This is a genomic window from Acidovorax sp. Root568 (assembly GCF_001427445.1).
Classification (GTDB): domain Bacteria; phylum Pseudomonadota; class Gammaproteobacteria; order Burkholderiales; family Burkholderiaceae_C; genus Acidovorax; species Acidovorax delafieldii.
In genome coordinates this window covers 1-57,671 of the sequence record NZ_LMGP01000010.1, presented here as the reverse complement: position 1 = coordinate 57,671, position 57,671 = coordinate 1, and the positions used below count along the sequence as shown (strand labels likewise).

The 57,671-nt window shown below is 64.4% G+C and carries 46 protein-coding genes and 2 tRNA genes (1 of these 48 running past the window's edge); 23 read left to right on the top strand and 25 right to left on the bottom strand.

Annotation, left to right across the window (positions count from 1 at the left end; translation table 11 throughout):
• The 3 genes in view from ASD75_RS06865 to ASD75_RS06855 are tightly spaced (at most 52 nt apart) and all read left to right on the top strand, a layout consistent with a single transcriptional unit that may run on beyond the window.
• Nucleotides 1–149: the 3' portion of a Crp/Fnr family transcriptional regulator gene (locus tag ASD75_RS06865; RefSeq protein WP_015013747.1), read on the top strand. Its footprint begins 571 nt before the window's first position; the window shows 149 of its 720 coding nt (coding positions 572–720); its start codon lies beyond the left edge, outside the window; the stop codon is at nucleotides 147–149.
• 44 nt (nucleotides 150–193) lie between these two features.
• Nucleotides 194–1,279: a phosphotransferase gene (locus ASD75_RS06860; protein ID WP_056744220.1), complete on the top strand. Its 1,086-nt coding sequence runs from the start codon at nucleotides 194–196 to the stop codon at nucleotides 1,277–1,279.
• A gap of 52 nt (nucleotides 1,280–1,331) precedes the next feature.
• On the top strand, nucleotides 1,332–2,606 hold the full coding sequence (locus ASD75_RS06855; RefSeq protein WP_056067410.1) for an acyl-CoA dehydrogenase family protein: 1,275 nt from the start codon (nucleotides 1,332–1,334) through the stop codon (nucleotides 2,604–2,606).
• Between the two features lie 34 nt (nucleotides 2,607–2,640).
• On the opposite strand, the gene ASD75_RS24235 is transcribed toward ASD75_RS06855, so the two are convergent.
• Nucleotides 2,641–3,369, bottom strand: coding sequence for a hypothetical protein (locus ASD75_RS24235; RefSeq protein WP_056744218.1), 729 nt, complete (start codon nucleotides 3,367–3,369; stop codon nucleotides 2,641–2,643).
• A gap of 233 nt (nucleotides 3,370–3,602) precedes the next feature.
• On the opposite strand from ASD75_RS24235, the gene ASD75_RS06845 reads away from it, so the two are divergent.
• Nucleotides 3,603–4,220, top strand: a complete 618-nt coding sequence (locus tag ASD75_RS06845; protein ID WP_056744216.1) for a hypothetical protein — start codon at nucleotides 3,603–3,605, stop codon at nucleotides 4,218–4,220.
• 97 nt (nucleotides 4,221–4,317) lie between these two features.
• Here the strand turns inward: ASD75_RS06845 and ASD75_RS06840 are convergent, their stop codons facing one another.
• The 3 genes from ASD75_RS06840 to ASD75_RS06830 form a co-directional block, all read right to left on the bottom strand.
• A complete protein-coding gene (locus tag ASD75_RS06840; protein WP_056744214.1) occupies nucleotides 4,318–5,331 on the bottom strand; it encodes an asparaginase in 1,014 nt (337 codons plus the stop codon).
• Between the two features lie 17 nt (nucleotides 5,332–5,348).
• A complete protein-coding gene (locus ASD75_RS06835; protein WP_056744212.1) occupies nucleotides 5,349–7,901 on the bottom strand; it encodes a penicillin acylase family protein in 2,553 nt (850 codons plus the stop codon).
• Between the two features lie 113 nt (nucleotides 7,902–8,014).
• On the bottom strand, nucleotides 8,015–8,944 hold the full coding sequence (locus ASD75_RS06830; protein WP_056744210.1) for an adenylate/guanylate cyclase domain-containing protein: 930 nt from the start codon (nucleotides 8,942–8,944) through the stop codon (nucleotides 8,015–8,017).
• A 400-nt stretch (nucleotides 8,945–9,344) separates the two neighbouring features.
• Between ASD75_RS06830 and ASD75_RS06825 the strand changes: the two genes are divergently transcribed.
• On the top strand, nucleotides 9,345–9,704 hold the full coding sequence (locus tag ASD75_RS06825) for a hypothetical protein (protein ID WP_056067399.1): 360 nt from the start codon (nucleotides 9,345–9,347) through the stop codon (nucleotides 9,702–9,704).
• A 91-nt stretch (nucleotides 9,705–9,795) separates the two neighbouring features.
• Here ASD75_RS06825 and ASD75_RS06820 read toward each other — a convergent pair whose 3' ends face one another.
• The 4 genes from ASD75_RS06820 to ASD75_RS06805 all read right to left on the bottom strand — a co-directional run bounded on the left by ASD75_RS06820 (nucleotide 9,796) and on the right by ASD75_RS06805 (nucleotide 13,861).
• Nucleotides 9,796–10,779 (bottom strand): LD-carboxypeptidase, encoded by a 984-nt coding sequence (locus ASD75_RS06820; RefSeq protein ID WP_056744208.1) that lies wholly within the window; start codon nucleotides 10,777–10,779, stop codon nucleotides 9,796–9,798.
• A gap of 84 nt (nucleotides 10,780–10,863) precedes the next feature.
• Complete coding sequence (gene tadA / locus ASD75_RS06815) at nucleotides 10,864–12,255, bottom strand: tRNA adenosine(34) deaminase TadA (protein ID WP_056744206.1); 1,392 nt, start codon at nucleotides 12,253–12,255, stop codon at nucleotides 10,864–10,866.
• 58 nt (nucleotides 12,256–12,313) lie between these two features.
• Nucleotides 12,314–12,565 (bottom strand): hypothetical protein, encoded by a 252-nt coding sequence (locus ASD75_RS06810; RefSeq protein ID WP_056067393.1) that lies wholly within the window; start codon nucleotides 12,563–12,565, stop codon nucleotides 12,314–12,316.
• Between the two features lie 141 nt (nucleotides 12,566–12,706).
• Entirely contained in the window at nucleotides 12,707–13,861 is a 1,155-nt protein-coding gene (locus ASD75_RS06805) for a branched-chain amino acid ABC transporter substrate-binding protein (RefSeq protein WP_056744204.1), read from the bottom strand.
• A 196-nt stretch (nucleotides 13,862–14,057) separates the two neighbouring features.
• On the opposite strand from ASD75_RS06805, the gene ASD75_RS06800 reads away from it, so the two are divergent.
• The 3 genes from ASD75_RS06800 to ASD75_RS06790 all read left to right on the top strand — a co-directional run bounded on the left by ASD75_RS06800 (nucleotide 14,058) and on the right by ASD75_RS06790 (nucleotide 20,263).
• On the top strand, nucleotides 14,058–16,061 hold the full coding sequence (locus ASD75_RS06800; protein ID WP_056744202.1) for a U32 family peptidase: 2,004 nt from the start codon (nucleotides 14,058–14,060) through the stop codon (nucleotides 16,059–16,061).
• A 55-nt stretch (nucleotides 16,062–16,116) separates the two neighbouring features.
• On the top strand, nucleotides 16,117–18,810 hold the full coding sequence (locus ASD75_RS06795; RefSeq protein ID WP_056745088.1) for a cation-translocating P-type ATPase: 2,694 nt from the start codon (nucleotides 16,117–16,119) through the stop codon (nucleotides 18,808–18,810).
• 169 nt (nucleotides 18,811–18,979) lie between these two features.
• Entirely contained in the window at nucleotides 18,980–20,263 is a 1,284-nt protein-coding gene (locus ASD75_RS06790) for an O-acetylhomoserine aminocarboxypropyltransferase/cysteine synthase family protein (RefSeq protein ID WP_056744200.1), read from the top strand.
• Between the two features lie 204 nt (nucleotides 20,264–20,467).
• Here ASD75_RS06790 and egtB read toward each other — a convergent pair whose 3' ends face one another.
• The 4 genes from egtB to ASD75_RS06770 form a co-directional block, all read right to left on the bottom strand.
• Nucleotides 20,468–21,673: an ergothioneine biosynthesis protein EgtB gene (gene egtB, locus ASD75_RS06785; protein ID WP_056744198.1), complete on the bottom strand. Its 1,206-nt coding sequence runs from the start codon at nucleotides 21,671–21,673 to the stop codon at nucleotides 20,468–20,470.
• Between the two features lie 12 nt (nucleotides 21,674–21,685).
• Nucleotides 21,686–22,603, bottom strand: coding sequence for an L-histidine N(alpha)-methyltransferase (egtD, locus tag ASD75_RS06780; protein ID WP_056744196.1), 918 nt, complete (start codon nucleotides 22,601–22,603; stop codon nucleotides 21,686–21,688).
• Between the two features lie 240 nt (nucleotides 22,604–22,843).
• Entirely contained in the window at nucleotides 22,844–23,434 is a 591-nt protein-coding gene (locus tag ASD75_RS06775) for an OmpW family protein (protein ID WP_015013729.1), read from the bottom strand.
• 129 nt (nucleotides 23,435–23,563) lie between these two features.
• Nucleotides 23,564–24,550, bottom strand: a complete 987-nt coding sequence (locus ASD75_RS06770) for a DUF808 domain-containing protein (protein ID WP_056067381.1) — start codon at nucleotides 24,548–24,550, stop codon at nucleotides 23,564–23,566.
• A 233-nt stretch (nucleotides 24,551–24,783) separates the two neighbouring features.
• Between ASD75_RS06770 and ASD75_RS06765 the strand changes: the two genes are divergently transcribed.
• Nucleotides 24,784–25,473, top strand: coding sequence for a methyltransferase (locus tag ASD75_RS06765; protein ID WP_056744194.1), 690 nt, complete (start codon nucleotides 24,784–24,786; stop codon nucleotides 25,471–25,473).
• Nucleotides 25,474–25,659: 186 nt separating this feature from the next.
• Here ASD75_RS06765 and purL read toward each other — a convergent pair whose 3' ends face one another.
• A complete protein-coding gene (gene purL / locus ASD75_RS06760) occupies nucleotides 25,660–29,667 on the bottom strand; it encodes a phosphoribosylformylglycinamidine synthase (protein WP_056744192.1) in 4,008 nt (1,335 codons plus the stop codon).
• Between the two features lie 137 nt (nucleotides 29,668–29,804).
• Here purL and map point away from each other — a divergent pair, with 137 nt between their 5' ends.
• Together map and ASD75_RS06750 are read left to right on the top strand one after the other, a co-directional pair.
• Nucleotides 29,805–30,620: a type I methionyl aminopeptidase gene (gene map, locus ASD75_RS06755; RefSeq protein ID WP_056744190.1), complete on the top strand. Its 816-nt coding sequence runs from the start codon at nucleotides 29,805–29,807 to the stop codon at nucleotides 30,618–30,620.
• Nucleotides 30,621–30,715: 95 nt separating this feature from the next.
• The gene (locus tag ASD75_RS06750; RefSeq protein ID WP_056744188.1) at nucleotides 30,716–33,316 is read left to right on the top strand and encodes a [protein-PII] uridylyltransferase; all 2,601 of its coding nucleotides are present in this window, start codon (nucleotides 30,716–30,718) and stop codon (nucleotides 33,314–33,316) included.
• 33 nt (nucleotides 33,317–33,349) lie between these two features.
• Here the strand turns inward: ASD75_RS06750 and def are convergent, their stop codons facing one another.
• Nucleotides 33,350–33,889: a peptide deformylase gene (gene def / locus ASD75_RS06745; protein WP_056067371.1), complete on the bottom strand. Its 540-nt coding sequence runs from the start codon at nucleotides 33,887–33,889 to the stop codon at nucleotides 33,350–33,352.
• Between the two features lie 164 nt (nucleotides 33,890–34,053).
• On the opposite strand from def, the gene ASD75_RS06740 reads away from it, so the two are divergent.
• The 5 genes from ASD75_RS06740 (at nucleotide 34,054) to ASD75_RS06720 (ending at nucleotide 36,778) form a co-directional block, all read left to right on the top strand.
• Nucleotides 34,054–34,129, top strand: a tRNA-Asn gene (locus ASD75_RS06740).
• Between the two features lie 66 nt (nucleotides 34,130–34,195).
• Nucleotides 34,196–34,271, top strand: a tRNA-Asn gene (locus tag ASD75_RS06735).
• Between the two features lie 112 nt (nucleotides 34,272–34,383).
• The gene (gene aat / locus ASD75_RS06730; RefSeq protein ID WP_056744186.1) at nucleotides 34,384–35,139 is read left to right on the top strand and encodes a leucyl/phenylalanyl-tRNA--protein transferase; all 756 of its coding nucleotides are present in this window, start codon (nucleotides 34,384–34,386) and stop codon (nucleotides 35,137–35,139) included.
• Nucleotides 35,136–35,894 (top strand): arginyltransferase, encoded by a 759-nt coding sequence (locus ASD75_RS06725; protein ID WP_056744184.1) that lies wholly within the window; start codon nucleotides 35,136–35,138, stop codon nucleotides 35,892–35,894. Before aat ends, ASD75_RS06725 begins: the two co-directional genes overlap by 4 nt.
• A 56-nt stretch (nucleotides 35,895–35,950) precedes the next feature.
• Nucleotides 35,951–36,778, top strand: coding sequence for an IclR family transcriptional regulator (locus ASD75_RS06720; RefSeq protein WP_056744183.1), 828 nt, complete (start codon nucleotides 35,951–35,953; stop codon nucleotides 36,776–36,778).
• Between the two features lie 278 nt (nucleotides 36,779–37,056).
• Here the strand turns inward: ASD75_RS06720 and pbpG are convergent, their stop codons facing one another.
• From pbpG to ASD75_RS06690, 6 genes are all read right to left on the bottom strand, one after another.
• Entirely contained in the window at nucleotides 37,057–38,133 is a 1,077-nt protein-coding gene (gene pbpG, locus ASD75_RS06715; RefSeq protein WP_056067362.1) for a D-alanyl-D-alanine endopeptidase, read from the bottom strand.
• A 115-nt stretch (nucleotides 38,134–38,248) separates the two neighbouring features.
• Nucleotides 38,249–39,787, bottom strand: coding sequence for a 2-isopropylmalate synthase (locus tag ASD75_RS06710; protein ID WP_056067361.1), 1,539 nt, complete (start codon nucleotides 39,785–39,787; stop codon nucleotides 38,249–38,251).
• A 206-nt stretch (nucleotides 39,788–39,993) separates the two neighbouring features.
• Nucleotides 39,994–40,827 (bottom strand): CDP-diacylglycerol--serine O-phosphatidyltransferase, encoded by an 834-nt coding sequence (gene pssA / locus ASD75_RS06705; protein WP_056067359.1) that lies wholly within the window; start codon nucleotides 40,825–40,827, stop codon nucleotides 39,994–39,996.
• 192 nt (nucleotides 40,828–41,019) lie between these two features.
• The gene (gene ilvC, locus ASD75_RS06700; RefSeq protein ID WP_056638514.1) at nucleotides 41,020–42,036 is read right to left on the bottom strand and encodes a ketol-acid reductoisomerase; all 1,017 of its coding nucleotides are present in this window, start codon (nucleotides 42,034–42,036) and stop codon (nucleotides 41,020–41,022) included.
• 63 nt (nucleotides 42,037–42,099) lie between these two features.
• A complete protein-coding gene (gene ilvN, locus ASD75_RS06695; RefSeq protein WP_015013659.1) occupies nucleotides 42,100–42,591 on the bottom strand; it encodes an acetolactate synthase small subunit in 492 nt (163 codons plus the stop codon).
• 144 nt (nucleotides 42,592–42,735) lie between these two features.
• A complete protein-coding gene (locus ASD75_RS06690; RefSeq protein ID WP_056067357.1) occupies nucleotides 42,736–44,529 on the bottom strand; it encodes an acetolactate synthase 3 catalytic subunit in 1,794 nt (597 codons plus the stop codon).
• 292 nt (nucleotides 44,530–44,821) lie between these two features.
• On the opposite strand from ASD75_RS06690, the gene ASD75_RS06685 reads away from it, so the two are divergent.
• From ASD75_RS06685 to ASD75_RS06660, 6 genes are read left to right on the top strand one after another with little or no spacing between them, the layout of a single operon-like run.
• Nucleotides 44,822–45,391: an RNA polymerase sigma factor gene (locus ASD75_RS06685; RefSeq protein ID WP_056067354.1), complete on the top strand. Its 570-nt coding sequence runs from the start codon at nucleotides 44,822–44,824 to the stop codon at nucleotides 45,389–45,391.
• Nucleotides 45,388–45,840 carry a DUF3619 family protein gene (locus ASD75_RS06680; RefSeq protein WP_056744181.1) on the top strand — a complete coding sequence of 151 codons (453 nt, stop codon included), beginning with the start codon at nucleotides 45,388–45,390 and terminating at the stop codon, nucleotides 45,838–45,840. The genes ASD75_RS06685 and ASD75_RS06680 overlap by 4 nt, the downstream gene beginning before the upstream one ends.
• Before the next feature lie 20 nt (nucleotides 45,841–45,860).
• Nucleotides 45,861–46,760 (top strand): DUF3106 domain-containing protein, encoded by a 900-nt coding sequence (locus tag ASD75_RS06675; RefSeq protein ID WP_056744179.1) that lies wholly within the window; start codon nucleotides 45,861–45,863, stop codon nucleotides 46,758–46,760.
• A gap of 37 nt (nucleotides 46,761–46,797) precedes the next feature.
• The gene (locus ASD75_RS06670; RefSeq protein ID WP_082564921.1) at nucleotides 46,798–47,349 is read left to right on the top strand and encodes an RDD family protein; all 552 of its coding nucleotides are present in this window, start codon (nucleotides 46,798–46,800) and stop codon (nucleotides 47,347–47,349) included.
• Nucleotides 47,350–47,353: 4 nt separating this feature from the next.
• The gene (locus ASD75_RS06665; RefSeq protein WP_056744177.1) at nucleotides 47,354–47,764 is read left to right on the top strand and encodes a diacylglycerol kinase; all 411 of its coding nucleotides are present in this window, start codon (nucleotides 47,354–47,356) and stop codon (nucleotides 47,762–47,764) included.
• Entirely contained in the window at nucleotides 47,757–48,350 is a 594-nt protein-coding gene (locus ASD75_RS06660) for a TIGR00730 family Rossman fold protein (protein ID WP_056744175.1), read from the top strand. Before ASD75_RS06665 ends, ASD75_RS06660 begins: the two co-directional genes overlap by 8 nt.
• A gap of 174 nt (nucleotides 48,351–48,524) precedes the next feature.
• Here ASD75_RS06660 and ASD75_RS06655 read toward each other — a convergent pair whose 3' ends face one another.
• Both ASD75_RS06655 and ASD75_RS06650 read right to left on the bottom strand, forming a co-directional pair.
• Entirely contained in the window at nucleotides 48,525–48,863 is a 339-nt protein-coding gene (locus ASD75_RS06655; RefSeq protein ID WP_015013651.1) for a P-II family nitrogen regulator, read from the bottom strand.
• Between the two features lie 54 nt (nucleotides 48,864–48,917).
• Nucleotides 48,918–50,576 (bottom strand): NAD+ synthase, encoded by a 1,659-nt coding sequence (locus tag ASD75_RS06650; protein ID WP_056744172.1) that lies wholly within the window; start codon nucleotides 50,574–50,576, stop codon nucleotides 48,918–48,920.
• Nucleotides 50,577–50,656: 80 nt separating this feature from the next.
• On the opposite strand from ASD75_RS06650, the gene ASD75_RS06645 reads away from it, so the two are divergent.
• Nucleotides 50,657–51,916 (top strand): GNAT family N-acetyltransferase, encoded by a 1,260-nt coding sequence (locus ASD75_RS06645; protein WP_056744170.1) that lies wholly within the window; start codon nucleotides 50,657–50,659, stop codon nucleotides 51,914–51,916.
• A 105-nt stretch (nucleotides 51,917–52,021) separates the two neighbouring features.
• On the opposite strand, the gene ASD75_RS06640 is transcribed toward ASD75_RS06645, so the two are convergent.
• The 3 genes from ASD75_RS06640 to ASD75_RS06630 all read right to left on the bottom strand — a co-directional run.
• Complete coding sequence (locus ASD75_RS06640; RefSeq protein ID WP_056744168.1) at nucleotides 52,022–53,773, bottom strand: methyl-accepting chemotaxis protein; 1,752 nt, start codon at nucleotides 53,771–53,773, stop codon at nucleotides 52,022–52,024.
• 390 nt (nucleotides 53,774–54,163) lie between these two features.
• Entirely contained in the window at nucleotides 54,164–55,957 is a 1,794-nt protein-coding gene (locus ASD75_RS06635) for a methyl-accepting chemotaxis protein (protein WP_056744166.1), read from the bottom strand.
• Between the two features lie 712 nt (nucleotides 55,958–56,669).
• A partial coding sequence (locus ASD75_RS06630; RefSeq protein ID WP_235511557.1) for a methyl-accepting chemotaxis protein occupies nucleotides 56,670–57,671 on the bottom strand: 1,002 nt, incomplete at its 5' end.

The following is a 57,671-nucleotide window of genomic DNA, read 5'->3' as shown; positions in this document are numbered from 1 at the left end:
AACTGGCACAACTGCTGGGTGCGTCGCGGCAACGCGTGAACCAGGAACTCAAGGCCATGGAACGCGAAGACGCCATCCGCATCGAGCCGGGCGGCCTGGTGGTGCGGGACCGCGAAGCCCTGATGCGCATCGCTGAAGCCGACAACTGACTCACTTACCCCATCACTGACAGCCAGAACCTTCATCCGCCTCCATGAGCAACTTTGACCATTTCGTCGGCACCCGCCCTGTTTCCGATCAGCACGCCTTTGACATCGAAACGCTGACTGCATGGCTCTCCAGGAACATGGAGGGCTTTGCGGGCCCGCTGACGGTAGAGATGTTCAAGGGCGGGCAGTCCAACCCCACCTACAAGCTCATCACCCCCGGCGCCAGCTACGTGATGCGAGCCAAGCCCGGGCCCGTGGCCAAGCTGCTGCCTTCTGCCCACGCCATCGAGCGCGAGTTTGCGGTGATGAGCGGCCTGTACGGCACCGACGTTCCCGTGCCGCGCATGTTTGTGCTGTGCGAGGACGAGTCGGTGATTGGGCGCGCCTTCTACGTGATGGAGTGCATGCAGGGCCGCGTGCTGTGGGACCAGTCCCTGCCCGGCATGACGCCAGCTGAGCGCGGTGACATCTACAACGAGATGAACCGGGTGATCGCAGCGCTGCACACGGTGAAATTTGCAGACCGAGGCCTGGCCAACTACGGCAAGCCCGGCAACTACTTTGACCGCCAGATCGGCCGCTGGAGCAAGCAATACGTGGCCTCCATCACGCAGCCCATCGAAGAGATGGACCGCCTCATGGAATGGTTGCCCGCCAACATGCCCGCCAGCGCACGGGACGAGGGCCATGTGTCCATCGTGCACGGCGACTACCGCCTGGACAACCTGATGTTCCATCCCACCGAGCCCCGCGTGATCGCCGTGCTCGACTGGGAGCTGTCCACACTGGGCCATCCGCTGGCGGACTTCAGCTACCACTGCATGAGCTGGCACATTCCTGCCTCGCTGGGGCGTGGCATTGCGGGGCTGGACCTGGGCGCACTGGGCATTCCCGACGAAGACACCTACATCCGCCTGTACTGCGAGCGCACCGGCATCACCACCCCCGATGCGCTGCGTGCCGACTGGAACTTCTACCTCGCCTACAACATGTTCCGCATCGCCGCCATTTTGCAGGGCATTGCCAAGCGGGTAGAGGCTGGCACGGCCTCCAGCGCCCAGGCCAAGGCCTCGGGCGACACCGCACGACCCATGGCCCAGCTGGCATGGTCCTTCGCGCAACGCGGCTGAACACACGACGCAACACCAGCGCCGCCCACGATTACCAACGGAGAAGAAACCCATGGACTTTGACTACTCGCCCAAAACCAAGGAACTGCAGGCCAAGCTGCTCCAGTTCATGGATGACCACATCTATCCGAACGAGTCTGCCTACAAGGATGAGTTGGCCGCCAACACCGTCGCAGGCAAGCGCTGGAGCGCGCTGAACACCATCGAGAACCTCAAGCCCAAGGCCCAGGCCGCCGGGTTGTGGAACCTGTTCCTGCCGGTCGACAGCGCCGCAGCATCCGGCTATGCAGGTGCCGGGCTGACCAACCAGGAATACGCACCGCTGGCCGAAATCATGGGCCGCGTGCCATGGGCCAGCGAGGTGTTCAACTGCTCCGCGCCCGACACCGGCAACATGGAAACCATTGCCCGCTACGGCGACGAAGCCAACAAGGCCCGCTGGCTCAAGCCCCTGCTCGAAGGCAAGATCCGCTCGGCCTTCGCCATGACCGAGCCCGATGTGGCATCGAGCGACGCCACCAACATCGAGACCCGCATCGAGCGCCAGGGCGATGAGTACGTGATCAACGGCCGCAAGTGGTGGATCTCTGGTGCCGCCGACCCGCGCTGCGCCGTGTTCATCACCATGGGCAAGACCGACCCCGAAGCCCCGCGCCATTCGCAGCAGAGCATGGTGCTGGTGCCCGCCGACGCCCCTGGCATCAAGATCATCCGTCCGCTCAATGTTCTGGGCTACGACGACGCCCCACACGGCCACGTCGAGATGACCTTCGAAAACGTGCGTGTGCCCGTCTCCAACATCCTGCTGGGCGAAGGCCGTGGCTTCGAGATCGCCCAGGGCCGCCTGGGCCCTGGACGCATTCACCACTGCATGCGCCTCATTGGCCTGGCCGAACGTGCGCTGGAGCTGATGTGCAAGCGTGCATCGTCACGCGTGGCCTTTGGCAAGACCGTGGCCCAGCAGACCGTGACACAGGAGCGCATTGCCGAGGCCCGCTGCAAGATCGACATGGCCCGCCTGCTCACCCTGAAGGCTGCCTGGCTGATGGACGTGGCCGGCAACAAGGTCGCCAAGACAGAGATTGCCATGATCAAGGTGGTGGCCCCCAGCATGGCCTGCCAGGTCATCGACTGGGCCATGCAGGTGCACGGCGGTGGCGGCATGTCTGACGACTTCCCGCTGGCCTATGCCTACGCCGGTGCGCGCACCCTGCGCTTTGCCGACGGCCCGGACGAAGTGCACCGCAACGCCATTGCCAAGTGGGAGCTGGGCAAGTACGGCACCTACGGCCGCGACGCCGCCGTGCCGGTCACCCGCGGCAGCTGACGCCAACCTCCGTAGGGCCTGACACCCGCAGGCCCTACTGCGGGCCTGCAGCGCCTTCCGTCGGCACACCCGCAGGCGGAGGGGGCGGCAGGTTCTGCAATGCCCCTTGGGCAGCCGCCAGCAGCAACTGCGTGGCCTGGGCGATCTCCGTCAGGCTGCGCTGCGTGTGCTCCATGCGCAGATACACCTTGCCGCGTACCAGCATCAACAGCAGCGGCGACTGCGCCCGCACCGCCCCGCCCTCACCTTCCACGACGTTGAGCAACTGGGACACCACCGGCGCATGGATCCAGCGCTGCGCGGTCTCCATGCGCTCCGCCACCACCGCAAAGTGCTGGCGAAACGAGGCGGGCAGGCCCGGCCAGGTCACCTCTTCAAACATCGCCAGCCAGCGCATTTCCTCGGGCAGGCTGGCATTCACCGTGGTCTGCAGGGTGTCGGTGATGGCGTTGTAGGCATTGCCCTCCAGGGACTCCTGCAAGGGGCGGTTGAGCACCATCACCGCCGCGTCCGGGTCCACCCCCAGGTCGGCGCGCCCCCGCAACTCCAGGCCGCGCACATAGTCACGCGTTGGGTTGCCGCATTCCAGCCGCCACGGGTGGCCATTCAGGTCGCCCCCCAGGTCAAAATGCCCGTCCACCGCCTGCGGCACCACCGCCAGGCGCTGGGTGGCCGCCCAACGCACCACCTCCTGGTTGGACACGGGCTGTGCGGCATTCGGGCCACCGGGCAGATGCAGCGCTTTGCGAAGGCGGTCAAACATGGCGATTCGAAGCCCAAGGCTTCGCGGAAGTCACGGATGCAGGCATTATTGGGGGCATCGGCCGCTGCGGCAAACCGGCGGAACGCCTTCTGTGACCTGGTTCACCATGCCGGAAGGGCAAAGCGGCGAACGGCTGGTGCGGCCACTGCCCACGCGCATGGGCACTGCTCCGCGCCGGAGCAACCCCGCCGCATTCACTTTTGGCGATCTGAACAGCCCACATGCTCTTCTCTATGGACCGCAGACTTGCCCTGATCACCCTGGCTGGTGCGCTCGTCGCACCGGGGATTGCCCTGGCACTGCCCGACGACGCATCGGCCCGGGTGCGCCAGCTTGTGCGCTGGTCCACCGCAACGGCCGATCACCAGGGCTTGCCGTTTTCCGTGATCGACAAGCCAGCCGCGCGCATCCACGTGTTTTCTGCCCAGGCCCAGTGGCTCGGCAGCGCGCCCGTGCTGCTGGGGGCCGCTGCGGGTGACCGCTCAGCCCTGGGCATCGGGGCCAAGCCTCTGTCCCACATCCGCCCGCACGAACGTACCACCCCTGCAGGCCGCTTTGTGACCGAGCCCGGCCGCAACCTGCAGGGTGAAGACATTGTGTGGATCGACTACGACGCTGCCGTCTCACTGCACCGGGTGCGCAGCGTGAGCGCCGCAGAGCGCCGCCTGCAGCGCCTGGCGAGCCCCGGCGCACGGGACAAACGCATCAGCTACGGCTGCGTGAACGCACCTGCCGCGTTTTACGACCAGTTCATCGCGCCTTGGTTCGGGCGGGCACCAGGGGTGATCTACGTGCTGCCCGACACGGAGCCTTTTGCTACATTTTTTGAAGCAGCCAGCACATATGAATAGTGCGCTACCGGCCGATTTCACGCAAATTCTCTGCCCAGGACGCCGTGGGAGCAGGAACCGGCACTTCCGGCGGTAGCCACCCAAACGTCGCCCAGGCTCAAGCCGCTGCGCGTTGCAAGCGAAAGACCGGCCGCCGGCCGCTCACCACCAGCCCCTTGGCATTGCGGATGACCGCGTTTCTGCGCAGCGCCAGGGCCTCTCGCTGGGTGGCGTCCAGCCATCCCAGATGGTCCATCACCTCCACGGCAGCCGCCACCTGCGCCGTCATGTTGCCGTCCATGATCTTGAGGGCAAATGCCTCGCCACGGCTGCGGCTGCCCACCACCTGCACCCCGTCGGCCCCGGTCTTTGAGACCCAGTCGCCCTGCCCTGCCCGCATGAAATCCAGGTCGTGCCGGCCGGTGCCGGAGCCCAGCTCCGGGCGTTGCACCATGGCATCGGCCAGTGCGGTCAGGCTCTGGTCCAGATCCGTGTCGGGCGCCCCACCTGCCAGGCGCGCATAGCCCCGGGCCAGGTGCGCGAGCGGCATGGCGTAGTTGGGGGCGGAGCAGCCATCGATGCCCATGACCAGTTGCTCAGGCCCCAGCCCCACTGCCTGCGCCACCCGCTCGCGAATCGCCCACTGCAACGGGTGCGCAGGGTCCAGATGGTTGTCGAGCGGCCAGCCCTGCCGCACACAATGGGCGACAAAACCGGCGTGTTTGCCGCTGCAGTTGTTGTGGCGTTCGTCAGGCACAAAGCCGTCCGGCAGCGAACCCAGCCCCAGCTCGGCAAACAGTGGCGGGTGGCAGCCGCAGCGCAGGGCGTGGTAGCTCTGCCCCACACTGCCCAGCATGTGCTCAACCTGCTCGACATGCATGGCCTCGCCGTTGTGGCTGGCGCACAGCAGGGCCAGTTCGCCCGCGCCCCAGCCCAGCGCCTGGGCGCCGCCAGACTGCATGAACGGCAGGGCCTGAAATGCCTTGATGGTGGAGCGCGTGAACGTGACCGTGTACGGGTCGCCCACCTGCGCCAGCACACGGCCATGGCGGTCGGACACCGCCACGGCGCCCCAGTGCTGGCATTCGGCGAGGTCGCCCCGGGTCACCTCGATCAGCGGAACAAAACCCATGGTGATCTCCAGCGTGACTACTGCGCCGCCGGTGCGGGGGCCAGCGTCAGCTCATGGGCCCAGCTTGCGGGCTGGCGCTGCAACGCGCGGTAGCCCGTCTGCGCCCAGGTGCTGCTCATGTCGCGGTAACGCGGCGAAAACACCAGGCCACTTTGTCCGGTCTGGTAGATGAAGCGCGACTGCTCCAGGTCGGCCAGGTCGTACACCGCGCGCAGCGATGCGGCGTGGCGGTTCACAAACGGCCCCTTGGCTTCGCCCGCGTTGTACTGCCCCACGTTGACGGTGTAGGCGTCGCCATGCGATGGCTCGCTCACGTCAAAAAAGCGGGCCAGTGCAGGCACATTGCCAAATGGCCGGTGCACGCTGAGTGCCGGGTGCGCCGCGCCCCAACGCCATTGCGCGGGGTCTGCGCCGTACGCCGCCTGCAGCCGGTCGAGCGCGCGTCCCAGGGCTGCGGCCGACTGCTCTGCACACGATGCGGGCTGGCACCACCAGGGGTCGTTACGCTCCAGGATGCCTTCCAGCGCGGCCCGGTAGTCGCGCTTGCCGTAGGTGGCGGTAAACCGCGCGTCACCGATGCGCGGCACGATCAGGCCACGCGCCAGCTCGTCGGTCCATGCGGCAAACACCAGGGGCGCAGCCTTGCCCGCATCCATCACACCGTCAAAGCCTTGGAGCTGCTGTTGCGCAGCTGCGGCCAGGGGGTGTGATGACTTGGCCTGCTGCAGATAGGGCAGCAGCCTGCGCGTGGCCAGCGACGTTACATCGCGGTGAATGGCCTGCATGCTCGCGGCATCGTGCTTGTCGGTCGCCTCGATCAGCTGCGCAATGCGTTCGTAGCGGTAGGGCAAGGCCCAGTCTTGGGTGAGGTAGTGGGGATAGTCCGGCGCGGTCACCCGCTGGTTGGCGGTGGCAATCCAGCCCCGGGCGCCGTTGTCCTCGGGCGTCTGGTCATACGGCAGCCAGCCCTTCCAGTCGTACCGCGCATCCCAGCCCGGTGAGGGCGCCACGCCCCGGATGTCGTTGGCCGGGTCTCGCACAGGTGCGCGGCCTGCGGCCTTGAAACGGATGTTGCCCTGGTCATCGGCCGCCACCACGTTCTGCATCGGCGAGTGGTAGTGCGACAGGGCCGCGAACAACGCGTCCACCGATTTCGCCTGGTTGGTCTGGAGGCCCGCCAGCACCGTCTGGTTGTCGGCATCGAGCGCGCTCCAGCGCAGCGCCAGCACGTATTTGCCGAGGTCCAGCACGTCCGCATGCGACTTCTGCGCATCGCTCAACACAGGGCCATGCCGGGTGCTGCGCACTTTCAGGGCGACGTCGGCCTGCCCTTTCACACGGATGGTTTCGTTGCGCACCGTGAAGGGTGCCCAGCCTTCGGGCGTGCGGTACTGCGAGGCATCAGCGGGGTTGATCTGCTCCAGGTACAGGTCCTGAACATCGGGGCCCGTGTTGGTGAAGCCCCAGGCCACTTTGTCCGTACGGCCCAGCACCACGAAAGGCATGCCGGGCAAGGTGGCGCCCACCGCGTCGATGGCGCCCATGGGGGTGCCGTCAGACGCCTGGCCCGCAGGTGCCTGCAAGCCCGCAAAGTACCAGATGGCAGGTGCCGACAGGCCCAGGTGCGGGTCGTTGGCCAGCAACGGTTTGCCACTGACGGTGCGGGTGCCCGCCAGCACCCAGTTGTTGCTGCCCTTACCCTCGTTGGTACCTGCGTTGCGGGTCAGTTCGTCAGCCCAGGCCAGCATGCCGGCACTGATCTGGCGGGACAAAGGCCCGTCACCCAGCGCGGCAGATGCAGCCCCCCGGTCGACCGGTTCAGCGGCGGCCGCCGGTGCAACAGAAGCGCTGGCATCGGTGGCCCGGTACACCCCCAGCTGCCGGTACAACGCGGCCAGGTCGGCCGAGGCTGCGGGGCGCTCGCCCGGGTACGGTGGCATCAGTTGCCACAAACGCTCGGTGTCCAGCGTTTTCGCAATGGACAGCCGCGCAAACTCGTTGCCCCAGTTGCCGCCCAGGTCCAGCGCCATCATCAGCGCCCAGCCCACGCTGTCCTCAGGCTCCCACACGGCGCCCGTGGTCCCGCCGGGCTGAACGCCCAGGATATGGAAATCCGGCGGCAGCGCCTGGGGGCGGTTCTGGTGGAAGGCGTGGATGCCCTGGCTGTAGGCCTGCAGGGCCTCCTGGGCATACAACGGCAGGCCTGCATACTGCCGCTTAGCCGTGCCCATGATGTCCAGCGTGCGCATGAGCTTGTCGGTCTCCAGCGTGGCAGGCCCAAACACTTCGGACAGCTCGCCGTGCATCACGCGACGGTTGAACTCCAGCTGCCAGGTGCGCTCCTGCGCATGCACGTAGCCCATCGCAAACCAGGCGTCTTGCGGGCTCTGCGCGCGGATGTGGGTGACGTCTGCGCCATCGCGCTGCACCTGCACGGCCTGGCGCAGGCCCTTCACGACCAACTTGCCATCCAGTGTCGCAAAGCTGCGCTGTACATACACGGCAGCCCCCGTGCCAGCCAGCAAGGCCGCCACCACCAGCCCGACGGCCGTTCGCTTCATCCACGCCATGTCTCGTGTCTCCTGATTGTTCTGGGTTGTTTGTGTGGGTTCGGAAGTGAAAGGGCTGCGCGCTGACCGGGAGCCCGCCGCGCTGTGACAGCTGTCGGCGGCAGCCGACGGCCTCAGCCCAGATGAACGCTGGTGCCGGCGACCTGAAAGTTCATGATCGGAGCACTGGACTCGGTAAAGGGAACCCCCAGCGCAATTTGCCCCGTGCCATGCAGGATGCAGGCATCGCGGCGCAGCCGCACTGGCGAGTCGCTGCCGTCAAACCGCACCCAGGTGCCGAAGCTGCTCATGTCGGTCAGCACAAAGCCGCTGTTGCGCCAGTCGATGCGCGCATGCAGCCGTGAAACGCGGGGGTCATTGATGCACAGCTGGGCATGGTTGGCGCGCCCCACATGCACGGGCGCATCCGACGAAGTGAACGACATGTCCACCCCATGCCAGGAAAACTGGATCTGCCCCAGGATGGAATCGGCCGGAGCAAAACTGCTGACCAGCGCCGCCTGCATGGTGAGCGAATCGGGCTCTTCGTTCTCGCGCCACTCCACCTGGTAGAGCATCTGCAGCTCGGCCTTGCCACGGATTTCCATCAGGCCCAGCTTGCGGTACCACACATCGGCAGCCGCCCCTGCCAGCAGCACAGTCGTCTCGGTGGCCCAGATTTCGGCGGGGCCCGCGCGCTCGCACAGGCGGGAGGCCACATTGACGGCATCACCGTAACAGTCGCCATCCACATCGACCACCTCGCCACTGGCCACTCCCACGCGGATGTCCATGCGCAGCGGCTGCGGCCACCGGTCCAGACGCGCTTGGTGCTGGCGCAACATGTGGGTGGTGGCAGTCACGGCACTGGCCGCATCACCAAACACACACAACACACCGTCGCCCAGCTTCTTGACCACGCGCCCCGCATGCGCCTCGATGGTGTCACTGATCCACTGCGTGACCTGCGTCACCGCCTCGGTGGCGCGCTCGTTGCCCAGCGTTTCATACAACGAGGTGCTGCCCGAAATGTCGGCGAAGACCACCGTTGACAACACACTCATGAACGATGGCCGATTAGTAACATCATGTGAACCAGTTTAGTGCAAGCTCAACGAAGACGCATCTATCAAAGCGTCAACAATCCTTTGCCAAGGTCTTTGCGGTCCACGCACGCCAGTACTTGCGGCCTCACTGCAGGCGCTGATGGCGGCGGTAGGTGCGGTGGGTGCGCATCTTGGGTGCCTGAAGACCCGGCAAAGCGCACGCCGAGCCGCGCACCTGTTCGCGTGGTTGCCTCGCGTCAGGCCGCCGCAAGCATTCGCGATGAATTGCGTAAAAGTTCGCAACAAACGGGGGCGCCGTGTTGTCTTTATGCAAAAACAGGAGCGCCACCCTTGCGTCAAACCTCACTCCCGCTTACTTTAATCGACCCTGTTACAAAAATCGCACAGCCCGCCGTCCATGCGCTGGAACAAGCCCAATCTCCGCAACAACCTGCACGACCTGCTCGGTCGTGACAAGCCGTCATCGACGGCCTGGGTGCGCGACCAGGGTCTGGAAGAGGTGCGGCGTGCCATGCTGCACAGCCTGATGGGGTTGACCGGCTGCGAAGTGGCGCGCATGAACATGCGCCTACGCTATGCGGGCGACATTGAAGCGCTGTGGTACCTGCGCAGCGATTTGCTTGACACGCTCACCCTGCTGCGCGGCGAGGCCATCGCGCAGACGGTGCTGGACCAGGTGACGCCGATGTTCCAGGGGCAGTTGCCGCTGTCGCTGCGGGTGCCACAAATGCCCAACGCACCCCGCGCGCACCTCTGAAACTCTGAGATTGCAGCCCTGACAGCCGGGGCCGGTCACCACGCCGCACTTACATCGTGCCACGCAGCGGCCCCAGGTTAGCGCCGCCTGTTCAGTGCTGGTGGCCCCAATAGATCAGCGCATCGCGCTCTTCCACCGACAACGACACCGTTGCCCCCACGGGCAGCAGCACCTTGGTCTCGACATGCCCAAACGGCAGGTTGGTCAGCACGGGCGCCTTGATCTGGGTGCGCAGCCAGTCCACCACCGACTGCAGCTTGTAGCCCTTGTCGTGCGGCGCCAGCTTGAAGTTGGTGAACTGCCCCAGTACCACGGCCTTTTGCTGGGCCAGCACACCGGCGTGCAGCAGCTGGGTCAGCATGCGCTCAACGCGGTAGGGATGCTCGTGCACATCCTCCACAAACAGCACCCCACCCTTGACCTGCGGGAAGTACGGCGTGCCGACCAGCGAAGCCAGCACCGCCAGGTTGCCGCCCCACAGGGTGGCGCTTTTCACATAGACGTTGGGCACAGCAGGCTTGCCGGTAGTGGCATGGGGCTTTTCCTTGTGCATGCGCCAGCCCGTGCCTTCGCCGTGGCCGGTCAGCAGGTCGTCAAAGCAGGCTTCCATGATGTCGTCGGGCGCGCCCTCTACGCCAAAATCGGCCCCCAGCGACGGCCCCGCCCAGGTGGTGGCCCCGGTTTTGGCCAGCACGGCGAGCTGGAAGGCGGTGAAGTCGCTCACGCCCACGAAGTGGGTGCCCTTTTCGATGGCCTTGGCCACCGCCTTGTAGCGGACGCCCGGCAGGATGCGCGTGAGGCCATAGCCCCCGCGCGAGATCAGCGCCACATCGGCACCACTGGCCGCCGCACGGTGGATGGCGGCCAACCGGGTGGCGTCGTCGCCCGCAAAGCGTGTGTGTGTGGCCAGCGCGTCCACATCCACCTCCACCTCATGGCCCTGGGCCTTGAGACGGGCGATGCCCCGCTTGAAGGCGGCCTTGTCGCGCACTGCACTGGAAGGCGAGTAGATGTAGATGTGCTTGGGACCGTGGTCGTGGTCGCACTGCGAGGGATCGTGATGGTGGTCGTGCAAAGCGCTCAGGCCCCGGTGGGGCCTGCTCCGAAAACAGGGGGGATGCCCGCTGCCCCATGCGGTCATGGGGCGCCATCGGGCACATCAGTGCGTGAAGTATTCCACAGCCTGTGCAGCAATGGCCTCGCCATGCTCCTGAACGAAGTGGCCCGCATGGGGCAGCACCACCGGCTCGGGGCATCCACGGATGTTGTGTTGCAGCGCCCGCATGGTAGGCAGCCCCAGCACGGGGTCTTGCGCCCCCACCACCATCAGGCTGCGGCCTTGCCACTGGTGCTGCCAGAAATCGCGGGCTGCACGCGACAGCGCCGCACCGGCGTCATCCAGGGCGGCAGGGACACGTTCGGGGAACGCACGCAGCGCAGCCCGGTAACCTTTGTCCGGAAAGGGGACATCGTAGGCTGCGCATTCCGCAGCGCTCAGGTGCGGGTTGCCGCGTGCCAACAGGCGCCCTACCCCGTACAGCGGCTTGTCCCGGCACATCGCACGCCAGTCCACAAAGCCCTGGGGCAACGGTGCATCGCCTGTGGCCAGCAGCGTGTTCATCACCAGCAGGCCGCCAAACCGCTCGGGCATCGCCATGGGCAGCGTGAGGCCCAGGATGCCGCCCCAGTCCTGCACCACCAGCACGGCATTGCGCAGGTCCAGCCGCTCGATCAGCTCCAGCAGCACCTGGCGGTGCCATTCGAACTGGTGCGCACCTTCCTTCTTGGGCTTGTCGCTTTTGCCAAAGCCGATCAGGTCGGGCGCCACCACGCGGTCGCCTGCAGCCAGAAAGGTGGGCAGCATGCGGCGATAGAGGTAGCTCCAGGCCGGGTTGCCATGCAGGCACAGCCAGGTGCGGCGTGCATCGCGGGGGCCTTCGTCCAGGTAGTGCAGGCGCAGGCCCGCCAGACTCGGCAGGTCGCTGACGTAGTGGGGAGCCCAGGGGTAGCCGGGCAGGTTCGCGAAAGCCGCATCGGGTGTACGCAAGGCATCGTCACGCAGGGGGTGGCGGGCCAATGCCTCGGCGCGTTGCTGACGGCGCCGCTGCGCAAAAAAGCGGCTCAGCAGGCCGCCGCACTCCTCGGCCAGCACCCCGCCCTGCACCTCGGTCTGGTGGTTGATCTCGGCATGCCCAAACAGGTTGAGCACCGAGCCTGCCGCCCCCGTCTTGGGCTCCATCGCACCAAACACCACCCGTGCCAGGCGGGCATGCAGCATGGCGCCACTGCACATGGCGCAAGGCTCCAGCGTCACATACAGACTACAGCCGTCCAGCCGGTAGTTGCCCAGGCGCAGCGCCGCGGCACGCAGGGCCACGATCTCGGCATGGGCCGTCGGGTCGTGGCCTTCCACCGGGGCATTGCGGCCAGTGGCGATGACCTGGCCGTCCTTGACCACGATGGCGCCCACGGGCACCTCGCCCGCGCTGGCAGCCGCTTGCGCCTCGGTCAGGGCCAGTCGCATCCAGTGCGCATCGTCGGCGGTTTTCATCACTATATTTTCAATAGCATCCAAGGCATGAAATATCAGCGCTTGAAGCCGATCTGGCTCATTTTTTCTCGTCTTCGGGCATGGGGCGTGCCTGTTGCATCAGGCCTTCTACCTGCTGCTTGACCTGCTGCTGCATCTGCTGGCTCTGCTCACGCACCGTGCCGGTCGGCGCCGACGCAGGCCCCGCCGCGCCTGTGGCGGTTTGCAATGCGGGCACGGGGGCGCGCGTGGCCGCCAGTTGCTTCTTGGCCAGCAGGCCCACGATGGCCAGCACCACCACCAGTCCGACCAATCCAAACATTGCGCGCATACCTGGGCTCCTTGGCGGGCACCGGGGGCCCGCGCGTTCTTGCGATGGGATCTGACTGTAAAGCCAAACGCCGCACGCAAAAACGGCCGCATGGAGCGGCCGTGGGGTCAGGAGTCGATGAAGCAACGCCGGAGAGTGACCTCAGTTCAATGCCACGCGGCTGCCGTCCTTGAACGTGTACAAGGTCACGGCGGGCGTGGTCAACTCGCCCTTGGCGGTGAAGGCGATGTTGGCGGTCACGCCCTTGTATTCAGTCTTGGTGAGGAACGGCGCGAACACCTTGGGGTCCACCGAGTTGGCGCGCTTCATCGCGTCGGCCAGCACCATGGCGGCGTCATAGGCATAGGGGCTGTAGATCTGGAACTGGCCGGGGAACTTGGCGTCGTAGCGCTTCTTCCAGTCCGAGCCGCCCTGCATCTTGTCCACCGAGGCCCCGCCCGTCGCGCAGGTCACATTCTTCAGCGCGGGGGTCTTGCCCGACAGTTCGGGCAGCTTCTCGGTGCACAGCGCATCACCGCCAAAGAACTTCACGTTGCCCAGGCCCAGCTGCTCCATCTGGCGCAGCATGGGGCCAGCTTGGGCGTCCAGGCCGCCGTAGAAAATCGCGTCGGGCTTCTTGTTCTTGATGGCGGTGAGGATGGCCATGAAGTCGGTGGCCTTGTCGTTAGTGAACTCCTCGGCCACCACTTTCAGGCCCTTTTGTTGCGCCGTCGCCTTGAAAACCGAGGCCACGCCCTGGCCATAGGCCGTGCGGTCGTCGATGATGGCCACGCTCTTGAGCTTGAGGTGGTCTGCACCAAACAAGGCCAGGGCAGCACCCAGCGCGTTGTCGTTGGCGATCAGGCGGAAGGTGGTCTTGTGGCCGGGCTTGGTCAGGTCGGGGTTGGAGGCCGAGGCCGTGATGTGTGGCAGGTCGCACTTGGCGTAGACCGCCGAGGCGGGAATGGACGTGCCCGATTGCAGGTGCCCCACCACGCCCGCCACCTTCTGGTCGCACAGCTTCTGGGCCACGGCGGTGGCCTGGCGTGGGTCGCCCGCGTCGTCTTCGGCCGCGATTTCAAACTTGATCTTCTTGCCGCCGATGACGAGGTTCTGGGCGTTCAGGTCGTCAATGGCCAGACGCACACCGTTTTCCGTGTCTTTGCCGATGTGGGCAATGCCGCCCGACACCGGGCCTGCGTGGGCGATCTTGACGGTCTGTACGTCCTGGGCAGAGGCCAGATGGGCCGCCAGCGCAAGGGCGGTCAGTGCAGAAATTCGGAACAGGGGCGAAGAAGCGAAAACGGGGCGCAGCACGGTACAAAGTCTCCTTGGTCGGTCAAAGCATCCTGTTGTGCACCGAACTTGTACACAACAAACCCCGCATCGTAGCCACCTCAACCCTCGTTTTCGCAAAATTACTAAGCAAACTTAGCAATTTGCTCCGGCATTAACCGGGCTAATGAGTCCGGCGCCTACCGCCCGGCCAGGCACGCTGGGATAATCACGCCCCATGTCCCTCCTGCCCCACCAGCTCGAACTGCTCTCGCCTGCGCGCGACGCAGACATTGGCATCGAAGCCATCAACCACGGCGCAGATGCCGTCTACATCGGCGGCCCGGCCTTTGGCGCGCGGGCCAGTGCGGGCAACGACATCCGGGACATCGAGCGCCTGGTCAGGCACGCGCATCGCTTCAACAGCCGCATCTTCATCACGCTCAACACCATCCTGCGCGACGATGAACTGGAGGCCGCGCGCCAGATGGCCTGGCAGGTGTACGAGGCGGGCGCGGATGCATTGATCATCCAGGACATGGGCCTGCTCGAAATCGACCTGCCCCCCATCCAGCTGCACGCCAGCACCCAGACCGACATCCGCACGCCTGAAAAGGCGCGTTTTCTGCAGGATGTGGGCCTGTCGCAAATCGTGCTGGCACGCGAGCTCACAGTGCAGCAGATCGCCGCCGTGCACAAGGCGCTGGGCCCGGTGGATGCCCCCGGCCGCGCCAACATCGAGTTCTTCATCCACGGCGCGCTGTGCGTGGCCTACAGCGGCCAGTGCAACATCAGCCATGCGCAAACGGGCCGCAGCGCCAACCGGGGCGACTGCAGCCAGGCCTGCCGCCTGCCTTACCAGGTGACGGACGCGCAGGGCCGCTTCATCGCGCATGACAAGCACGTGCTGAGCATGAAGGACAACAACCAGAGCGACAACCTGCGCGCCCTCATCGACGCAGGCGTGCGCAGCTTCAAGATTGAGGGCCGCTACAAGGACATGGGCTATGTGAAGAACATCACCGCCCACTACCGAACGCTGCTCGACGAGATCATCGAAGAGCGCGAGGCGCAAGGCCGCCCGCTGTCGCGCTCGTCCAGCGGGCGCACCACTTTCACATTCAAACCCGACCCGCTCCAGAACTTCAACCGCGAGTTCACCGATTACTTCGTGACGGGCCGCAAGGAAGACATCGGCGCCTTCGACACCCCCAAGAACCCCGGCCAGGCCATCGGCTGGGTGACCAAGGTGGGCCCCGACTTTGTGGAGCTGGAGGTGAGCGACCCCGCCACCGTGCTGCACAACGGCGATGGCCTGTGCTACTACGACCTGCACAAGGAGCTGGTGGGCATGGCCATCAACGTGGCCGAGCCGGTGTCGGCACGGTCCGTGGGCCAGTGGCGCGTGTACCCCAAGGACCCGATGGAAGGCTTCAAGGACCTGCGCAAGGGCACCGAAGTCAACCGCAACCGCGACATGGACTGGGTGCGCACGCTCGAGAAAAAATCCAGCGACCGCCGCATCGGCCTGTGGGCGCACCTGAGCGAAACGCCCAGCGGCTTCAGCCTGATGCTGACCGACGAAGACGGCAACGCGGGGTGTGCCGAGGTACAGCAGCCGCATCAACCCGCCACCGATGCCACCAAGGCCGAAGCCAGCCTGCGCGAGCAACTGGGCCGCTTTGGCGCGACGGTGTTTGCGGTGCACGACATTGCGCTGCAGCTGTCGCAGCCCTGGTTTGTGCCCGCCTCGGTGCTCAACGCGCTGCGCCGCGATGCCGTGGCCGACCTGGAGGCCAACCGCGCCCGCAACTTTGCCCGCCTGCCGCGTGCCATACCGGTGGAGCCCCCTGTGCCCTACCCCGAGGACACGCTCTCCTTCCTGGGCAATGTGTTCAACCACAAGGCCCATGACTTCTACGTGCGCCACGGCGTGAAGGTGATCGCTGCCGCCTACGAAGCGCATGAAGAAGAAGGCGAAGTCAGCCTCATGATCACCAAGCACTGCGTGCGCTTTTCCATGAGCCTGTGCCCCAAGCAGGCCAAGGGCGTGACGGGCGTGCAGGGCACCATCAAGGCCGAACCCTTGATGTTGATCAACGGCAAGGAGAAGCTAACCTTGCGCTTTGACTGCAAGCCCTGTGAAATGCACGTGGTGGGCAAGATCAAGCGCCAGGTGCTGAACCAGGTGCCAGAAGCCCCGCTCCAGTTCTACAAAGCCCGGCCGCAAGTCGCGCACTAAGGCAACGCCGAAGAAGTCCTTGTGCGGGCGTGCGGCCCGTTTCACCGATCGCCGCATGTCCCCATCCACCGCGCCGCACCTGCACCCCACCGACGCCGTGGCCCAGGCCCATGGTGTCAACCCTGAAGCAGGCCTGCACGCCGACGAAGCGCTGCGCCGCAGCGCCACCCATGGCGCCAACGAGTTGGCCGCATCGCAGGACCGCCCCTGGTGGCGCCTGCTGGCCGACCAGTTCAAGGACTTCATGGTACTGGTGCTGCTGGGTGCGGCCGTCATCTCGGGGCTGGTGGGCGAGGTCACCGACACGCTGGTGATCCTCGTCATCGTGGTGCTCAATGCCGTCATCGGCTTTGTGCAGGCCTGGCGCGCCGACCAGGCCATGGCGGCGCTGCGCCAGCTGGCCGCGGCGCACGCCACCGTGCTGCGCAGCGGTACAGTGCAGGTGGTTCCTGCCACCGTGCTCGTGCCCGGCGACATCGTGCTGCTGGAGGCGGGCAACCGGATCCCGGCCGACCTGCGGCTTATCGAGATCGCGCAGTTGCAGGTGGATGAATCGGCCCTCACGGGCGAGTCCGTCACCGTAGCCAAACAGACCGAAGCCCTGGCAGCCGACGACGTGGGCGCGCTCGGCGACCGCACCAACATGGCCTTCAAGGGCACCACCGCAACCCACGGCCGCGCACGCGGCCTGGTGGTGGCCACCGGCATGCGCACCGAGCTGGGCAAGGTGGCCACGCTGCTCGACACCGGCGACCGCAGCACGCCGCTGCAACTGCGCCTGGCGGCGTTTGGCAAGCGCCTGGCGATAGCGGTGCTGGGCATCTGCGCGGTGATCTTTGTGGTGGGCGTGCTGCGCGGCGAGGCGCCGCTGCTCATGGCCCTCACCGCCATCAGCCTGGCGGTGGCCGCCATCCCCGAGGCCCTGCCCGCCGTGGTCACGGTGCTGCTGGCCCTGGGCGCACGCCGCATGGTGGCGGTGCATGCCCTGGTGCGGCGCCTGCCCTCGGTGGAGACCCTGGGCTCGGTCACCACCATCTGCTCGGACAAGACCGGCACCCTGACCCAGAACCGCATGCATGCCGAGTTGCTGCTGGCACACGGTGTGCGCTGGGTGCCCGGCGACCCCTTGCCCGGTGCGGCCCATGCCGAAGCCCTGTGCGCCGCCGCGCTGTGCAACGACGCCACGCTGCAGGCAAAGAACGAAGAGGGCCCGTCGGGCGTCCACTGGCTGGGCGACCCCACCGAGACCGCGCTGGTGCTGGCCGCCCACGCGGGCGGGCTGGACAAGGCCCAGCTCGACGCTGCAAGCCCCCGCGTGCAGGAGCAACCGTTTGACTCCGACCGCAAGCGCATGACGACCTTCCACCGCGCGGCCGCAGGCTTTGTGGCCTACACCAAAGGCGCGCCCGAATCCGTGCTGCCCCGCTGCACCGCCCACTGGACGCCTGAAGGCGCTGCCGCACTAGACACCGCCAAGGTCCTCACCACTGCCCAGCAGCTCGCTGCACAGGGGTTGCGCGTGCTGGCCCTCGCCCGCCGCAGCCACGCCCGCCTGCCCGACACCAACGACATCGACGCAGTAGAAAACCAGCTGGAGCTGCTGGGCCTGATCGCCCTCATCGACCCACCCCGCGCCGAGGCCCAGGCCGCAGTGCGCGACTGCATCAGCGCGGGCATCACCCCGGTGATGATCACGGGCGACCACCCCGCCACCGCGCGCGCGATTGCGCACCGCCTGGGCATTGTGAAGAGCAGCGATGCCCCGGTGCTTACCGGCGCCGACCTGACCACACTGGACGATGCTGCGCTGCGCGCCCGCGTGGAGCAGGTGCAGGTCTACGCCCGCGTGGACCCGGCGCAGAAGATCCGCATCGTCGAGGCGCTGCAGGCCCAGGGCCACTTTGTGGCCATGACGGGCGACGGCGTGAACGATGCCCCGGCGCTCAAGCGTGCCGACATCGGCGTGGCCATGGGCCAGGGCGGCACCGACGTGGCGCGCGAGGCCTCGAGCCTGGTGCTGCTGGACGACAACTTCGCCACCATCGTCGCGGCGGTGCGCGAGGGCCGCCGCATCTACGACAACATCCGCAAGTTTGTGCGCTACGCGATGACGGGCAACTCGGGCGAGATCTGGACCATCTTCCTGGCGCCGCTGTTGCTGTTGCCCATCCCTTTGCTGCCCATCCACATCCTGTGGGTCAACCTCGTCACAGACGGCCTGCCCGGCCTGGCGCTGGCGGCCGAACCGGCCGAGCGCGGCATCATGCAGCGCCCGCCCCGCGCGCCGCGCGAAAGCCTGTTTGCCCACGGCATGTGGCAGCACATCCTGGGTGTGGGCCTGCTCATCGGCGGGCTGTGCCTGGCGGTGCAGGCCTGGGCTCTGCACACCGGCCACACGCACTGGCAGACCATGGTGTTCACCGTGCTCACGCTGGCGCAGATGGCGCATGTGATCGCCATCCGCTCCGAATCCGAACCCATCTGGCGCCTGGGCCTGCTGAGCAACCGCCCGCTGCTGGGTGCCGTGCTGCTCACCTTTGCGCTGCAGATGGCCACCATCTATGTGCCCTGGCTCAACCCCATCTTCCGCACCGAGCCGCTGAGCCTGGGTGAGCTGGTGCTGTGCATCGGCGCCGCGCTGGTGGTGCTGGTGGTCGTGGAAATCGAGAAGGCCTGGCGCCGTAGCCAGCAGGCGCGGCGCACCACCCCAGAGCCCATGGACAGCGCCATGGACGAGCCCTCGGCCTGAAAGAGTCCAGGGCGCACAAGAATGTCATAAGCACATAGCCAACGATTCGATGACGCCAGGGGTCCAGGGTGCCAGAATGGCCCGCGCCATCGGCACATCGGGCCTCGTCCAGCAATGGGCCGAGCCCGGTTGTTCCACTCCCATCCCTTCAATGAAAGAGACAGCACCCATGCAGATCGAAACCCTGGCCGTACACGCAGGCTACAGTCCCGACCCCACCACCAAGGCCGTGGCCGTGCCCATCTACCAGACGGTGGCCTACGCGTTTGACAGCGCCCAGCATGGCGCCGACCTGTTTGACTTGAAGGTGCCGGGCAACATCTACACCCGCATCATGAACCCCACCACCGACGTGCTCGAAAAGCGCGTCGCGGCGCTGGAAGGCGGCATTGCCGCGCTGGCCGTGGCCTCGGGCATGGCCGCCATCACCTACGCCATCCAGACCATTGCCGAAGCGGGCGACAACATCGTCTCGGCCAGCACGCTCTACGGCGGCACCTACAACCTCTTTGCCCACACGCTGCCGCAGCAGGGCATCACCACCCGCTTTGCCGACCCGCGCGACCCGGCCAGCTTTGCGCAGCACATTGATGCGCGCACCAAAGCCATCTTCATCGAGTCTATCGGCAACCCGCTGGGCAACGTGACCGACATCGCCGCGCTGGCCAAGGTGGCGCACGACCACGGCGTGCCGCTGATCGTGGACAACACCGTGCCCAGCCCCTACCTGCTGCGCCCCATCGAGCATGGCGCCGATATCGTGGTGCACTCGCTCACCAAGTACCTCGGCGGCCACGGCAACAGCGTGGGCGGCGCGATTGTGGACAGCGGCAAGTTCCCGTGGGCGGAGCACAAGGCACGCTTCCCGCGCCTGAACGAGCCCGACGTGAGCTACCACGGCGTGGTCTACACCGAGGCGCTGGGCCCCGCCGCCTTCATCGGCCGTGCACGCGTGGTGCCACTGCGCAACACGGGTGCGGCGCTGGCGCCGCTCAATGCCTTCCTGATCCTGCAAGGCATCGAAACCCTGGCGCTGCGCATGGACCGTATCTGCGACAACACGCTGGCGATTGCCCAGTACCTGCAAAGCCACCCCAAGGTCGAATGGGTGCGCTACGCCGGTCTGCCCGACCACCCGGACCACGCGCTGGTGCAACGCCAGTCAGGCGGCAAGGCGTCAGGCATCCTGAGCTTTGGCGTGAAGAACAGCGACGCCGACCCACGTGCGGCCGGTGCGCGCTTCCTGGATGCGCTGCAGCTCTTCACGCGCCTCGTGAACATTGGCGATGCAAAGTCGCTGGCCACCCACCCCGCGTCCACCACCCACCGCCAGCTCAACCCCGAAGAGCTGGCCAAGGCGGGCGTGAGCGAAGGCATGGTGCGCCTGTCGGTCGGCATCGAGCACATCGACGACCTGCGGGCGGACCTGGCGCAGGCACTCGACAAGGTGTGATGTGCGAATGGCCATGCGCCCCCAAAAGCGCATGGCCAAGCACCTGTCACCGTACTTTTGAGGCTTTTTGCGTCCAAGCGCTAGTGGAATATGCGCAACCAGCTACATATTTGATAGCAAACAAGATCACGGCACGCAGCGACGCCGTCATGCTGGCCCCAACGCGGCGGGTCAATGACGGCCAGCGCCAGGCGCTGGCCGCCTTCAGCCGATGTCGCGTGCCAGCCGAATGCCGGTGAACTGCCAGCGCGCCGTGGCCGGAAAGAAGTTGCGGTAGGTCAGTCGCTCGTGCCCCGGCGGCGTGGCGCTGGACGAGCCCCGCAGCACGTACTGGTTGACCATGAACTTGCCGTTGTACTCACCCACGGCGCCTTCGGCCACCCGGAAGCCGGGGTACGGCGCGTAGCTCGACTGCGTCCACTGCCAGGCAGCGCCGTGCCACTGCGCCACGCCAGCGGCACCCTGCGCGGCCGCATGCTCCCATTCAGCCTCCGTGGGCAGGCGCGCGCCCACCCAGCGCGCGTAGGCATCGGCCTCGTAGTACGACAGATGCACCACCGGCTGGTTGCCCTGCAGCGGCTGCAGGCCGGCCAGCGTGAACTGGTGCCAGGCCCCGTCGACGCGATGCCAGTACAGCGGCTGCTCCAGACCCTGCGCCGCCCGCCAGTCCCAGCCTTCGGCCAGCCAGAGCAGTGGGTTGCGGTAGCCGCCACCTTCCACAAACGCCAGATACTCGGCCTGTGTCACCAACCGCGAGGCCAGCGCGTAGGGATGCAGATACACACGATGGCGCGGGCCCTCGTTGTCAAAGGCAAAGCCGTTGCCAGCGTGGCCGATATCGGCCAGCCCCCCGTCAAAGGAATGCCACGCCAGTGCTTCGCCAGCCTCGGGCGCCACAGCGTCAGAAGCCTTGGCATAGGCGGGGAACAAGGGGTTGCAGGACAGCAGGTGCAGGATGTCGGTGAGCATCAGCTCCTGGTGCTGCTGCTCATGCTGCAGGCCCAGCTCGATCAGGCCACGCAGCGCAGCGTCGTGCGCCACAGCGGGCCACAGGCGGGCCATGCGGGCGTCCACGTCGGCCCGGTAGGCGAGCACCTCGTCCAGCGATGGCCGCGTGAGCAGCCCGCGCTGCGGACGCGGGTGCTTGGCGCCCACACCGTTGTAGTAGGAGTTGAACAGCACCCGGAACGCCGGTGCAAACGGCTGAAAACCTGGCTCGTGGGCTTCGAGCACAAAGGTCTCAAAGAACCAGGTGGTGTGGGCCAGGTGCCATTTGGTGGGACTGGCATCGGGCATGGACTGCGCGGCGCAGTCCTCGGGCGACAGTGGTGCCGCCAGGGTCAGCGAGCGGCCGCGCACGGCGGTGTAGCGCGCCAGCAGCGTGTCAAATGCGGGGGATGTCACGGTCATGGCAGCCACCGGTCAAGGACGGGCGTGGACCACCGCGAACCAGCCCCGCTCGTCCGTCCACGCCTGGGCCTGCGCAAAACCGGCGCGCGCAAGCATGTCGGTGAACACGGGCAACGGGTACTTGTAGCTGTTCTCGGTGTGGATGCGCTCGCCCTGGTCGAACCTGCGACCGCCGCCGGGCCAGCACACCTCGGTGTCAGAGGCAGCCTCCAGGTGCATTTCGATGCGCGACGCCTCGGTGTTGAAGAACGCACGGTGCTGCCACTGCGCCACGTCAAAGTCGCTGCCGATCAGGCGGTTGACATGCCTCAGCACATTGCGGTTGAACTCGGCGGTGACCCCCGCTGCATCGTCGTAGGCGGCTTCGAGCACCGCCACATCCTTGGGCAAATCGATGCCGATGAGCAGGCCGCCATCGTCGTCGATCAGCTCGCGCATGTGGGCCAGCAGCTCCAGCGCGTGCGGCGGGTCGAAGTTGCCGATGGACGAGCCAGGGTAGAACACGAGGCGCCCGGTGCGGGGAATGTCGTCAGGCAGTGACACCCCCAGGGTCATGTCGCCCGCCAGCGCGCGGGCATCCAGCGCCGGGAAGTCGTCGCGCAGCCCTTGCACCGCCTGCTCCAGAAAATCCGCCGAAATGTCCACGCCCACAAAACAGGCCGGCTGCACCAGGCGGCACAGGGTGCGGGCCTTCTGGCAGTTGCCCGCGCCCAGTTCGATCAGGGTGCGGCCTGCGCCCACGGCGCCCGCGATGCTGTCTGCATGTGTCAGCATCAGCGCCATTTCGGTGCGTGTGGGGTAGTACTCCGGCAGCCGTGTGATGGCTTCAAACAGCTGCGAGCCATGCTGGTCGTAGAAATACTTGGGGGAGATGCGTGCGGGCCGCTGGGTCAGTCCGCGGGTGATGTCGGAATAGCGAGGCAGGAGCATGGGTCGTCAGGACGTTGGGGCGGCAGCGCCGCCGGGTGGTCAAAAGCAGAGGCACCTGGAGCGCCCACATTGCGGCCCGCCCCACACGCTCCCCTGCCCCATTGTGCGTTGCCTCGCTGACTGCCGTGTGTAGGCCATTTCCGCACCCGAAAAAAAAGGGCTGGCGCATGCGCCAGCCCTTCAGACCCTTGGAGAACTTTTATTGTCAGGAACGCAGGGCCCGCCTGGGGCCCTGTGCCCTTAGAAGCGCCAGCCCAGACCCACGCCCACCAGAACGGGGTCCACCTTGAAGGTGCCCAGCTTGGCACCACCTGCGCTCACATCGGTCTTGATGAAAACCTTCTTCACGTCGAAGTTGAGGTACAGGTTCTTGGCCAGCGGGATGTCCACACCCACTTGCAGCGCGGGGCCGAAGCTGTTGCGGTCAATGCTCACACCCGCAGGCAGGTTCACGCTCGAGAAACGCGTGTAATTCAGGCCTGCGCCCACATAGGGCTTGAAGCCGGGGGCATCAAAGTGGTACTGCGCCAGCAGTGTGGGGGGCAGGTGCTTGAGCGTGCCAATGGCTGCGCCGCCAGCGCTGAGCGTGTGCTTCTGGGGCACGGTCAGGATCAGCTCGGCCGCGATGTTCTTGTTGAAGAAGTAGGTCACATCCACTTCAGGGATGGTCTTGTTGTTGACCGACAGGCCCAGCGGTGTGCTGTCCTTGTTGGCGCTGTCCAGGTGCACCGCACGTGCACGGACCATCCAGGGGCCTTCAGCCTGTTGCGCCAGGGCAGCGCCAGAAGAGAGGGCACAGAGAACGGCGACAGCCAGCAGGTTCTTTTTCATGGTATTTCGCATCGGTTGGACGGGGACGACCCCCGTGCATGCATTGAACCGCTGCGGCCACGACCCGGCCTTGCCTTACCTCAAGCCCTCGGTAGTAACCCTTAGACCTAGATCAAGGAATACCCACTATCAAGCTGTGGACTTGCCCCGCAGGCGCTGAACCAGGGTCCACCCGGCCAGCACCAGGCCACCCGCCACGATGCCCACCACGGCGTTCAGCAGGTTGGGCACCAGCACCGCCCACAACCCGCCCACGGGCCATTGCGCCGCTGCCGTGCCTGCGGCCTCAACCGCATGGTGCAACGCAGGCACGCCGTGCACCAGAATGCCACCGCCCACCAGAAACATCGCCGCAGTGCCCGCAATGGACAGCCCCTTCATCAGCCAGGGTGCTGCGCGCAGGATGCCCGATCCCAGGGCGCGCGCGGCGCTGCTGGCCTTGTTGTTGAGCCACAGGCCCAGGTCGTCCAGCTTGACGATACCCGCCACCAGCCCATAGACACCGATGGTCATGATGATGGCGATGCCCGACAGCACCGTGAGCTGCTGCACGAAGGGCGCAGCGGCCACCGTGCCCAGCGTGATCGCAATGATTTCGGCCGACAGGATGAAGTCCGTGCGCACGGCGCCCTTGATCTTGTCCTTTTCAAAGGCCACCAGATCCACCGCTGGATTGGCATTGGCCTTGGCGTGGCTCTCATGCTCGGCCTCATCCTCATGCTGGGCGTGCAGCAGCTTGTGCGCCACCTTCTCAAAGCCCTCAAAGCACAAGAAGGCGCCCCCCACCATCAGCAGCGGCGTCACGGCCCACGGCGCAAAGGCGCTGATCAGCAGCGCAGCGGGCACCAGGATGACCTTGTTGATGAACGAGCCCTTGGCCACCGCCCACACCACCGGAATCTCGCGCTCAGCGCGCACCCCGGTCACCTGCTGGGCGTTGAGCGCCAGGTCGTCCCCCAGCACCCCCGCCGTCTTCTGTGCAGCCACCTTGGTCATCACCGACACATCGTCGGCCATGGCAGCGCTCTTCTTGGCCGCCACCTTGGTCATCAAGGCCACATCGTCGAGGATGGTGGCGATATCGTCGAGCAAAGCAAGCAGGCTGCCAGCGGCCATGGGAAGTCCTTGGGATGAGTCGCAAAAAAATGCGGCGAACAAGCCGCCGGTGTGCGCCGCACTATAGCAACGCACAGGCAACCGCCGCGCAAGCCCCATCGTCGTGCAGCGGCCATGCCATTCGCAGATAGCCCCACACCGCCTGCGGGCATGCCTGCCCAGCCACAAGGCGCATACTCGCGCCCTCATCCACTACCCGCTATGGGGCCTTCTGCGGGCTTCACCGCCCCGCCATGCCCGGCTACCTGACCAAGCAAGAAGACATCGCCATCACCGGCGCGGCAGACCTGATCATCCAGTCGCTGCTGGACAAGCAGCAGTTTGCCGACCCACTGGGCGCCGCCGAGGCGCTGGGTATCTCATCGGCCGCCTGGCCCCTCTTCGGCCTGTTGTGGCCGTCGGGCGCGCAGCTGGCCCAGCGCATGGCCAGCCGCCCCCTGCTGGCGGGCGAACGTGTGCTGGAGATCGGCTGCGGACTGGGTCTGGCCAGCCTGGTGTGCCACCGGCGCGGTATCGATGTCACTGCCAGCGACTGCCATCCTCTGGCCCAACAATTTCTGCAGGAAAACGCGCGCTTGAACGGCCTGTCACCCGTGAAGTACCGTACGGGTCAGTGGGGCTCGGACGCGCCAGCACCGGCCAACGCGGTGCAAGGCCAGTTCGACCTCATCATCGGCAGCGATGTGCTGTACGAACGCGACGCCCGTGCGTCCCTGGCCACCTTTCTGGACCACCACGCAGGCGACGGCGCACAGATCTGGATCGTGGACCCGAACCGGGGCAACCGCTCCAGCTTTCACAAACAGATGGCGGTCCACCGCTTCGAGGTGGTGGAAGAGCGACTGGACCACCCCGCGCAGGAAGACCGCCCGGCCTACAAGGGCCGACTGCTGATGTACCAGCGCACCTTAACAGCGGCCTGAACACGACCTTGAAGGGTTGGCCCGGCGCGATAGCGCCACCATCAGACCGCCGAGCCCGCGCACCCTAAGCGCCAGGGCAGCCGAGCAAGGGCCGCCCCGCAGCGAGGGCTGCGTCCCTCTTCCCGATTCGCGCAGCGAATCGAGAGAAGGGGGAAGCGGCGCAGCCGCTCAGGGGGATGCCCCCTGCTACCCCACCCACTTGCGCGCGTTGCGCCAGATGCGCATCCAGCCGCTGTACTGCGCCTTGTCTTCGCTGGTCCAGCTCATCTGCACGTTGCGGAACACGCGCTCGGGGTGCGGCATCATGGCCGTGAAGCGGCCGTCGGCCGTGGTCACTGCCGTCAGGCCACCCGCGCTGCCGTTGGGGTTGAACGGGTACTGCTCCGTCGCGCGGCCGTGGTTGTCCACGTAGCGCATCGCAGCGATGGCCTTGTCGGCGTTGCCCCGGTACTTGAAGTTGGCATAACCCTCACCATGCGCCACGGCAATGGGCAAACGGCTGCCGGCCATGCCCTGCAGGAACAGGCTGGGAGATTCGAGCACTTCCACCAGCGACAGGCGGGCCTCGAAGCGCTCGCTCTGGTTGGTGGTGAAGCGTGGCCAGTCTTGTGCGCCGGGGATGATGTCGGCCAGCTCGGCAAACATCTGGCAGCCGTTGCAAACGCCCAGGCCGAACGTGTCGGTGCGACCGAAGAAGCCCTGGAACTGTGCGGCCAACACCGGGTTGAAGGTGATGGACCGCGCCCAGCCAATGCCAGCGCCCAGCGTGTCGCCATAGCTGAAGCCGCCGCAGGCCACCACGCCCTTGAAGTCTTCGAGCTGGACGCGGCCGGTCTGCAGGTCGGTCATGTGCACGTCGTAGGCCTCGAAGCCCGCCTCGGTGAAGGCGTAGGCCATCTCGATGTGCGAGTTCACGCCCTGCTCGCGCAGGATGGCGACCTTGGGTTTGGCCAGGTTGAGGTACGGCGCGGCCACGTTGTCGGCCGCGTCGAACGTGAGGTGCACGTGCAGGCCCGGGTCGGTGGGCTCGCCCGCTGCAGCGTGCTCGGCATCGGCGTTGGCGGGGTTATCGCGCTGCTGGCAGATCTTCCAGCTCACCGCATCCCACACCTGGTGCAGGTCGGCCAGCGAGGCACTGAACACGGCCTTGGCATCTCGCCAGACCTGGAGTTCGCCCTTGCCTGCGTCGATTTCGGACGACACTGGGCGCGTCTTGCCCACGAAGTGGCTGAATTTGGACAGGCCATGCTCGCGCAGCACCTGCATCACATCGTTGCGCTCGGCGGTGCGCACTTGCAGCAGCACACCCAGCTCTTCGTTGAACAGCGCCTTGAGCGTCAGTTCTTCACGGCGGGCACTGACCTGCTGCGCCCAGTTCTTGGCGTCACCGGTTTCCATGCGGCTGTCGCTGATGCCGTCGCCTTCAGTCACCAGCATGTCCACGTTGAGCGCCACGCCCACATGGCCTGCAAAGGCCATTTCGGCTGCTGCGGCCAGCAGGCCACCATCGCTGCGGTCGTGGTAGGCCAGGATATGGCCCTTGGCGCGCAGTGCGTTCACGGCGTTGACCAAGTTGACCAGGTCTTTGGGGTCGTCCACATCGGGCACCACGTCGCCGCTTTGCTCCAGCGTCTGGCCCAGGATGCTGCCGCCCATGCGGTTCTGGCCCTTGCCCAGGTCGATCAGCACCAGCGTGGTATCGGCCTCGGTGGCGTTGAGCTGGGGAGTGAGCGTACCCCGCACGTCGGACAGCGAAGCAAAGGCGCTCACGATCAGGCTGACGGGCGAGGTGACTTTCTTCTTGTCGGAACCTTCATTCCACTGCGTGCGCATGGACAGACTGTCCTTGCCCACGGGGATGGACACGCCCAGCGCGGGGCACAGTTCCATGCCCACGGCCTTCACGGTTTCGTAGAGCGCAGCGTCTTCGCCGGGCTCGCCGCAGGCGGCCATCCAGTTGGCCGACAGCTTCACACGCGGCAGCTCAATGGGCGCAGCCAGCAGATTGGTGATGGCCTCGGCCACGGCCATGCGACCCGAGGCGGGCGCGTTGATGGCGGCCAGCGGCGTGCGCTCGCCCATGCTCATCGCTTCACCCGCAAAGCCCTTGTAATCGGCCAGCGTCACGGCGCAATCGGCCACGGGCACTTGCCAGGGGCCGACCATCTGGTCGCGGTGCGACAGGCCACCCACGGTGCGGTCGCCAATGGTGATGAGGAAGCGCTTGGAGGCGACCGTGGGATGGGCCAGCACATCGATCACGGCCTTTTGCAGCGGCACGCCGGTCAAGTCCATCGGTGCAAATTCGCGCACCACGGTCTTCACGTCGCGATGCATCTTGGGCGGCTTGCCCAGCAGCACGTTCATGGGCATGTCCACGGGGAGCTTCTGGTCGTCGGCCGTGGCAGCGGGGTCGTGCAACACCAGCTGGCGCTCTTCGGTGGCCGTACCGATCACGGCAAACGGGCAGCGCTCGCGTTCGCAGAAGGCTTTGAACTGCTCCAGCGATTCGGGCGCAATCGCCAGCACGTAGCGTTCTTGCGACTCGTTGCTCCAGATTTCCTTCGGGCTCATGCCGGACTCTTCGAGCTGCACGGCACGGAGGTCAAAGCGCGCGCCGCGGCCAGCATCATTGGTCAGCTCGGGGAAGGCGTTGGACAAACCGCCCGCGCCCACGTCGTGGATGGCCAGGATGGGGTTGTTCGTGCCCTGTGCCCAGCAGTGGTTGATGACCTCTTGTGCACGGCGCTCGATCTCAGGGTTGCCGCGCTGCACCGAGTCAAAGTCCAGCTCGGCCGCATTGGTGCCGGTGGCCATGGAGCTCGCCGCGCTGCCGCCCATGCCGATGCGCATGCCGGGGCCGCCCAGCTGGATCAGCAGCGAGCCTGCAGGGAATTCGATCTTTTTCGTCAGCTCTGCATCGATCACGCCCACACCGCCCGCGATCATGATGGGCTTGTGGTAGCCACGCTGCACACCGCCGACGTTCTGCTCGTACTCGCGGAAGTAGCCGTTCAGGTTGGGACGGCCGAATTCGTTGTTGAACGCCGCGCCGCCCAAGGGGCCTTCGACCATGATCTGCAGCGGGCTGGCAATGTGCTCCGGCTTGCCCACGGTGCTGCCCCAGAGCTTGGACACGGTGAAACCCGTGAGACCCGCCTTGGGCTTGGAGCCCCGGCCCGTGGCGCCTTCGTCGCGGATCTCGCCGCCCGCGCCGGTCGAAGCGCCAGGGAAGGGCGAGATGGCCGTGGGGTGGTTGTGCGTTTCCACCTTCATCAACACATGCTGGGCGACGCTACTTTTTTGATAGCTATTGGCGCTTGATTCACTAGCGCTTGCGGCCATTTTTGCCACAAAACGCTCCACCTGATGGCCTTCCATGACCGAAGCGTTGTCTGAATACGCGATCACCGTGTGCTGGGGCGCCAGCTGGTGCGTGTTGCGGATCATGCCGAACAGGCTCTTGCCCTGCGCCACGCCGTCGATGGTGAACTCGGCGTTGAAGATCTTGTGGCGGCAGTGTTCGCTGTTGGCCTGCGCGAACATCATCAGTTCCACGTCGGTGGGGTTGCGCTTCAGGCCCGTGAAGGCGGTCACGAGGTAGTCGATTTCATCGTCGGCCAGGGCCAGGCCGAAGCGGGTGTTGGCCGCTTCGAGTGCCGCGCGACCACCGGCCAGCACATCCACATGCTCCATGGGGGCGGGCTGCAGTTCGGTGAAGAGGGCGGCTGCGGCGCTGCGGTCGGCCACCACCGATTCGGTCATGCGGTCGTGCAGCAGGGCCGCGATATGGCCCAGTTGCTCGGCCGTCAGCTCGGGCGTCTTGCCCAGCAGGCCGGATTTCAGGCTGACGCGGTACTCGGTGATGCGCTCGACACGGCGGATGGCGATGCCGCAGTTGCGCGCAATGTCGGTGGCCTTGGAGGCCCAGGGCGACAGCGTGCCCAGGCGGGGCGTGACGATGAGCGCGGCGCCGTCTTCAGGGCCCGCGTAGGGGTCGCCGTAGGTCAGCAGCGCGGCCAGGCGTTCTTGTTCTGCAGGAGTGGGGGCCGCATCGGTGGCGACCAGGTGCACGAAACGCGCTGCAATGCCACTGATCTTGGGGTGGATCGCCTCCAGGGCGGGTTGAAGTTGCTGGGCGCGGAAGGAGCTGAGGGCGTTGCCGCCCGCCAGCGTGGTCATGTGCAAGGTCACGGTAGCGGCCTGTTGGGGGGTGTCAGGGGTAGAGGGTGGCTCCGGGCGCCAGCGTGCAACCAGCACCGGAGCCCTCCATTTTACCGGGCATGGCCGGGCCGCCTGCGCAGCCGGGGGCCCAATGGGATAATTGCGCCATGAGCATCACCATCAAAAGCGCCGAGGACATCGAGGGCATGCGCCTGGCCTGCCGTCTGGCCTCCGAAGTGCTGGACTACATCACACCGCACATCAAGCCCGGCATCACCACCAAAGAAATCGATCGCCTGGGCGCCGAATGCATGGCCCAGCAGGGCACCATCTCGGCCACCGTGGGCTACCAGCCACCGGGCTACCCGCCCTACCCGGCTTCACTGTGCACCTCGGTCAACCATGTGGTGTGCCACGGCATCCCCAATGACAAGCCGCTCAAGAAGGGCGACATCGTCAATGTGGACGTGACCGTGATCACCAAGGACGGCTGGTACGGCGACAACAGCCGTATGTTCCTGATCGGCGAATGCTCGATCGCCGCCAAGCGCCTGTCAGCGCTGACGTTTGAAGCCATGTGGCATGGCATCGTGCAGGTCAAGCCCGGCGCGCGGCTGGGTGATATCGGCCACGCGATCCAGAAGTTTGCCGAAGGGCACGGCTTCTCGGTGGTGCGCGAGTTCTGCGGCCACGGCATTGGCCAAAAGTTCCACGAAGAACCCCAGGTGCTGCACTATGGCAAGCCCGGCACGCTCGAAGAACTGGTACCCGGCATGGTGTTCACCATCGAGCCCATGATCAATGCCGGCCGCCGCGACGTGAAGGAATTTGGCAACGACGGCTGGACCATCGTGACCAAGGACCACAGCCTGTCGGCCCAGTGGGAGCACACGGTACTGGTCACGCCCACGGGCTACGAGGTGATGACGTTGTCAGCGGGTTCGCCCCCGCTGCCGTCCTTTGTGACCGCCACCAAGACCTGAGGTGAGCGCCGGGCCACCGGTTCCCGCGCAAAAGGGCAGCCGCTTGCACAACTCTTGCATGGCTTTTTCATGGCCTCCCACGATACTTACCGACCATGACTGAACTCCATGCCCTGCGCGACGCCTACCGCAGCGACAAGGCCGCGCTGCTGGCGGCCATGCAATCCACCGGCGCATCGACACGCGGCATCCGTGTGCTGCTGCGCAAGCTGTCGTCGCTGGCGGGCAACCTGCTGCAGACCCTGTGGCAGCGTGCTGAGCTGCCCGACGATATGGCCTTGGTGGCCGTCGGCGGATTTGGGCGCGACCAGTTGTTCCCCTATTCCGATGTCGATGTCCTGCTGCTGCTGCCCGACGGCACGGCGCCCGAGGCCGGCAGTGCATTGCGCACAAAGCTGGAAGGCTTCATCGGCAGCTGCTGGGACACGGGCCTGGAGATCGGATCGAGCGTGCGCACGGTGGCCGATTGCCTTGCCGAAAGCGCGGGCGATGTCACTGTGCAGACCTCGCTGCTCGAATCGCGGCTGGTGTGCGGCAGCGCCGCGCTGTTTGCAGAATTCCAGCGCCAGTACCGCGCGCAGATGAACCCCCAGGCGTTTCTGGTCGCCAAGACCCTGGAGATGCGCCAGCGCCACACCAAGTACGAGAACACGCCCTATTCACTGGAGCCCAACTGCAAGGAGTCGCCCGGCGGGCTGCGGGACCTGCAGATGATCCTGTGGGTGTCACAGGCTGCCGGGCTGGGCAGCAACTGGAAGGAACTGGCCACCAGTGGCCTGGCCACGGCCTTTGAAGTGCGCCAGATCGAGCGCAACGAGGCGCTGCTGTGCCTGATCCGCGCCCGTCTGCATGCAGCGGCCGGGCGGCACGAAGACCGGCTGGTGTTCGACTTGCAGACCGCTGTGGCCGAGTCGTTCGGCTACCGCTCGCAAGCACCCGATGGTTCGCGCCTGCCCATGCGGGCCAGCGAAAGTCTGATGCGGCGGTACTACTGGGCAGCGAAGGCCGTGTCGCAACTCAGCCAGATACTGCTGCTCAACATTGAAGAGCGCCTGAACCCATCGACCCATGAGCCGCGTCCAATCAACGAACGGTTCTTTGAGAAGGCGGGTCTTATCGAGGTGGCCAGCGACGACCTTTACACCCGCGACCCGCATGCGATCCTGGAGACCTTCCTGCTCTACCAGACCACGGTCGGACTCAAGGACTTGTCGGCGCGCACCTTGCGCGCGCTGTACAACGCACGCGGCGTGATGGACAGCGCCTTCCGTCGAGACCCGGCCAACCGCGATGCCTTCATGCGCATCCTGCAGCAGCCCTCGGGCATCACGCACGCCATGCGGCTGATGAACCAGACCTCGGTGCTAGGCCGCTACCTGTGGCCGTTTCGTCGCATCGTGGGGCAGATGCAGCATGACCTGTTCCACGTCTACACGGTGGACCAGCACATCCTGATGGTGCTGCGTAATGTGCGCCGCTTCTTCATGGCCGAGCATGCGCACGAATACCCGTTTTGCTCGCAACTGGCGGGCGGCTGGGACAAGCCCTGGATTTTGTATGTGGCGGCGCTTTTCCATGACATTGGCAAGGGACGCGGTGGCGACCACTCGCAAATCGGCGCTGAAGAAGTGCGGCGCTTTTGCCGCCAGCACGGCGTGGACCGCGAAGATGGCCGGCTCATCGAGTTTCTGGTGCGTGAGCACCTGACCATGAGCACTGTGGCGCAAAAGCAGGACCTGAGCGACCCCGATGTGATTGCTGCCTTTGCACGCCGCGTGGGCAATGAACGCAACCTCACGGCCATGTACCTGCTCACGGTGGCGGACATCCGTGGCACCAGCCCCAAGGTCTGGAATGCCTGGAAAGGCAAGCTGCTGGAAGACCTGTACCGCGCCACGCTGCGCACCCTGGGTGGCCGCGCACCCGATGCTGCGGCCGAAATCGAAGCCCGCAAGCGCGAGGCGCTGGTGCTGCTGGCGCTGAATGCGCTGCCCTTTGAGGCCCACAAGGCACTGTGGGCCACGCTGGATGTGAGCTATTTCATGCGCCATGACGCGGCCGACATTGCCTGGCATACACGCCACCTGTCGCGCCATGTGGGCACGGCCAAGCCGGTGGTGCGCGCCCGCCAGTCGCTGGCGGGTGATGGGCTGCAGGTGATGGTCTACGCCGCCGACCAGGCCGACCTGTTTGCACGCATCTGCGGCTACTTCGACCGTGTGGGTTTCAGCATCCTCGATGCGCGGGTTCACACCGCCAACAACGGCTATGCGCTGGACACCTTTCAGGTCGTGGCCTCTTCGGCATCGGAGCAGCCAGGGCACTACCGCGAGCTGACCCACATGGTGGAGAGCGACCTGATGCGCGTGATCGAGGAAGGCGGCCCTTTGCCAGAACCCACCCGCAAGCGGGTGTCACGCCGGGTCAAGAGCTTTCCGGTAGCGCCCCGGGTGACCTTGCGCCCCGACGAAAAGGCGCAGCGCTGGCTGCTGGCGATCTCGGCCAGCGACCGTGCCGGCCTGCTCTATCTCGTGGCACGCATCCTGGCGCAGCACCACCTGAGCGTGCAACTGGCCAAGGTCAGTACCCTGGGCGAGCGGGTGGAAGACACCTTTCTCATCCAGGGCCCAGAGCTGCAGAACAACGCCCGCCAGATCCAGATCGAAACCGAGCTGCTGCAGGAACTGTCGTCCTGACCGCGCAGGGATAGGCCCAGGAGAGGATCCCTATCAGTCGTCTTCGGTGGCACTGATCTCCGGGAACAGCACCTCGGTAAAACCGAACTGCGTGAAATCACGCACCCGCATGGGATACAGCTTGCCGATCAGGTGGTCGCATTCGTGCTGTACGACACGCGCATGGAAGCCATCTACCGTGCGGTCAATGGGGTCGCCGTACAGATCGAAACCTGTGTAGCGGATGCGCGACCAGCGGGGCACCTTGCCGCGCAAGCCGGGCACGGAGAGGCAACCCTCCCAGTCTTCCTCTTCTTCCACCCCCAGGGGCGTGATCACCGGGTTGAGCAGTACGGTGGGCGGCACAAGCGGCCGATCCGGATAGCGCGGATTGCGGTCGTTGGAACCAAAGATCACGAGTTGCAGATCTACCCCAATCTGCGGCGCGGCAAGGCCGGCTCCGTTCACGGAGGCCATGGTCTCGAACATATCCCGCACCAGCTGATGCAACTCGTCAGTGTCGAACGCAGTGACAGGCTGCGCCACGCGCAGCAGGCGGGGGTCGCCCATTTTCAAAATGGTGTGGATGGTCATGAAATATGAGACAGACTTGGAGACAAGGCACAGACCGCCAAATTGGCAGCAGGGTGCCCAGCATATCGCGCCATGCGGCTTCAGGTTGGCGCGTGGGTTTGCGAACCGATGCAGTCAGTTTTGTGGATTCGGGACAATTTTTGTGTATATAATCTAAGTCTTGTTCCTCGATAGCTCAGTCGGTAGAGCGCCGGACTGTTAATCCGTAGGTCCCTGGTTCGAGCCCAGGTCGAGGAGCCAAGAATTTGCAGGCCCTGCATGAAAAAGCGGGGCCTTTTAATTAGTCAGTTGATAGATACCGATCATTCCTCGATAGCTCAGTCGGTAGAGCGCCGGACTGTTAATCCGTAGGTCCCTGGTTCGAGCCCAGGTCGAGGAGCCAATCTGAAAAAGCCCCACACTTTCTGAGTGTGGGGCTTTTTTGTTGGCCGAAACCCCACCACGCAGCGCGCCAGTGCTTGCCAGACAATAGTGCCTTTGCGACACACACCCGCATGCCCCCGCAACTCCCCTGGCTCGAACCTGACGACCCCCTTCCCGCCCCGACCCTTGCGTGGGGAGAGGGTGACCCTGCGCCGGGACTGCTGGCCGCAGGTGGTGCACTGGATGTGGACAGCCTCCGTGCCGCGTATGCGCAGGGTACCTTTCCCTGGTATGGCCCTGGGCAACCCATCCTGTGGTGGGCACCCGATCCGCGCATGGTGCTGCCAGTGTCGGAATTTCGGCTGCATCGATCACTGAACAAACGGCTGCAGGCGTTTCGCAGGCAAGTGCATTGCGAAATACGCGTCGATAGCGCATTCCAGGACGTCATCACGGCTTGTGCTACCAAGGAACGCGAGGGCCAGGCTGGAACCTGGATCGTGCCGGAGATGGTGAACGCCTACACTGATTTACACCGAGCAGGCCATGCCCACAGCGTGGAAACCTGGGTGGACGACCAACTCATAGGGGGCCTGTACTGCGTGGCACTGGGTCGTGCGGTGTTCGGAGAATCCATGTTTGCCCATGCGACCGACGCCTCCAAGATCGCTCTTGCAGCCTTGGTCTGCCTGTGCCGCCGTCATGGCATCACCTTGATTGACTGCCAGCAGAATACGCGGCACCTGACCTCCCTGGGCGGCCGGGAAATACCCCGTGCCGATTTCCTGGTACATGTGGACAAAGCGCGACAACAGCCTGCCATCCCCTGGAGATTTGAGCCCGTATACTGGAACGAGCTGCTGCCACCCAAGATCGATCCGGCATGACGCAACTCAATGACCTTCCACTGCAGACCCTGCAGTTTTACGCGACAGCCCCCTACCCCTGCAGTTACCTGCCGGACCGTCAAGCACGATCGCAGGTCGCCACCCCCAGCCATCTGATCCAGAGCGATCTCTATTCCGACCTCGTAACCAAAGGGTTTCGCCGCAGTGGCATGTTCACCTACCGCCCCTATTGCGACGGATGCCAGGCGTGTACACCGCTGCGGGTCCTGGTCAACGAATTCAAGCCTGATCGCAGCCAAAGACGCGCGGCAACACGCCACGGCCAACTGCAGGCCCGGGTGCTACGGCTGTGTTTTGTGCCCGAACATTACCAGCTGTACCTGCGCTACCAGAACGGCCGCCATGCAGGCGGTGGCATGGACCATGACAGCATCGACCAGTACACACAGTTTCTCCTGCAAAGCAGGGTGAACTCAAGACTGGTGGAGTTCCGCGAGACCGACGCATCAGGCGAACCCGGTGCGCTCAAGATGGTCTCCATTCTTGACGTGCTCGATGACGGCCTGTCTGCCGTGTATACGTTTTACGAACCCGAGCCCCATTGCAGCTACGGCACCTACAACGTCATGTGGCAAATTGCGCAAGCCCATGCACTTGGCCTGCCCCATGTCTACCTGGGGTACTGGATAGAAACCAGCCCCAAGATGAACTACAAGGCACGCTTTGTGCCGCATGAAATCCGTACCGATGGGCTATGGCACCGGGTAGCAGACACCGGCCACGCGAGCACCTGAATACGCGTTAACATTTCACAAGATAAAATGTAGCGGCCTTTGCATCATAGCCGCTCATGAAAAAAACCGATTCCAGCATCCCTCTCAAACCCAGCGTTCAGGTGCTTGAGCGCATGTTCACTCTGATCGATGTTCTGGCGTCTCGTGAAGAGGCGATTTCCCTCAAGGAAATCAGCGAAAAGACAGGGCTGCACCCCTCTACGACTCACCGCATCCTGAACGACCTGACCATCGGACGGTTTGTGGACCGCCCCGAATCGGGCAGCTACCGGCTGGGCATGCGACTGCTGGAGCTGGGCAACCTGGTGAAGGCACGCCTGAGCGTTCGTGATGCGGCGCTGACCCCCATGCGCAGTCTGCACAAGCTGATCCAGCAGCCCGTGAACCTGAGCATGCGCCAGGGCGATGAGATTGTGTATGTGGAGCGCGCCTACAGTGAGCGGTCGGGTATGCAGGTGGTGCGAGCCATCGGCGGCAGGGCACCACTGCACCTGACCTCTACAGGAAAGCTCTTCCTCGCACTGGATGACCCACAGCGCGTTCGTGCCTACGCCACCCGCACCGGTCTTGCAGGCCACACCCGCAACAGCATCACCCAGCTGCCCGTGCTGGAGCGAGAACTGGCAAAGGCCCGGCAATACGGCATTGCCCGCGATAATGAAGAGCTTGAGTTGGGTGTGCGCTGTATGGCAGCCGGTGTGTATGACGACCAGGGAAAACTGGTAGCAGGCCTGTCCATTTCTGCCCCCGCTGACAGACTGGATGAAGGCTGGCTGCCCAAGCTGCAAGCAACGGCGAACGAAATTTCACTGGCCCTGGGCCATACACCAAGTACCGACGCCAGTCACAGCCCAATCACCAACCAACGCACCGAATTGCGCTGATGTTCTGCATCCACACCCCATTTGCCAATGGCGCCATGGGCGGGGCCGCAGTGGCGTATTGAGGCATCGAGGCAGGCGCTGCACGGTGTGGGAGGGACACACGCGCAGCAGGCCTCCGGCATGGTCTTGCCAGCTCATCGCATCCCAACCCATTCAAGACAAGAGATGCCCGCTGACTCGATTTACCCAAGACCGTTTGCGAGGCCGGACTCGCACTACAAAAGAAAACGCCTGACAGGACCAGCCTGTCAGGCGCATGTGCGACAGATGTCTGCGTATCAGCCGTTGTTGCTCCGTACCGCCTGTAATGGTGCGGCCAGCGAAGGATTGGACTCCACCCAGCGGCGCACCCGCTCGGCATCGCCCAGTCGACTGAATTTACCTGCAGAGTCCAGGAACACCATGATCAATTTGCGTCCCGCCACCTGGGCTTGCATCACCAAGCAACGACCTGCCTCGGAGATATAACCGGTCTTCTGCAGACCGATGTCCCAGGTAGGATTTTTCACGAGACCATTGGTATTGTTGTACTGAAGCGTCTTATGCCCCACCGCCACTTCATAGCCGGGGGAAGTGGACAGCTCGCGCAACAGAGGATCTCCATGCGCCACACCCACCAAGGTCGCAAGATCGCGGGCACTAGATTGGTTACGGCTGGACAGACCCGTGGGCTCCACATAGTGAGTATCATTCATGCCCAGTGACTTGGCCTTGGCGTTCATTTGCGTCACAAAGACCTCCAACCCACCCGGGTAAGTACGACCCAGTGCATGGGCGGCCCGGTTCTCGCTGGACATCAGCGCCAAGTGCAGCATCTCGCCACGCGTCAGCGTGGTACCCACGGTCAAACGCGACCGACTCCCCTTTTCGGTGTCTACATCGTCCTGCGTGATGGTGACAGGTTCGTCCATGGGCAACTTGGCCTGCGAAATCAGCATACCCGTCATGAGCTTGGTCAGCGAGGCGATGGGAAGCACAGCCTGATCGTTCTTGCGGAGCAACACCTCATGGGTGTCTTGGTCCACCACCAGCGCTACGCTGGACTTGAGGTCCAGCGGATCATTGACCTCGTGCAAGCCCGCCATCTGGCCGAAAGAGGGCTTGGCTGGAACAAACGCCACCTTGGTAGGTGCTTTGGCAGTCCGGGCAGCGACGCGCGTGGGCTTGATGCTGGCGGCCACCTTGCGTGGTGCCACGGCACGCTTCGCGTTGCTTGCGCTGACCTGCTGTTTTTTGACCCCTGGCTTTTTGACATCTGCCGCGTGCACAGAGGGCGAAATGAGGGCAGCGCTCACGAGCGCGAAACCCATCCACTGGAAAAATCGATTCACTGCAGCGTTGCGGCGATGGTGCATCAAAGTGCTCCAAACGGTAAGAATTATTGAGCAGTGTACAGAATCAAAAAAAGTCGCGCAAGATCAATACCTTGCGCGACTTTCCGAGAAAGTGAGTGAATTATAAATTGATCAGTCAACCTTGTGCGGCCACCCGATCGGCTTTACTTTGTAACTTGTTCAAAGCGCTAAGGTAGGCCTTCGCCGACGCCACGACGATGTCTGGGTCCGCGCCCACCCCATTCACCACACGCCCGCTGTTCTGCAACCGCACCGTGACCTCGCCCTGGCTCTCGGTAGAGCCACTGATGGCATTGACGGAATACAACACCATTTCGGCGCCACTCTTCACATGCGATTCGATGGCCTTGAGCGAGGCGTCGACAGGACCGTTGCCCTCGGCCTCGCCGCGCACTTCTTGCCCATCCACCGTGAACACAATACGTGCACGGGGCTGCTCACCGGTTTCGCTTTGCTGGAACAACGATACGAACCCGTATTGCTCTTTTTCAGCAGTCACGCTCTCGTCGCTCACCAGTGCCAAGATATCTTCGTCAAAGATCTCGCTCTTGCGATCAGCCAATTCCTTGAAGCGCGTGAAAGCGGTGTTGACTTCGGTTTCGCTATCCAGGCTGACACCCAGTTCCTGCAAGCGCTGTTTAAAGGCGTTACGACCACTGAGCTTACCCAGCACGATCTTGTTGGCGCTCCAGCCCACATCTTCCGCCCGCATGATCTCGTAGGTATCGCGTGCCTTGAGCACGCCATCCTGGTGGATACCGCTGGCATGAGCAAATGCGTTGGCACCCACCACGGCCTTGTTGGGCTGCACCACAAAACCAGTGGTCTGGCTGACCATGCGGCTGGCTGCGACTATGTGCTGGGTATCAATCCCCAGTTCAAGACCAAAGTAGTCACGGCGGGTCTTGACTGCCATCACCACCTCTTCGAGGGAGCAGTTACCGGCGCGCTCACCCAGACCGTTGATGGTGCATTCGACCTGCCGCGCACCACCAATCTTCACACCGGCGAGCGAGTTGGCCACCGCCATGCCCAGATCATTGTGGCAATGCACCGACCAGATCGCCTTGTCGCTATTGGGGATGCGCTCGCGCAGTGTCTTGATGAAGTTGCCGTACAACTCCGGAACGGCATAGCCCACGGTATCGGGCACGTTGATGGTGGTGGCACCTTCTGCAATCACGGCTTCCAGCACGCGGCACAAAAAGTCGGGGTCGCTGCGGTAGCCGTCCTCAGGGCTGAACTCGATGTCACCTACCAGGTTGCGGGCGAAACGGACCGACTGTTTGGCCTGCTCCAGCACTTGGTCAGGCGTCATCCGCAGCTTTTTCTCCATGTGCAACGCCGAAGTGGCAATGAAGGTGTGAATACGGGCACTCGCCGCGCCCTTGAGGGCCTCGGCAGCGCGTGAAATATCACGATCATTGGCCCGAGACAGGGAACAGATGGTGGACTCCTTGATGGCGTTGGCAATCGCCTGCACGGCTTCAAAGTCGCCATTGGAGCTGGCTGCAAAACCGGCCTCGATCACATCCACCTTCAGACGCTCAAGCTGGCGGGCAATGCGCAGCTTCTCGTCCTTGGTCATCGAGGCGCCGGGAGACTGCTCCCCATCGCGCAAGGTGGTATCGAAAATGATCAGTTTGTCAGCCATGTTGTTCTCCTGGTATCAGTGGGTGGGGCCCCGCAACGTAGAAATCTGGCGCCCAAAACAAAAGGCCCGTCGCGGGTGCAAACGGGCCTTTGTGGAAAAGTGTGCGCGTGCGCCTACTGTCTCCGCCCGTGGGGAGGTAGCAGTAGCGCCAGAGCAAACAAATTCATATGCCGCAATGTAGCACAACTGGCCGGAAATCACGGTCATCACTTGTGCAGACCGCGCTCGTCAGGTTCGTCGGTAGAGGTGCTGATCACGCTGCTGTGCTGCCCTTTGGCCTTGCGCCAGGCATACACGCCATAACCACTCAGGCCATAGAACACGAACACACCAAACAGCACGATAGGGGGGTGAATGTTGATGACAGCGATGCCCAGCGCGATGAGCACGATGGCAGCAAAAGGCACGCTCTTTTTCATCTGCACATCCTTGAAGCTGTAGAACGGCACATTGGTCACCATGGTGAGCCCTGCGTACAGCGTGAAGGAGAACATGATCCAGGTCACCTGGCTCCATGTCAGCCAGTGGTCTTCGCCGGGACGCACGCCCAGCTCGGTCATCAACCAGATAAACCCTGCCACCAAGGCCGCAGCGGCTGGTGAAGGCAGCCCCTGGAAATAGCGCTTGTCCACAACGCCCGTATTCACGTTAAAGCGCGCTAGGCGAAGCGCCGCACAGGCACAGTACACAAACGCAGCAATCCAGCCCCAGCGGCCCAGACCCTGCAGGGACCACTCATAGGCAATCAGGGCAGGCGCAGCACCAAAGGACACCATGTCGGACAACGAGTCCATCTGCTCGCCAAACGCACTCTGGGTATTGGTCATGCGGGCCACGCGCCCGTCCAGGCTGTCGAGCACCATGGCGCAGAAGACGCCCACCGCGGCTTGATCAAACCGGCCATTCATGGCCATGACGATGGAGTAAAAGCCACCAAACAGGGCCGCCAGCGTGAACAGATTGGGCAGGATGTAGATGCCTTTGCGCCTTTTGCGCACCATCACACCGGGGTTCTCGGTGGACTCATTGCCGTCATGCATCAAACAGACCTCCAGCGCTTGCAAATATTGCACAAGCAGCTATTAAATTTATAGTACTGAACCATTTTCCGCAGGAATACCGACTGCCAAGCGCGCAAAAGGCGAAGGCCGCAGTGTAGCGCCTGCACACCGTCCCGCCCGCCAATGAAAAAGGCCACCGAAGTGGCCTTTTGACGCTTCAGAAACGAAACATCAGTTGCGTGTCTGGTCGACCAGCTTGTTCTTGGCGATCCAGGGCATCATGGCGCGCAGCTGGCTGCCCACCTTCTCGATGCTGTGGTCGGCAGTGTTGCGGCGGCGGGCTGTCATCGATGGGTAGTTCAGGCGGCCTTCCTGGATGAACATCTTGGCGTAGTCACCGTTCTGGATGCGCTTGAGGGCATTGCGCATGGCAGCGCGCGACTGCTCATTGATCACTTCAGGGCCGGTCACGTACTCGCCGTATTCGGCGTTGTTCGAGATCGAGTAGTTCATGTTGGCGATGCCGCCTTCGTAGATCAGGTCCACGATGAGCTTGAGCTCGTGCAGGCATTCGAAGTAAGCCATTTCGGGGGCATAACCAGCTTCGACCAGGGTTTCATAACCCATCTTGATCAACTCGACGGCACCGCCACACAGCACGGCCTGTTCGCCGAACAGGTCGGTTTCGGTTTCTTCCTTGAAGTTGGTCTCGATGATGCCGGCCTTGCCGCCGCCGTTGGCTGCTGCGTAGGAGAGCGCCAGATCACGGGCCTTGCCGGACTTGTCTTGGTGCACGGCCACCAGGTGGGGCACGCCGCCGCCCTGGGTATAGGTGTTGCGCACGGTGTGGCCGGGGGCCTTTGGGGCGACCATCCACACGTCCAAGTCGGCGCGGGGCACGACCTGGTTGTAGTGCACGTTGAAACCGTGGGCAAAGGCCAGCGAAGCGCCTTGCTTGATGTTGGGTTCGACGTTGTTCTTGTACACGGCTGCGATGTCTTCATCGGGCAGCAGGATCATGACCACGTCGGCGGCCTTCACGGCGTCGTTGACTTCCAGCACGTTCAGGCCGGCCTTGCCAACCTTGTCCCACGAGGCACCGCCCTTGCGCAGGCCGACCACCACCTTCACGCCGCTGTCGTTCAGGTTTTGTGCGTGGGCATGGCCCTGCGAGCCGTAGCCGATGATGGCCACGGTCTTGCCCTTGATCAGGCTCAGGTCGGTGTCTTTGTCGTAGAAAACTTTCATGGGTCGCTCCGGTTGAAATGCGTTGTTGGGGGGATTGAAATGGGAAAAACGGGGTGAATTGTCTTACACACGCAAAATGCGCTCGCCCCGGCCGATGCCGCTGGCGCCCGTGCGCACGGTTTCCAGGATGGCCGTGCGGTCGATGGCTTGCAGGAACGCGTCGTTCTTGGACTGGTCGCCTGTCAGCTCGATGGTGTAGCTCTTCTCGGTCACGTCGATGATGCGGCCACGGAAGATATCCGCCATGCGCTTCATCTCCTCGCGCTCTTTGCCCACCGCGCGCACCTTCACCATCATGAGCTCACGCTCGGTGTAGGCACCTTCGGTGAGGTCAACCACCTTGACCACTTCAATGAGGCGGTTCAGGTGCTTGGTGATCTGCTCGATCACGTCATCGGAGCCCGTGGTCTGGATGGTCATGCGCGACAGCGATGCATCCTCGGTGGGCGCCACGGTGAGCGACTCGATGTTGTAGCCACGGGCCGAGAACAGACCCACGACGCGGGAAAGAGCACCAGGCTCGTTTTCCAGCAAGACAGCAATGATGTGTTTCATGATGAAGAGATTCCTCTTTTTGCTGCCCTCCCCCATGCACGGTAATGCATGGGCTTGGCAGGCAATAGATTCGTCAAAAATTTAGATGCTATCTATTCGATAGCTGGTAGCGCATGAAAAACATGCGCCTGAGGCCGATTTGGCTTAAAGGTCTTCCGACCCCAGCAGCATTTCGGTGATGCCCTTGCCGGCCTGCACCATCGGGAACACGTTCTCGGTGGGGTCGGTACGGAAGTCCATGAACACCGTGCGGTCCTTGAGCTTGCGGGCTTCGCGCAATGCAGGCTCCACGTCCTTGGGGTGCTCGATCAGCATCCCTACGTGGCCATAGGCCTCAGCCAGCTTCACGAAGTTGGGCAGCGCGTCCATGTAGCTGTGGCTGTACCGACCGGAGTATTCGATCTCCTGCCACTGGCGCACCATGCCCAGATAACGGTTATTCAACGAGCAGATCTTGATCGGCGTGTTGTACTGCAGGCAGGTGGACAGTTCCTGGATGTTCATCTGCACCGAGCCTTCGCCCGTAATACAAAACACTTCGGACTGTGGCTTGGCCAGCTTGATCCCCATGGCATAGGGAATGCCCACACCCATCGTGCCCAGACCACCGGAATTGATCCAGCGGCGCGGCTCATCGAAGCGGTAGTACTGCGCCGCCCACATCTGGTGCTGCCCCACGTCGGATGTGATGTATGTATCACCATCCTTCGTCATGTTCCACAGCGTCTCTACCACGTACTGTGGCTTGATCACATCGCCGCTGCCCATGCTGTACTTCAGGCACTCGCGCTTGCGCCAGCCTTCAATAGTGTCCCACCAAGCAGCCAGGGCACCGGCGTCAGGGCGGGTGCTGCTCTCGCGAATCATGGAAATCAGCTCGGTGAGCACGTCCTTCACGTCACCGACGATCGGGATATCGACCTTCACGCGTTTGGAGATGCTCGACGGGTCGATATCGACGTGGATGATCTTGCGGTCGTTCTGCGCGAAGTGCTTGGGGTTGCCGATCACCCGGTCGTCAAAGCGCGCACCCACTGCCAGCAGCACGTCGCAGTTCTGCATCGCGTTATTGGCTTCGATGGTGCCGTGCATGCCCAGCATGCCCAGGAACTTGCGGTCCGATGCGGGGTAGGCCCCGAGGCCCATCAGCGTGTTGGTGACAGGGTAGCCCAGCATGTCCACCAGCGTGCGCAGCTCGTTGGTGGCGTTGCCCAACAGCACGCCGCCGCCCGTGTAGATGTAAGGGCGCTTGGCTGCCAGCAGCAACTGCAGGGCCTTGCGGATCTGTCCGCCATGGCCCTTGCGCACGGGGTTGTACGAGCGCATTTCTACCGTTTGCGGATAGCCGGTGTAAGGCACCTTCTTGAAGGAAACATCTTTGGGCACATCCACCACCACAGGGCCTGGGCGGCCGGTACGGGCAATATGGAAGGCCTTCTTCATCGTCGCGGCCAGGTCGCGCGGGTCCTTGACGAGAAAATTGTGCTTGACGATGGGGCGGGTGATACCGACCGTATCGCACTCCTGGAAGGCATCAAGCCCGATGGCGGGCGTGGGCACCTGACCAGAAATGATCACCATGGGGATCGAATCCATGTACGCGGTGGCGATGCCGGTCACGGCGTTGGTCAAGCCAGGGCCCGAAGTGACCAAGGCCACGCCGACTTCACCCGTGGCGCGAGCGTAGCCGTCGGCAGCGTGCACGGCGGCCTGTTCGTGACGCACCAGCACGTGCTGGATGGTGTCTTGCTTGTAGAGCGCGTCGTATATGTAAAGAACCGCGCCGCCAGGGTAGCCCCAGATGTACTGGACGTTCTCTGCCTGGAGAGCCTTGATGAGGATCTCAGAACCCATGAGGTCCTGCGAACCGGAAGCGGGAGAAGTGTTGCCCTGCGAAGCAGCGGCTGCTGAAGAGATTTCAGCCTTGGAGATTTCCATGATCGATCAACCTTTGTGAATTTCTCTGACGAAAAACCTTGGGTGCCCCTCGCACGCGCTCTTGTGAAGCCAGCTTGGAACTTGAGGCCAAGGACATGGGCGGGATGATTGCCGCGCCGGACCGTGACCCGTTTGCCTTTTGAATTGCAGCCCGATTATCGCACTGCAACACTCACAAAACGCTCCGCAGCCGAAAAAAACTCCGGCGGGTGCGATAATCTGAGGTTTTACGGCGCTGTTGAGTTGCGAAACTGCAGATATCTGCGCCGATCTCCTCCCGGGCTGACCCGTCTTGGCAACCGAACAAGAACTTTCCGATTTCCTCAAAAGCGTAGAAAAGCGCGCGTTCAAGCGCTCGGTCTACCACGTTCGCAACGAGGAAGCGGCGCTCGACATCGTGCAAGACAGCATGCTCAAGTTGGCCGAGCACTACGGGGACAAACCGGCGGGCGAGCTGCCCATGCTGTTCCAGCGGATTCTTTCCAACTGCACCCTGGACTGGTTTCGCCGCCAGAAGACGCGCAATGCACTGTTTTCGAGCATGAGCGACTTCGAAGGCCCAGGTGAAGATGGCACGGATTTTGATCTGCTCGAAGCGTACTCAGGAACAGAAGACGGCGACAAAGCCGAAAGCGCGGAAGACCTGACCCGCCGGGCCCAGATATTCCAGGGCATTGAAGAAGAAATTGCAGAGTTGCCACCACGTCAACGGGAAGCGTTCCTGATGCGTTATTGGGAGGAAATGGACGTCGCAGAGACGGCTGCCGCCATGGGCTGCTCCGAAGGCAGTGTCAAAACACACTGCTTTCGCGCCATACAAACCCTCAGCAAGGCACTGAAGGCCAAAGGAATCGAGCCATGAAGAACACTGTACAGACCCCACCGACCCAAGCTGAAGCTGCTGCCGAGCGCTTTGCGCTGCGCGTCACGGCGCGCCTGTCCAGCGGCAACGACGCCCTGCCCTATGACATCTCCGAGCGGCTGCGCGCCTCGCGCATGCAGGCGTTGGCCAAGCGCAAAGTCACCGCGCCGGTGCATCGCACCGCCCCCGCAGCAGTGGTGGTCAACGCAGGCAGCACCGCCACACTGGGCCGTGGCGGCGAAGGCGGCTGGTGGAATGCCCTGGTGTCCGCCGTGCCTCTGCTGGCGCTGGTCGTGGGACTGGTGGTCATCAACATCGCGCAGGACGAACGCAGTGCCAACGATGTGGCCGAGGTGGATGCCGCTCTGCTGACCGATGACCTGCCTCCCGCCGCTTATTCGGACCCAGGCTTCGTACAATTCCTCAAGACCTCCGCGCAGTCAAACTGATCTGCCTGACTCTGGACTGCATGCACCCAAGCCCCTCTGAAGCTCCCTCCACGCTGCCAGCCTTCGTGCTGGCATTGGCGCTTCTGGGTGCGCTTACCGCTGGTGGCTGGCAGGCGTTGGTGCAGATGCGCATGGCCCCCAGCACAGTGCTCCAGGCGGGCGCTGAGGCCGCAGTGGCCCGCCCCAATAACGCCCGCACAGACCTGTCTGCCGTGAACATGCCCCCTGCCACGGAATCAGGACCAGGCTGGGGCACGCTCACCACGGCGCAAAAACTGGCGCTGTATCCGCTGTCGGAACGCTGGGCGCTGATCAGCGAAGCCCAGAAACGCCGTTGGCTGGACTTGGCCATCAACTACCCCAGTCTTTCGGAAGAGGAACAACGCAAGTTCCATGACCGCATCACCGACTGGGCCAATCTGAGTGCCCAGCAGCGCAACCAGGCACGCTTGAACTACGCGGTCACCAAGCGGCTGGCTGGGGACGACAAACGGGCGCAGTGGGAGGCCTATCAGGCACTGTCTGACGAAGAACGCAAGGCGTTGGCCTCCAAGGCGACCCCCAATCCCCACGGGGCTGCCACGGCCCTGCGCCCTGTCTCGCCCAAAAAGCTGGCCCAGGTACCCGCAGCAACGCAAGCCAGCCCCGATCGCCCCAACGCCCCCAAGATTCCACCGGTGGTAGACCACTCGCCCCGCGTTGCGGCCCCAGTGCCTCAGCCGACGGCGCCTGCGATGCCATCCACCCCCGCATCCGCAGCGTCGGCGACCTCGACGGGTGGCGTGGAAACAGCGCCCGTGGCGATCCCCAGTGCGGTGCCTGCTGTACTTCCGCCCCTGGGCTCAGGCGGAGCCGACAGCACGGGCTCGCCCGGCACCCCTGCGGTAACACCTGACACCTCCGGCCTGTATCCTCAGTAGGTTTCAACCTGCCCTGGCCCGACGGGCCTGACCTGGAATGTCCGCTTCTCCCTCTCCCACCACGCCCCAGCCTGAGGCCAACGCATCAAGCGGTGTCCTTGCGGGCGGCCCCACGCCCAACCTGTGGCGGCGCATGGCCTGCTGGCTGTACGAAGGCATGCTGATGTTCGGCGTGGTCTTTATCGCCGGGTACCTGTTTGGCACTCTGAGCCAGACGCGCAATGCGATGGACAACCGCCATGCGCTGCAGGCCTTTCTCTTTGTGGTGTTCGGTATTTATTTCACCTGGTTCTGGGCCAAAGGCCAGACCCTCGCACAGAAAACCTGGCACATCCGCGTGGTGGGCACTGCAGGGCAACCCATCAGCCAGCCGCGCGCCTTGTTGCGGTATGTATTGAGCTGGCTGTGGTTTTTGCCGCCGCTGGCCGCAATCGCACCTTTTTCCCTGTCGGGAGGCGAGTCCACCGTGATCGTGCTGGGCTGGGTGGCCATCTGGGCGCTGCTCAGCCGGTTCCACCCCACGCGGCAGTTCTGGCACGACGCGCTGGCCGGCACCCGGCTGGTGCACTACGAAATTCCCAAAAAATAAGCGCATGCAACCCTCCTCCCCTTCTCCGGACGCTCCCGCCAACCCCCAAAAGGCGCGCTCGGGCCTCAATCGCATCTGGCATGCCGCCGGCTATTCCATGGAGGGGCTGCGGGCCGGCTGGAACGAAAAGGCCTTTCGCCAGGAGGCCATCGCCGCCATGGTGCTGCTGCCGCTGTCGCTCTGGTTGGGCCGCAGTTGGGTCGAAGTCGCCTTGTTGGCGGGCTCCGTGGTTATCGTGATGATTGTGGAGTTGCTCAACACGGGCATCGAGACCGCCATCGACCGCATCGGGCCCGAGTGGCATGACCTGTCCAAACGCGCCAAGGACATGGGCAGCGCAGCGGTTCTGCTGGCCTTGCTGCTGTGCATTGGCATCTGGGCCGCCGCATTGTTTCAGAGGTTTTTCCATGGCTGAACCCACTTTTTCTGTGTGCGTATATTGCGGATCGCGCCCTGGCGACAACGCCGCCTATACCCAGGCGGCGCAGGCAGTGGGCCAATGGATCGGCTCCCACAACGGGCAACTGGTCTATGGCGGTGGCCGCAGTGGCCTGATGGGCACGGTGGCCGAGGCGACGCGTCTGGCGGGCGGCCGGGTGGTGGGGGTGATACCGCAGGCGCTGGTGGACAAGGAGCTGGCCAACCGCCAATGTGACGAGCTGCACATCGTGCAGACCATGCACGAACGCAAGGCCATGATGGCAGAGCGCAGCGATGCCTTCCTTGCCTTGCCCGGCGGCATCGGCACGTTTGAAGAACTGTTTGAGGTGTGGACCTGGCGCCAGCTGGGCTACCACGACAAGCCCTTGGGCTTGCTGAATGTGGCGGGCTACTACGACGGCCTGCTGGGTTTCTTGCAGGGCAGCGTGGCCAGTGGCTTCATGGGTGAATGGCAGATGGGCCTGTTGCACGCATCCACCGATGCAGAGGACCTGCTGCGCGCGCTGGTGCAAGACGCGGGGCCTGACCAATCGCCCGTCCCGCTGCGCTCGGTGATCTGACACCCCCGCACTCCGAAACTGGAGCGGCCCACAAGCAGGGACCGCCGCGCAAGGGCCACTAGGCTGCGCATGCGGCGCTTCGCTTGCTTGCGCTGGCGTTGCCTCCCTTTTCTCGAATGGCGCAGCCGTTCAAGAGAAAGGGCAAGGTAAGAAACGGCTCAGGGGGTTGTCACCTCACACCGCTGCGTCGTCCAGATCGCCCGTGCGAATACGCACCGTGCGCTCCACGGCGGTCACAAAAATCTTGCCGTCACCGATCTTGCCGGTGCGCGCCACATTCACGATCGCGTCCACGCAGCGGTCCACATCCTCGGACTTGACGACGACCTCGACCTTCACCTTGGGCAGAAAGTCCACCACGTATTCCGCGCCGCGGTACAGCTCGGTATGGCCTTTCTGGCGGCCAAAACCCTTCACTTCGGTCACCGTGAGGCCGGTCACGCCGCATTCGGCCAGGGCTTCGCGGACTTCTTCGAGCTTGAAGGGCTTGATGACGGCGGTGATCATTTTCATGTCGGGTCTCCTGGAGGATGTAAAAAATCGGGCTGGGGGCACGGCGCCGAAGCGTCACGCCCTGAATTTGCTGGTGATAGGGTAACGCCAGTCCTTGCCAAAGCTGCGGCGCGTGACACGAATCCCTACCGGCGCCTGGCGGCGTTTGTACTCGTTGAGCTTGATCAGGCGCGTCACGCGCTCGACATCGGCCCGGGCGAAGCCGCTGGCGATGATGGACTCGATGGGCTCATCGTTTTCCATGTAGCGGGCCACGATGGCGTCCAGCACCTCATACGGCGGCAGGCTGTCCTGGTCCTTCTGGTCGGGTCGCAGCTCGGCACTGGGCGGCCGGGTGATGATGCGCTCAGGGATGGGGCTGGCGCAGGTGCCATACGGGTCGTTGGCATTGCGCCAGCGGGCCAGGTCAAACACCCGGGTCTTGGCCACGTCCTTGATCACGGCAAAGCCGCCGGCCATGTCGCCGTACAGCGTGCAGTAGCCGGTGGACATCTCGCTCTTGTTGCCGGTGGTCAGCACGATGGCGCCGAACTTGTTGGACAGCGCCATCAGCAGCGTGCCCCGGATGCGCGCCTGCAGGTTTTCTTCGGTGGTGTCTTCAGGCAGTCCGGCGAATTCGGTGGCCAGCGCAGCCTTGAAGGCCTCGAACTGCGGCTTGATCGAGATCTCGTCGTAGCGCACGCCCATGCGCGTGGCCATGTCGCGCGCATCGATCCAGCTGATGTCGGCGGTGTAGGGCGACGGCATCATCACCGTGCGGACCTTGTCGGCACCGAGCGCGTCCACCGCAATCGCCAGCACCAGCGCCGAGTCGATGCCGCCCGACAACCCCAGCAGCGCGCCCGGGAAGCCGTTCTTGCCCACATAGTCGCGCACACCCAGCACCAGAGCATCCCACAGGTCGGCCTCCAGCGTGCGCTCTGGAGCAACCTCTGCTGTAATTTTGATAGCACCCTGGGTAGATTCGACTAGCGCATAGACCAGTTTTTCCACAAAAGCAGGTGCCCGCGCCGCCACCGAGCCGTCGGCGGCCAGCGCAAACGAGCGGCCTTCGAACACCACCTCGTCCTGCCCGCCCACTAGGTGGGCGTAGACCAGCGGCAGGCCCGTCTCGACCACACGGGCGCGCATGGTGGCCTCGCGCTCCGTGCCCTTGCCCAGGTGGAAAGGTGATGCATTGATGACCGCCAGCAACTGCGCACCGGCGGCAGCGGTATCGCGCGCGGGGGTGGCAAACCAGGCGTCTTCGCACACCAGCACACCCACCTTCACGCCCTCCACCTCGAACACGCAGGGCTTGCTGCCGGGCACGAAGTAGCGCCGCTCGTCAAACACCTGGTAGTTGGGCAGCTCGCGCTTGGCGTAGGTCTGCTCGATCTTGCCGTCGCGCACCACGCTGGCGGCGTTGAAGCAGACGCTGAAGGCCTGGGCGCCAGGGGCCATGGCCTGCGGGTGGCCCAGCACGATGGCCAGGCCTTTCAACCCCGCAGTCTCGCGGGCCACGGTTTTCACGGCATCATCGCAGGCCGCAATGAAGGCAGGGCGCAGGAACAGGTCTTCGGCCGCGTAGCCGCAGATGGCCAGCTCCGGTGTCAGCAACAGGCGAGCGCCCTGGGCATAGGCCTCGCGGGCTGCCGCAATGATCTTTTGGGCGTTGCCGGGCATGTCGCCCACAACAAAGTTGAGCTGCGCAGTGCAAATGGAGAGCGTCATGGAACTGGAATCGGCCCCTGCGGCCAGGTTGAATACCGCCGTTGCAGGCCCGCAATCAAAGGTGCATCACAGGGGCCTGCATGGCTGAAGCTGTCATTATCGCCCGCGTGCTCCCCTCCGTGCTGGACGTGGACACTACCGCCTGGAACCACCTGCTGGCGCAGCAAAGCCACCCCACGCCCTTCATGCGGCATGAATACCTGGCCGCGCTGGAAAGCAGCGGCAGCGCCACGCCGCGTACCGGCTGGACGCCCCGCTTCATGACGCTGTGGGACGGCGACACCCTGGTGGCCGCCTGCCCCCTGTACCTCAAGAGCCATTCGTACGGCGAATATGTGTTTGACTGGGCCTGGGCCAGCGCTTACGAGCAGCACCGTGTGCCCTACTACCCCAAGGCCGTCATTGCCGTGCCCTTTACGCCCGTGCCGGGCAGCCGGCTGCTAGCCCGCGATGCCGCCACGCGCGCCCTGCTGGTGCAGGCGGTGTGCCAGTGGTGCGAGCAAGAAGACGTGTCGTCCGTGCATGTGCTGTTTGCCAGCGATGACGATGTGCTGACCAGCGCGCAACAAGACCTGCTGCTGCGGCACACCGTGCAGTTTCACTGGAAGAATGAACGGCCCACGCTCCCTGTGGCCCAGGGTGTAGCCGCCACCGACGGCGAAACCCCGCGCTACCAGGACTTTGACCAGTTCCTCGCCAGCCTGTCGCAAGACAAACGCAAGAAGATCCGCCAGGAGCGCCGCCGCGTTGCCGATGCCGGAGTCACCTTCCGCTGGTCACGCGGGGCGGACATCAGCGCTGCAGACTGGGATTTTTTCTACCGCTGCTACGAGCGCACCTACCTGGAGCACGGCAACCCGCCCTACCTCACGCGCGACTTTTTTACCCGCATGGCAGCGGACATGCCCGAGGCCTGGCTGCTGTTTGTGGGGGAGCGGGGCGGACGGCCTATTGCTAGCAGTTTGATAGCTATCGGCGCATATGCATCTAGCGCATCAGCCCAAAAAGACGCTGAATCACGCCCCGAATCACGCTCCGAGCTGGTGGCCTACGGCCGCTACTGGGGCGCGCTGGAGCGCGTGGACTGCCTGCACTTCGAGGCCTGCTACTACCAGCCGCTGCAGTGGTGCATCGCCCACGGTGCCGTGCGGTTTGAGGGGGGCGCCCAGGGCGAGCACAAGATGGCCCGCGCGCTGCTGCCCGTACAGGCCACCAGCGCGCACTGGCTGGCACACCCGGCATTTGCTGAGGCGGTGCAGCGCTTTCTGGACCGCGAAGGCGCTGGCGTGGAAAGCTACCTCGGCGACCTGCAAGCGCGAAGCCCCTTCAAGGCCGCCTGACCTGCAGTGGTCCGGCAGGACGCGCGGACGAGATCAAAGCCAGGTTTGAACCAACACACGGCGAAGGCAGGGCCCGTCACGCCTGCCGACGGCGGCGAGTCACTGTCAAAAACTCTCCCAGTCAGCATCATTGCCGCTGCCCGAACGAGCAGGCGCCGTTGACTCAAGAGCAGGTGCGTGCTTGGCGGCCGCACGCAGGGGCGCCACCTTGGACTGGGCCACAGCGGCTGGTCGGCTGGAACCAGCCAAGGCCTGAGATGGGCCTGCAGCCTTGGGCACATACGCAAAGGCAGACGCAGCCGGCTGCGCAGCCTGCGCTGGCGACAGCTTGAAGAACGCCACCGTGCTCACCAGGTCCTGCGCCTGGTTGTTGAGGCTGGCAGCGGCGGCGGCCATTTCTTCCACCAGGGCAGCGTTTTGCTGGGTGACCTGGTCCATCTGTGTCACAGCCTCGCCCACCTGGGCCACGCCCTGGCTTTGTTCAGAGCTGGCGGCACTGATCTCGCCCATCAAATCCGTGACACGTTTGATGGAGCCCACCACCTCGGTCATGGTTGCACCCGCCTGATCGACCAGCGTGGTGCCTGCGGCCACGCGTTCCACGCTGTCGTTGATCAGGGTCTTGATCTGCTTGGCCGCGTCGGCCGAACGGCCCGCCAGGCTGCGCACCTCGCCCGCCACCACCGCAAAGCCCCGGCCCTGCTCACCCGCACGCGCTGCTTCGACGGCCGCGTTCAGCGCAAGGATGTTGGTCTGAAAGGCAATGCCATCGATCACACCGATGATGTCGGCGATCTTGCTGCTGCTGTCGTGAATGCCCTTCATGGTGTCCACTACCTGGCTCACCACCTCTCCGCCATGCACGGCCACCGTCGATGCGCTCTGCGCAAGCTGGTTGGCCTGGCGGGCGTTGTCGGCGTTCTGGCGCACGGTCGAATTGAGCTGCTCCATGGATGCCGCCGTCTCCTGCAGGGCGCTGGCCTGCTGCTCGGTGCGTGCGCTCAGGTCGTTGTTGCCCTGGGCGATCTCCGACGACGCCGTGGCCACGTTCTCGGAGCCGGAGCGCACATGCCCCACGATGCGCGACAGGTTTTGCTGCATTTCGTCCAGCGAGCGCAGCAGCTGGGCCATCTCATTGCGGCCGTTGCCCACGTCGGGAATCTGCACCGACAGATTGCCGTGGCTGATTTCATCGGCCGCCTGCACCGCACGCTGCACCGGCCCCACGATAGAACGCGTGGTCCACAGCGCAAACAATGCGCCCAGCACCACCGACACCACCGCAGCCAGCGCCAGCACCCACTGGCTGGTCACCGCGTCCTGCATGATGGCGTCCTCGAACTCATCGAGCTGCTTGTGCGTGTTGTCCGCCACATCGGCCAGCGACTGCAGGTAAGCGGTGGCCAGGGGCTTGAGGTCGCTGTCCACCAGCGCAAACACATCCTCGCCCGCCTTCTTGCGGTCCAGCAGCTTGGCGCGGGCATCCACATAAGCCTTGCGGGTGACAGCCACGCGCTCCATCAGCGCCTTTTCGGTCGGGTCATCCACCAGCGCTTCCAGCTTTTTCTGTGCCTCGCTAGCGCGCTGCGACGTGGCGGCCATGTCGGCTGTCAGCGACTGGATGTAGCCCGCATCCGTGGCCTTGAGCGACGCCGACGCCCGCACCCAGTTCAGGTCGATGGCCGCCTTCCACTCCTGCGCCAGGGCGTTGCGTTCCATTTCGACAGTGGCAATGCGACTGCTGGCCTCCTTGAGTACCGCCAGTCGCCAGACGCCGGTGGCGGCGATGGTGGCGGTGATCAACAGCACAAGGCCAAAGGCCAGGCTCAGGCGCGCTCCGATTTTCAGGTTGCTCATGGGAATCTTTCGTAGTTTTTATGGGGGCTTTTGCCAGCCATGGGTGCGCCGACGTGGTGCCACGCACCTGCGCGGTACAACAAGGAATCAGCGGCTGGAATGTGATGATTATATCATATTTATGATAAATATGATATAATCATCACAAGAGAGTCGACTACCCACTGCGCAAGCGCTGCGCCGGTGGGGGCATGGGTGCGGCCCCCTGTGTCAGCCGTGGGGATATCAAAACAGCGCACAAGGCCCCGCGCGTGTAGCGCACGCACGGGCTGGGGTGCTACATCGCGGGAGCTGTCGGCGCAGTGCCAAGCGCTGAACCAACTTGGGGAAGTCTACGCCCCAGAACGGGGCGTCACGCTTACAAACGGTGCAGGCATGGCCTGCCGTCGGTCAAAAGCTCTCCCAGTCGTCCTCGGCACCGGCGGCTACTGCTTGTGGGGCCGCTTTTGGTGCGGCGCCCGCGGCCTTGGTGGTGGCACTGGCAGCAGATGCCTTCTTGGCGACAGGAGCAGAGGGAGAGCGCAAAGCAAGGGTTGCCCTGCTGCCCGCCGCATGGCCGCCCATCACCGCCTTGCGCGTGTCCGCGGCGGGCGCAGGGCGCGGCACCGGGTCCACAGCGCCGCCAGGCTGCGATGCCCGTGCCTGGTCGGCCGTGAGCTTGAACACCGCCACCGCCCCCACCAAGGCCTGGGCCTGGTGGCTCAGGCTGCTGGCAGCAGCCGCCATTTCCTCGACCAGCGCCGCGTTCTGCTGGGTGACCTGGTCCATCTGCGTGACGGCCTCGCCCACCTGCGACACGCCCGTGCTCTGCTCGCTGCTGGCGGCGCTGATCTCGCCCATGATGTCCGTCACGCGGCGAATGGCCCCCACCACCTCGGTCATGGTGATACCCGCCTTGTCCACCAGCTGGGTGCCCTGCTCGACCCGCTCCACGCTGGCAGTGATGAGCGACTTGATCTCTTTGGCCGCCTCGGCGCTGCGCTGGGCCAGATTGCGCACCTCGCCCGCCACCACGGCAAAGCCCCGGCCTTGCTCGCCCGCGCGGGCGGCCTCTACGGCCGCGTTCAGCGCCAGGATGTTGGTCTGGAACGCAATGCCGTCAATCACGCTGATGATGTCGGCGATCTTTTTGCTGCTGTCGTTGATGCCCTTCATGGTGGTCACCACCTCGGCCACCACATCGCCGCCCTGCCCCGCCACGGTGGATGCGCTCATCGCCAGCTGGTTGGCCTGGCGCGCGTTGTCGGCGTTTTGCTTGACGGTGGAGCTCAGTTCCTCCATCGACGCAGCGGTTTCCTGCAGCGCGCTGGCCTGCTGCTCGGTGCGGATGGACAGGTCGTTGTTGCCCGATGCGATCTCGGCACTGGCCGACGCCACGCCCTGGGCATTGCCACGCACGCCCGACACCACATGCGCCAGGTTGTCCCGCATGGCGGTGAGGCCGCTGAGCAACTGGGCGATCTCGTCCTTGCCCCGCGCGTGGATCGCCACGGTCAGGTCGCCCTGCGCCACCGCGTCGGTGATCTGCACCGCATCGCCCAGCGCACGCGAAATCTGCCGGATCATGGCGCCGCCCATCAGTACCGCCAGCACAATGCCCGCCACCACGGCCGTGACCGCCAGTGCGCGGATGGTCTGGTAGCTGGCGGCCGCACTGTCGTACTCGGCCTTGGCACGGTCCAGCTGCACCTGCATCAGCTGGCCCAGCACCTCCTGCAATGGGTCAATGGCGGGGTACATCTCCTTGGCCGCAAACGCGGTCAGGGCCGCCACATCGCCCGACTTGAAGTGCCCCGCCAGTACATCGGTGGCCGCATCTGCCTTGGCCTGCAGCGGCTTGAAGCGCTCGACCAACTGCGTTTCCTCCGGCACCAGCTGGGTGGCCAGATAGGCCTTCCAGTTGGCATCGATGGCCTTGCGCGCATCGGCCACCGACTGCAGGCCCTGTGCGGGTGTCAGCGTACCGTCACGCACCTTGTGGGCCGTGTCCACCACGTTGACCGCATACATGTCCGCCACCACCTTGATCTGCTTGAGCGGCACCACGCGGTCATCGTATACCGACTTGAGCCCGGCATTGGAATTGCCCATGCCATACAGCCCCGCCACGCCCACCAGCAACACCAGCAGACACAAGGCCGCAAGCAAACCCGCCAAGCGGGTGGAAATCTTGAACTGGTTCATGACAACACTCCTGAGGGAAACAAGCAAACAGGCTGCGCCCGACTGGCAGCGCACCAGCGGTTGGAAAGGGGCATACGGAGAGCGCGCGGCAGACTCAGGTGTGGCCTGGGCGGCGCCACGGTTGGCGTAGCAGACCACACGGCAGGCGCATGGGAGCTTGCGCTGGTGATGATGGGGCGGCCACCCATGCACGTGCGCGACGCGTTGAAACCTCGGTCCATTGCAGAACTCCTGTGGAGAACGGCGCCAAAAAGGAAATGTCCACCCACCGACGGGCCGCGCGCCGTGGCGGGCCCGCTCAGCATAGCGCTTTCCGTTACGTTTGCGTACAAATCGCCCGCCTACATTGGCGCGCCGCTGCCCACAACGGCAACTCGCCATCACGCACCTGCAGCAAGCATCGCGCCAGCGGGTGGCAGACCCGCCCCACGCATGCCTTCAGCCATCACCAACAAAGCGCCCGCCCACAAAAAAGCACGCAGAAGGTAGCCCCCCCCTCTGCGTGCTTTCTTGCTTTGTTTTTGATAGCTGTCAGCGCATGTTCCACCTGCGCTTGCAGCCGGTTTGACCTGATTTCTTCACCCAGGGGCCTGCGGGGCCCTGGTCAGAAGCTCTCCCAGTCGTCGTCGCTTCCCGCAGCCTTGGGTGCCGGGGCCGGGCTGGGCGTTACAGGCTTGGNGATTTCTTCACCCAGGGGCCTGCGGGGCCCTGGTCAGAAGCTCTCCCAGTCGTCGTCGCTTCCCGCAGCCTTGGGTGCCGGGGCCGGGCTGGGCGTTACAGGCTTGGCGGCGGGTGAGGCTGCCGGGCTGCTGGCCTTGGGCGCCGCCAGGCTGGCGGCGGGTTTGCTGCCGGTCTTGGCGCTTTTGCCCAGGCTGGTGCTGCGGGCCGGGGCTTTGTAGCTGGGCGCTGCAATGGGGGTGCGGGCGGGGGCTGCCGTGTGGCGGTTCTGGCTGTAGCTGCTGTTCGTGCCGCTGGCGTCGAGCTTGAACACGGCCACGGCGTTGACCAGTTCGCCGGCCTGGGCGTTCAGTGCGCTGGCGGCCGCGGCCATTTCTTCCACCAGGGCGGCGTTTTGCTGGGTGGCCTGGTCCATTTGCGTGACGGCTTCTCCCACCTGGCCGACACCTGCGCTTTGTTCGCTGCTGGCGGCGCTGATCTCTCCCATGATGTCGGTCACGCGCCGGATGGCGCTGACGACTTCGGTCATGGTGGCTCCGGCTTTGTCCACCAAGGCGGTGCCTTGTTCCACGCGTTCTACGCTGGCGGTAATGAGGGCTTTGATTTCTTTGGCGGCTTCTGCGCTGCGCCCTGCCAGGTTGCGCACTTCTCCGGCCACCACGGCAAAGCCCCGGCCTTGTTCGCCGGCGCGGGCGGCTTCGACGGCGGCGTTGAGGGCCAGGATGTTGGTCTGGAAGGCGATGCCGTCGATGACGCTAATGATGTCTGCAATCTTGTTGCTGCTGGCGTTGATGCCTTTCATGGTCTCGACGACTTCGGCCACCACGTCTCCGCCTTGCACGGCCACGGTGCTGGCGCTCACGGCCAGCTGGTTGGCGGCTCGCGCGTTGTCGGCGTTCTGGCGCACGGTGGAGCCCAGTTCTTCCATCGAGGCGGCTGTTTCTTCCAGCGCCGAGGCCTGCTGTTCCGTGCGCGCGCTCAGGTCGTTGTTGCCTGAGGCGATCTGTGCGCTGGCTGACGCTACGCCTTCGGCGTT

Coding starts and splice junctions, on each gene's coding strand:
- ASD75_RS06860 (WP_056744220.1), top strand. CDS start 194: ATGAGCAACTTTGACCATTTCGTCGGCACCCGCCCTGTTTCCGATCAG.
- ASD75_RS06855 (WP_056067410.1), top strand. CDS start 1,332: ATGGACTTTGACTACTCGCCCAAAACCAAGGAACTGCAGGCCAAGCTG.
- ASD75_RS24235 (WP_056744218.1), bottom strand. CDS start 3,369: ATGTTTGACCGCCTTCGCAAAGCGCTGCATCTGCCCGGTGGCCCGAAT.
- ASD75_RS06845 (WP_056744216.1), top strand. CDS start 3,603: ATGGACCGCAGACTTGCCCTGATCACCCTGGCTGGTGCGCTCGTCGCA.
- ASD75_RS06840 (WP_056744214.1), bottom strand. CDS start 5,331: ATGGGTTTTGTTCCGCTGATCGAGGTGACCCGGGGCGACCTCGCCGAA.
- ASD75_RS06835 (WP_056744212.1), bottom strand. CDS start 7,901: ATGGCGTGGATGAAGCGAACGGCCGTCGGGCTGGTGGTGGCGGCCTTG.
- ASD75_RS06830 (WP_056744210.1), bottom strand. CDS start 8,944: ATGAGTGTGTTGTCAACGGTGGTCTTCGCCGACATTTCGGGCAGCACC.
- ASD75_RS06825 (WP_056067399.1), top strand. CDS start 9,345: ATGCGCTGGAACAAGCCCAATCTCCGCAACAACCTGCACGACCTGCTC.
- tadA (WP_056744206.1), bottom strand. CDS start 12,255: ATGAAAACCGCCGACGATGCGCACTGGATGCGACTGGCCCTGACCGAG.
- ASD75_RS06810 (WP_056067393.1), bottom strand. CDS start 12,565: ATGCGCGCAATGTTTGGATTGGTCGGACTGGTGGTGGTGCTGGCCATC.
- ASD75_RS06800 (WP_056744202.1), top strand. CDS start 14,058: ATGTCCCTCCTGCCCCACCAGCTCGAACTGCTCTCGCCTGCGCGCGAC.
- ASD75_RS06795 (WP_056745088.1), top strand. CDS start 16,117: ATGTCCCCATCCACCGCGCCGCACCTGCACCCCACCGACGCCGTGGCC.
- ASD75_RS06790 (WP_056744200.1), top strand. CDS start 18,980: ATGCAGATCGAAACCCTGGCCGTACACGCAGGCTACAGTCCCGACCCC.
- egtB (WP_056744198.1), bottom strand. CDS start 21,673: ATGACCGTGACATCCCCCGCATTTGACACGCTGCTGGCGCGCTACACC.
- egtD (WP_056744196.1), bottom strand. CDS start 22,603: ATGCTCCTGCCTCGCTATTCCGACATCACCCGCGGACTGACCCAGCGG.
- ASD75_RS06775 (WP_015013729.1), bottom strand. CDS start 23,434: ATGAAAAAGAACCTGCTGGCTGTCGCCGTTCTCTGTGCCCTCTCTTCT.
- ASD75_RS06770 (WP_056067381.1), bottom strand. CDS start 24,550: ATGGCCGCTGGCAGCCTGCTTGCTTTGCTCGACGATATCGCCACCATC.
- ASD75_RS06765 (WP_056744194.1), top strand. CDS start 24,784: ATGCCCGGCTACCTGACCAAGCAAGAAGACATCGCCATCACCGGCGCG.
- map (WP_056744190.1), top strand. CDS start 29,805: ATGAGCATCACCATCAAAAGCGCCGAGGACATCGAGGGCATGCGCCTG.
- ASD75_RS06750 (WP_056744188.1), top strand. CDS start 30,716: ATGACTGAACTCCATGCCCTGCGCGACGCCTACCGCAGCGACAAGGCC.
- def (WP_056067371.1), bottom strand. CDS start 33,889: ATGACCATCCACACCATTTTGAAAATGGGCGACCCCCGCCTGCTGCGC.
- aat (WP_056744186.1), top strand. CDS start 34,384: ATGCCCCCGCAACTCCCCTGGCTCGAACCTGACGACCCCCTTCCCGCC.
- ASD75_RS06725 (WP_056744184.1), top strand. CDS start 35,136: ATGACGCAACTCAATGACCTTCCACTGCAGACCCTGCAGTTTTACGCG.
- ASD75_RS06720 (WP_056744183.1), top strand. CDS start 35,951: ATGAAAAAAACCGATTCCAGCATCCCTCTCAAACCCAGCGTTCAGGTG.
- pbpG (WP_056067362.1), bottom strand. CDS start 38,133: ATGCACCATCGCCGCAACGCTGCAGTGAATCGATTTTTCCAGTGGATG.
- ASD75_RS06710 (WP_056067361.1), bottom strand. CDS start 39,787: ATGGCTGACAAACTGATCATTTTCGATACCACCTTGCGCGATGGGGAG.
- pssA (WP_056067359.1), bottom strand. CDS start 40,827: ATGCATGACGGCAATGAGTCCACCGAGAACCCCGGTGTGATGGTGCGC.
- ilvC (WP_056638514.1), bottom strand. CDS start 42,036: ATGAAAGTTTTCTACGACAAAGACACCGACCTGAGCCTGATCAAGGGC.
- ilvN (WP_015013659.1), bottom strand. CDS start 42,591: ATGAAACACATCATTGCTGTCTTGCTGGAAAACGAGCCTGGTGCTCTT.
- ASD75_RS06690 (WP_056067357.1), bottom strand. CDS start 44,529: ATGGAAATCTCCAAGGCTGAAATCTCTTCAGCAGCCGCTGCTTCGCAG.
- ASD75_RS06680 (WP_056744181.1), top strand. CDS start 45,388: ATGAAGAACACTGTACAGACCCCACCGACCCAAGCTGAAGCTGCTGCC.
- ASD75_RS06675 (WP_056744179.1), top strand. CDS start 45,861: ATGCACCCAAGCCCCTCTGAAGCTCCCTCCACGCTGCCAGCCTTCGTG.
- ASD75_RS06670 (WP_082564921.1), top strand. CDS start 46,798: ATGTCCGCTTCTCCCTCTCCCACCACGCCCCAGCCTGAGGCCAACGCA.
- ASD75_RS06665 (WP_056744177.1), top strand. CDS start 47,354: ATGCAACCCTCCTCCCCTTCTCCGGACGCTCCCGCCAACCCCCAAAAG.
- ASD75_RS06660 (WP_056744175.1), top strand. CDS start 47,757: ATGGCTGAACCCACTTTTTCTGTGTGCGTATATTGCGGATCGCGCCCT.
- ASD75_RS06655 (WP_015013651.1), bottom strand. CDS start 48,863: ATGAAAATGATCACCGCCGTCATCAAGCCCTTCAAGCTCGAAGAAGTC.
- ASD75_RS06650 (WP_056744172.1), bottom strand. CDS start 50,576: ATGACGCTCTCCATTTGCACTGCGCAGCTCAACTTTGTTGTGGGCGAC.
- ASD75_RS06645 (WP_056744170.1), top strand. CDS start 50,657: ATGGCTGAAGCTGTCATTATCGCCCGCGTGCTCCCCTCCGTGCTGGAC.
- ASD75_RS06640 (WP_056744168.1), bottom strand. CDS start 53,773: ATGAGCAACCTGAAAATCGGAGCGCGCCTGAGCCTGGCCTTTGGCCTT.
- ASD75_RS06635 (WP_056744166.1), bottom strand. CDS start 55,957: ATGAACCAGTTCAAGATTTCCACCCGCTTGGCGGGTTTGCTTGCGGCC.